Below are 40851 nucleotides of genomic sequence, written 5' to 3' on the forward strand. Positions count from 1 at the left end.
CAGATCGGCGCTGATGCGCGCTTCGAGCCGGGCGGTGGTGGAGTGGGCAGCCATGGGATGGTCCTCCTGACGCCAATCATACGGCAAATTGCCGTACATTGCCAGCCGGCATGTGGGGCCGCCTGCGGCTTGCTGCTGCGCTTGGGCGGCGAAGGCGCGGGCGCGGCCTTTTCAGCCGGCGCCCCCGGGCTGGGCAGATCGGGAAAGAGCGCATCCTGCATGGCCCGCTGGATACGGTTGTTCACAGGGTGCTGCCCCGCGACAGGGAACCGGCCGGCCCGGTGAGGGCACCAACGGGGGTCAAAGAGGAGAACCGCATGACCGCAGACGAAACCCGCGCCATCGTGACGATCAGCCTGCTGGCCGCTTTTGCCGATGGCAGCAAACACGAGCGCGAACGCGCCGAGATCCGCCGCATTGCCGAGGGACTGGCGGGCGATGACGGCCTCCATGTGCCCACGCTGGTGCAGGACGTGCTGATGAAGCGCGTGACGGTGGCCTCGGCCGCGTCGGCGCTGTCCAGCGCCGAGTCGCGTCAGCTGGCCTACGAGATGGCGGTGGGCGTGTGCGACGCGGATGGAGCCCAGTCTCCCGCCGAGCAGGCGTTTCTGGCCAACCTGGCCCGGGCGCTGAACTTGGAGGCAGGCGTGGCCGCGACGATCTCCCAGCAGGCCGAAACCCTGGCGACCGTGCCGATGAGCGCGCCCGCGCCGGCATCGGCACAGGCTCCCACGACGGCAACGGCCCGACCGGCCGTGAACGAGGCGGAACTCGATTCGGCCATCCTCAACGCGGCCATCCTCAACGGGGCGCTGGAGCTGCTGCCGGAGTCGATCTCGACCCTGGCCATCATCCCTCTGCAGATGAAGCTGGTCTACCGCATCGGCAAAGCCTACGGCTACGAGCTGGATCGCGGGCACATCAAGGACTTCCTCGCCACGGCAGGGGTGGGCCTGACCTCGCAGTACCTCGAGCAAGCCGGGCGCAAGCTCATCGGCGGGCTGCTGGGCTCGGTGGGCGGTGGGCTGCTGCGCGGGCTGGGCAAGCAGGCGGTCAGCTCGGGCATGAGCTTCGTGGCCACCTATGCCCTGGGCCATGTGGCCAAGCGCTACTACGCCGGTGGGCGCGTGCTGTCGGCCCAGATGCTGAAGGAAGCCTATGCTGGTATGACGCGCGAGGCCCAGGGTCTGCACTCGCGCTACCTGCCGCAAATGCAGGAACGGGCCCGCACCCTGGATGCCACCCAGGTGATGAACCTCGTCCGCCAGGGTTGAGTGCCGTGGGCGCGTCCTCCTGGCCTCGCCCCCGGGGCGGCGACAATCTGTTCTTTGCCCTGCTGCCAGACGAGCCAGCACAGGCCAAGATTCAAGCCGTGGTCGACGATCTGGCGGCTCGAGGGGTGTTCCAGCGCCGCCCAGTGCCGAGGCACTGCTGGCACATCACGCTGCTTTACATCGGCCGCTTCGACGGGGTGCCCGCCGACGTGGTCGAGGCGGCCGGTGCAGTGGCCGCCCGTGTTGGGATGAAGCGTCTGCACATCTGCTTGGACCGGCTGCTGAGCTTCGACGGCCGGCCAGGCCATCACCCCCTGGTGCTGTGCCCGAGCCGGGACAGCGCGCCGCTGCGGCATTTGCACGTGGCGCTGGCCGATCACGGACGGCGGCTGGGGTTGGTGCGCCACTCCGGATCCTTCGCGCCCCACCTCACGCTGGGCCGCGAACCCATGCATCTGCTGCCCGAGGACGTGGCCCCCATCTGCTGGCGGGCGCGGGATGTCGTGCTGGTGCACAGCCTGGTCGGGCAGCGCCATCATGTCGTGCTCGGACGCTGGGGCACTTGAACGCAGGGGCAGGGCGCCGACAGGCCGCTCGCATGGGCGAGCCCCGTGCCGGATCGTGCTAGAAACAGGGCTTTGCAAGAATCCGTCCTGTCGATGCGTGTCCTTTTCAGTCTCGCCGCTGTGCTGGCCGTCCTGGCGATCGTGGCCGTGCTGGCGAAGAAGCCACTGACCCAGGTGGCGCTGCCTGCTGCGCCCGCCGCCGATACGCCGGCATCCGCGCCCCCCCGGGGCACACCGTCGCAGCAGCTCGAGCAGCTTCGCCAGGGGCTGGATCAGGCCCTGCAGCAGCCCGCGCGCAAGGTGGACGAATGAGCGAGGAACAGCGTCAGCGCGACGAGTACGCCATGCGCATCGCGCTCGACCAGGCCCATAACGCCTGGCTGGTGGGCGAGGTTCCGGTGGGTGCGGTGGTGATGCGCGAGGGCCAGGTGATTGCCACCGGCTACAACCGGCCCATCACCGAACACGACCCCACGGCGCACGCCGAGATCGTCGCGCTGCGCCATGCGGCCCAGTTGCTCGGCAACTACCGCTTGCCCGAGTGCGAGCTCTACGTCACCTTGGAGCCCTGCGCGATGTGTGCGATGGCCCTGATGCATGCGCGCCTCAAGCGCGTGGTCTTCGGCGCCGCCGACCCCAAGACCGGCGCGGCCGGCTCGGTGCTGGATCTCTTCGGCGAGCCGCGTCTGAACCATCACACGCAGGTTCAGGGCGGCGTGCTTGCCCAAGCCTGTGGCCAGGTGCTGCGCGACTTCTTTGCCGAGCGTCGTGCCGCCTACCGGCAGCGGCGCCAGGCCGGCGCGTCGCGCCCCGGGCAGGATGAAGCCGCCGCGGACGATGCCCCCATCCCGACCGGCGAGGTCAGCGAGTGTCCCGATCTGGAGCCCCCCCGTTGAAGTTTCATGAACACGCCCACGCCGCCCCGGCGCCCCACACCCTGGTGCTTTTCTCGCCCTCTGGTGTGGTGGCACACCGTGCGGTCGCCCGCCGGGCGATGGCGCGGCTGCGCCAACATGGTTTCCAGGTGAGCCTGGACGAGGACGCGCTGGCGCGCCACCAGCGCTTTGCCGGCGATGACGACACCCGTCTGGCCGCGCTCCACCGCGTGGCCGACGCAGGCAGCGACGTCGCGATGGCGCTGCGCGGAGGCTATGGCCTGACCCGGCTGCTCGATCGACTCGACTACCGGCGCATCGGGCGCAGCATTGAGCGCGGTACACGCTGGGTCGGCCACAGCGACTTCACCACCTTGCAACTGGCCTTGCTCGCCCATGGGGTGGAGGGCGTGACCTACGCCGGACCGATGGCCTGCTTCGACTTTGGCGCCGACATGGTGGACGAGGTCACGCAGGACTGCTTCCTCGAGGCCATGCGCGGCGAGCTCGAGGCTGTGGGGTTCCGTACCGAGGCCGGATTCGACGGGCTGGAGGTGAAAGGGCGCCTGTGGGGGGGCAATCTGTGCATGGTGAACGCCTTGCTGGGCACGCCGCACTGGCCCCGGGTCAAGGGCGGCATCCTCTTCCTGGAAGACGTGAACGAGCACCCCTACCGGATCGAGCGCGACCTGCTGCAACTGCATCAGGCCGGCGTGCTCGACGCGCAGAAGGCCATCGTCCTGGGCCGCTTCACCGACTTCAAGCCCTCGCCGCTGGACCGGGGCTATACGCTCAAGTCGGTGGTGGCCCATGTGCGCAGCCTCACGCGCACGCCGGTGCTCACGGGCCTGCCCTTCGGCCATGTGGCGACCAAGGTGACCCTGCCGGTGGGTGCCAAGGTGCAACTGGTGGTACAGGGGCGTGACGCGCTGATCGCATGGTGATTCCCTCCGGAGCATCCCGCCTGGAGAAGGCTTGCAGGCTTCATGCAGAATGCGCCGCATGAGATGCGTGTTGGGTCTGCTGCTGTGGTGCGCGGCGCTGCCGGTGTGGGCGGCACACGGATACGCCTTGTGGGGCGACCTGAAGTATCCGGCAGGTTTCGCTCACTTCGACTACGTCAACCCCGAGGCCCCCAAGGGTGGTGAGCTGCGCCTGGTGAGCAACCTGCGCGTGTCCACCTTCGACAAATACAACCCTTTCACGTTGCGAGGCAGTGCACCGGCCTACCTGTCGGCGCTGATGTTCGAGTCGCTGCTGATCGGCTCGCTCGACGAGACGGCCAGCGGCTATGGCCTGCTGGCCGAAAGCGTCGACGTGGCCCCGGACGGCCTGAGCGCGACCTTCCGGCTGCGGCGCGAAGCCCGTTTCCACAATGGTTCGCCCGTGCTCGCCAAGGATGTCAAGCACAGCTACGACACCCTGATGGGGCCGCACACCTCCCCGGCCTACAAGACCTTGCTGGCCGACGTGGCAGGGCTCGATGTCTTGGACGAGCGCACGGTGCGCTATCGCTTCTTGCGGCCCAACCGCGAATTGCCGCTGACCGTGGGCGGCCTGCCCGTGTTCAGCCACGAATGGGGACAGGGCAAGTCTTTCGACCAGGTGGTGATGGACACGCCCATCGGCAGCGGGCCTTACCGGATCGGCCCGGTGCGCTTCGGCAAGGACATCACCTATGTGCGCGACCCCGACTATTGGGGGCGCAACCTGAACGTTCGCCGCGGCACGGTCAACTTCGACCGCATCACGGTGAAGATCTACAAGGACAACACCGCGCGACTGGAGGCACTCAAGGCCGGCGAGTTCGACATGATGCGCTTTTTCTCGGCGGGCGACTGGACACGGCGTCTCACCGGCCGGCGCTTCGATTCGGGCGAACTGGTCAAGGGAGAGTTCCGGCACCGCCTGCCCTCGGGCTTCCAGAGCTTCGTGCTCAACACCCGCCGTGACAAGCTCAAAGACATCCGGGTGCGCGAAGCCCTGGGCCTGGCCTTCGATTACGAGTGGATGAACCGGCAGCTCTTCTACAACAGCTACCAGCGGGTGACGGGCTTGTTCGGCAACACCGCCTGTCAGGCCCAGGGCAAACCTTCGCCCGAGGAGCTGGCCCTGCTCGAACCCTGGCGCAACCGGCTGCCGGCGACGGTGTTCGGCCCGATGTACGCGCCCCCCCGCACCGACGGGGAGCATTCGCTGCGGGCCAACCTGCGTCGTGCCAAGGCCTTGCTGGCCGAAGCGGGCTGGACGGTGCAAGAGGGCGTGCTGCGCAATGCCCGGGGGGAACCCATGGTGCTGGAGTACCTGGACAGCAACGAGGCCGGCGCGCGCGTCGTGATGCCCTGGGCTCGCAACCTCGAGAAGCTGGGCATCCGGCTGGTCTATCGTGCAGTGGATTTCGCGCTCTTCCAGCAGCGCTTGCGGGAGTTCGATTTCGACATCATGACCATCGCCTTCCAAGGCACGCACAACCCCGGCAGCGAGTATGCCGATCTCTTCGGCAGCCAGGCGGCGCGGACGCCCGATTCAGGCAACTATGCCGGCGTGAGCCATCCGGCCGTCGATGCCCTGATCGAGCGCATGAGTGGGGCGCGCACCCAGGCTGAACTGCTGCCAGCCTGCCGTGCGCTCGAACGGGTCATCGCGCACAGTCACTACCTCATCCCCCAGTGGACAGCCGCCACGCACCGCATCGCCTACAACCAATGGCGGCTGGCGCGTCCGCAGACGGTGCCCCCTTACATTCAGGGTGAGGACTGGGCCATGTTCACCTGGTGGGCCAAGTAAGCCATGTGGTCGTACATCCTCAAGCGAGTGCTGCTGATGGTCCCCACGCTGCTGGGGGTGCTGCTCATCACCTTCATCGTGGTGCAGTTCGTGCCGGGCGGCCCGGTGGAGCAGTACCTGGCCGAAGCCCGTGCCGCGCCGGGTGCCGGCGGTGAGGGCGGTGCCTTGGCCTACCGCGGCGCCCAGGGCGTGGACCCCAAGCGCCTGGAGGAGATCAAGGCGCTCTACGGCTTCGACAAGCCCGCCCACGAGCGCTTTTTGCAGATGCTCGGCCAGTTCATCCGCTTCGACCTGGGCCAGAGCTTCTTCCAGAACAAGGACGTGTGGGCGCTGATCGTCGAGAAGCTGCCAGTGTCGATCAGCCTGGGGATGTGGACCTTTCTCCTGAGCTACGGCGTGGCCGTGCCGCTGGGCGTGGCCAAGGCGGTGCGTGCCGGCTCGCGCTTCGACCTCGTGACCACCCTGCTCGTGCTGGTGGGCTATGCCATTCCCGGCTTCGTGCTCGGCGTGGCACTGCTGGTGATCTTCGGGGGGCAGTTGCAGTGGTTCCCGCTGCGCGGGCTGACCTCGGGCAATTGGGAGGAACTGAGCTGGGGGGCGCGCATCGTGGACTACCTCTGGCACATCACGCTGCCGGTCACGGCGATGGTGCTGGGCAGCTTTGCGGTGACCACCATGCTCACCAAGAACGCCTTCCTGGAGGAGATCCGCAAGCAGTATGTGCTGACCGCGCGCGCCAAGGGCCTGGGCGAGCGCCAGGTGCTGTGGAAGCATGTCTTCCGTAACGCACTCATCCCCATCGTCACGGGCTTTCCGGCGGCCTTCGTGGGCGCCTTCTTCACGGGCGCATTGCTGATCGAGACCCTGTTTTCCCTCGACGGCCTGGGCCTCCTGAGTTACGAGAGCGTGATCCGGCGCGACTATCCGGTGGTGCTGGGCACGCTGTACCTGTTCACGCTGATCGGTCTGGTCACCAAGCTGATCAGCGACCTCTGCTACGTTTGGGTGGACCCGCGTGTCAAGTTCGACTGACCCTGTGCGCTCCGTGGCTTCGAACAGCCCCACCCGGCGGGCCTGGCGGCGCTTTTGCCGCAACCGGCTCGGGTTCTGGAGCCTGGTGATCTTCTGCACCCTGGTCGTGCTCAGCCTCTTCGCCGAGGTGTTGTCGAATGACCGGCCGCTGCTGGTGCGTTACGAAGGCCGGTTCTACCTGCCGCTCCTGCATGATTATCCAGAGACGGTGTTCGGTGGCGACTTCGAGACGCCCACCGACTACCTGGACCCCTTCATCCGCGAGCAGCTCAGCCAGGGCGGCAACTGGGCGATCTATCCGCCCAACCCCTATGGCCCGCGCACGATCAACTACTTCGCCAAGGAACCCAACCCCTCTGGCCCGTCGCGCGACAACTGGCTGGGCACCGACGACCGGGGGCGTGACATGCTGGCCCAGCTCATCTATGGCTTCCGGGTGAGCGTGCTGTTCGCGCTGGCGCTCACGGCCATCGGCGTCGTGCTGGGGGTGGCGGCGGGGGCCGTCCAGGGCTTCTTCGGCGGGCGCATCGACCTGACGATGCAGCGCCTCATCGAGATCTGGGCCTCGATGCCGGAGCTCTATTTGCTCATCATTTTCAGCGCGATGTTCGCCCCTAGCCTCGGACTGCTGCTGGTGCTGCTGAGCCTGTTCGGCTGGATGGGGCTGTCGGACTACGTGCGCGCCGAATTCCTGCGCAACCGGCAGATGGACTACGTGCGTTCGGCGCGTGCGCTGGGCGTGGGCCATGCCCAGATCATCTGGCGCCACATCCTGCCCAACAGCCTCACGCCGGTGGTGACCTTCCTGCCCTTCCGCATGAGCGCAGCCATCCTGGCGCTGACCTCGCTGGATTTCCTGGGGCTGGGGGTGCCGCCCGACACGCCGTCGTTGGGTCAGCTGCTCAATCAAGGCAAGGCCAACATCGATGCCTGGTGGATCTCCTTGTCCACCTTCGGCGTGCTCGTGCTCACCCTGCTGCTGCTGACCTTCATGGGCGATGCGCTGCGCAACGCGCTGGATCCGCGCGTGCCCGACCCGCCTGAACCTCAGCGCGGGCGTCCGGCGACGACGACAGCTCCCAGGGAGGCCAAAGCATGAGCGGGATGCTGCTGGAAGCGCGCGACCTGCGCGTGAGCTTTGGCGGCCGGCAAGTGGTGCACGGCGTGGACTTGCACGTCAAGCCGGGCGAGAAGCTGGCCCTCGTGGGCGAGTCCGGCTCGGGCAAGACCGTCACGGCCCTGAGTCTGCTGCGTCTGCTGCCGTCGGCCCAGGTCGAGGGCCAGGCCTGGCTGCATGGGCGCAGTGGTGAGCGGCGCGACCTGCTCGCGCTGAGCGAGCGTGAGCTCAGGGCAGTGCGCGGCGAGGACGTGGCCGTGATCTTCCAAGAGCCGATGACGGCGCTCAACCCGCTCTACACCGTGGGCGATCAGATCGTCGAGGTGCTGCAGCTCAAGAAGGCGCTGCCTGCGGCCCACGCCTGGGAGCGGGCCGTGCAGCTGCTGGCCGACACCGGCATCCCCGAGCCCGAACGGCGCGCGCGGGCCTACCCGCACCAGCTTTCGGGCGGCCAGCGCCAGCGCGCGATGATCGCAATGGCGCTGGCGGGCGAGCCCCGCCTGCTGCTGGCCGACGAGCCCACCACCGCGCTGGACGTGACCCTGCGCGGCCAAATCCTGGACCTGTTGGACGAACTGCAGCGCCGCCGCGGCATGGCGGTGCTGATGATCACGCACGACCTCCACCTGGTACGCCGATTCGCCGACCGGGTGGCCGTGATGGAGAACGGCATCCTCGTCGAGGAAGGCACGGTGGCCGAGGTCTTCGGTCGGCCCCGGCATCCCTACACCCGCAAGCTCATCGACAGCCGTCCCGAACGCAACGTCGTCGATGCGGTGGCCGCGTCGTCCTCGCAAGGCAGCCTGCTGCACACCCGTGACCTTCGGGTGGTCTATCCCGTGCCGCGGCCGGGCCTGCGGGGATGGTTTCGCCGCGGCGAGTTCGTGGCGGTCAAAGGCGCGAGCCTGATGCTCGCGCCTGGGCAGACCTTGGGGGTGATCGGTGAATCCGGGTCAGGTAAATCCACCTTGGCGCTGGCGGTGCTGGGACTCCTGCCCAGCGCAGGTGAACTGCGGCTCGACGGAAAGTCCTGGCAGGGTTCGCCGCGGGTCGACCGGCCCTTGCGTCGTGTGGCCCAGGTGGTTTTCCAGGACCCGTTTTCCTCCCTGTCGCCGCGCATGACGGTGGAGGAGCTCGTCGGCGAGGGCTTGCGGGTGCATGAGCCTGGGCTCGATGTCAACGCCCGCCGCGAGCGGGTCCGGCAAACCCTGGCCGATGTGGGCCTCACCGAAGCCCAGTTCCCGGGGCTGCTCGAGCGCTATCCGCATGAGTTCTCAGGAGGGCAGCGCCAGCGCCTGGCGATCGCCCGCGCGCTGATCGTGAAACCGCAGTTGCTCGTGCTGGACGAGCCCACCAGTGCGTTGGACGTGACCATCCAGAAACAGGTGCTGGGCCTGCTGCAAAGGCTGCAGCGCGAGCACGGCTTGGCCTATTTGCTCATCACCCACGACGTGGACGTGATCCGTGCGATGGCCCACCACGTCATGGTGATGAAGGACGGCAAGGTGGTCGAAGCTGGCGAGATGCACGAAGTGCTCGACACGCCGCGCCACCCCTACACCCAGCGACTCGTGGCCGCAGCCACCGTCCCCGCCCCCGCCTGAGCTTCGAGAACCTCTCGTCGTCGCTCAGGCCGCCAGAGGCCAACCCTCGTCCTCCCGGCGAGCCAGGCGCTCGAGCTCGTCACACACCTGGGCCAAGGTGCCGCACAAGGCGGTGCGGCGCCGGTCCTCCGGATCGACAGCCACCTTCAGGACCGACGTCGATGCGAGGCCCGTCGGCGGGTTCACCAAGCCGTCGTCGTCCAGCGACACCCGCACCAGCACGGCGGCCGCACTGGCCGGGGTCTGCACTCGCACTTCCCAGTGCCGACCACGACCGGGCAAGAGGCTCAGGCGGACCTCCGCTGGGCTGTCGTCCCAGCGCGTTAGGGCCGGACGCACGACAAGCACGTGGGCGGCGTGGCGGCGGGCGGCACGCGAGAGCGCCCGCCAGGCCGGCGGCGACATCTCCTGGGCCCACAGCACGAGCAGGCCCGCGGGGTGGGCCCGCAGCCACAGGAGCCCCGCCTCGACGATGCCTCGGGGGTCGGCGCCGGGCCAGCAGCAAGTGAGATGCCTGTCGAGCAACGACAACCTCGGGTCATGCGGCAGGCTCCGCGGCGGCTGAACCAGGGCCAGGGGGCGTCCCTCTTGCACGCCGCGTCGGATGGCATCTGCCAACAGCCGCCATTCGGCTTCACCGACCTGCGGGCTGCAGACCTCCAACACCTGACCGGCCAGCCAGCCCCCGCCAGGCAAGGCGGCATCGAGGAGAGCGTGGCCCGTGGGCAGACAGTGGCGGGCGGCCGGCCTGGCCTGCAGCCGCAGGCGTTGCCACCAGGGTGTGGGGGAAGAAGCGTCGCTCATGTCCATCTCCGAAGATCAACCAACCACATGACATTCGGCAGGATTGGGACGGGTGCTCCGCCAGCGGCGCAGCGGGCCGGGCTGCAGGGCCTGTGCGAAAGAACCCCCCTTTCGCACCTGCGCCCACCACCTGCAGCGGGCCGGAAACGAGGGGGCTACATCAGCATCGTGTTGCGGATAAGACCCACGGCAATGCCTTCGAGCTCGAAGTCCTGTCCGGGCTCGACGACGATGGTGGGGTAGTCGGGGTTCTCGGCCAGCAGTTCGATGTGACCGCGCTGGCGGCGCAGGCGTTTGACCGTGACCTCGTCGCCCAGGCGGGCCACGACGATCTGGCCGTTCTTGGCCTCGCGCGTGGCCTGCACGGCCAGCAAGTCGCCGTCGAGGATGCCAGCATCGCGCATGCTCATGCCGCGCACCTTCAGCAGGAAATCGGGCCTGCGCTGGAACAGGCCGGCCTCGACGTGGTAGGTCTGGTCGATGTGCTCCTGCGCCAGGATGGGGCTGCCCGCGGCGACGCGGCCCACCAGGGGCAGGGCGAGCTGGGCCAGCCCCGGCAGCGGCAGGCTGAACTGACGGATGCGCGACTCGGCCAGCGAGCGCAATGTGTCAGACTTGAGCCGGATGCCCCGCGAGGTGCCTCCCACCAGCTCGATGACCCCCTTGCGGGCCAGGGCCTGGAGGTGCTCCTCGGCGGCATTGGGAGAGCGAAAACCGAGTTCGGCGGCGATCTCGGCCCTCGTGGGGGGAGCGCCGGTGCGCTCGATCGCGCTCTGGATGAGCTCGAGGATTTGCTGCTGGCGGGCCGTGAGCTTGGGGGTCTCGAACGTGTCCATGGGCGTGGTGAGGGGGTGAGTGACTCCATCGCCTGGGCGGGCGCTGACAGCGCTTCGCTCCGAGCGCAACCTGGCTGCACACTCACTGTCTGTACATCCAGTATCTGTATTTTTATCCAGCTTCAGGAAAAATGCAAAACAGGCACAAGACCATCGTGGTCATCGGCACGGGCGGCACGATCGCCGGCACGGCCGCCAGTGCGGCTGACCACACCGGCTACACCGCCGCCCAGATCAACGTCGCGCAGTTGCTGGCCGCCGTGCCGACCCTGTCCGGCCAACCCCTGGAGGTGCTCCAGCTCGCCCAGGTGGACAGCAAGGACATGGATTTCGGCGTGTGGCGCGCGCTGGCCCTGGCCGTGGACCAGGCCGTGGCGCGGCCCGAGGTGGCCGGGGTCGTCATCACGCACGGCACCGACACCCTGGAGGAGACCGCCTGGTTTCTACAGGCCGTGCTGGCACCGGCCAAGCCGGTGGTGCTGACGGCGGCCATGCGCCCGTCCACTGCGTTGTCGGCCGACGGGCCGCAGAACCTGGCCGATGCGGTGGCCGTGGCAGCCTGGCCGCAGGCCCGGGGCGTGGTGGCCGTGCTGGCGGGGCGAGTGCACGGGGCGGCCGATGTGCGCAAGGCCCATACCTACCGGGTCGACGCCTTCGATTCGGGCGACGCTGGCCCGGTGGCGCTGGTGGAGGAGGGCCGGCTGCGCATCCTGCGCCCCTGGCCGCAAGGCCCTGCAACTGGCGTGCAGAGTCTGCTGGCCCTGGAGCCCACGGCCTGGCCCTGGGTAGAGATCGTCACGAGCGGAGCCGGGGCCCAGGCGCGGGCCGTGCAGGCCCTGGTGCGCGCCGGTGTGCGCGGACTCGTGGTGGCAGGCACTGGCAACGGCACCATCCACTCAGCCCTCGAATCCGCCTTGACCGAGGCCCAGGGGCAGGGGGTGACGGTGTGGCGTGCCAGCCGTTGCGGCATGGGGCCGGTGCTCGGAGATCATCCGCGGGGATGGCCCTCGGCCGGCAGCTTCACCCCGGCCAAAGCCCGTGTGGCGCTGATGCTGGAGCTGATGCGGGCCTGAGCCCTTCGTTCAGACCACGCTGAGACGCACGTCGATGTTGTTGCGCGTGGCGTTGGAGTAGGGGCACACCTGATGGGCCGCCTGCACCAGGGCTTCGGCCAGGGCGCGATCCATGCCAGGGATCGACACGGCCAGATCGACCTCGATGCCGAAGCCCTGAGGGGTGGGGCCGATGCCCACTTTCGCCGTGATCGCGGTGTCGGCGGGTAGCGCGATTTTGCGCTGGGCGGCGACGAACTTCATCGCGCCGATGAAGCAAGCCGAATAGCCCGCCGCAAACAGTTGCTCTGGGTTGGTGCCAGGGCCGCCAGCGCCGCCCAGCTCTTTGGGGGTGCTCAGCTGCACGTTCAGTGCGCCATCGGACGACACCGAACGGCCATCTCGGCCTCCGGTGGAGGTGGCCTGAGCTTGATAGAGCACTTTCTCGAGGGGCATGGTCTTCCTTTCTGTGTGGATAGGTCAGGGGTCTCAGGCTGCCCGCCGCTTCGCGGAGGCGGGAGCCGGGTAGGTGGTGCGCAGGCTCAAGCGCTGGCGCAGCCCGTGCAGGCGCTGGCGCAACTCGGCGATCTCCTCCAGGCTGCAATGGGTGGCACAAGCCACTTCGAGCGGCACCTGGACGGCGGCCTCCCGCAAGGCCTCGCCCGCAGGGGTGAGGTGCACGATCACGCGGCGCTCATCGGTGGTGTCGCGGCGGCGGACCACCCAACCGGCTGATTGCAAGCGCTTGAGCAGGGGCGTGAGCGTGCCGGAATCGAGGAACAGCCGCTCGCCCAATTCGCTCACCGTCTGCCCGCCGTGCTCCCAGAGAACCAGCATCACCAGGTACTGCGGGTAGGTCAGGCCCAGCCGGTCGAGCAGGGGTTTGTAGAGCTTGGTCATCGCCAGCGACGCGGCGTAGAGCGCAAAGCACAACTGATTGTCGAGCCGCAGCAGGCCCTGGGTGTCGGCGGCAGAAGGGGTCGAACTCGGCATTCTTGAATGATATTACAAAATTAAATTGTGCGCAATTGCATTCCTGGAAAGCTCTGCCGTGACGATTCGACCAGGATTGGACAGTGCCGACCGGCTCAGACGGCCAACCGCTCCAAGTGTTCGCTCAGTTCGAGCCAGCGCGTCTCGAGTTGCTCGATCTGCTCGCAGATCTCTTTGAGGCGGCGACCCTGCACCGCCCATTGCTCCGGGGCGCCCTCGCCCCCCGACAGCGCCGCTTCGAGATCCGCCTTCTCCTGACCCAGGGTCGCCAGCCGTTCGTCGATGGCGGCCAGTTCCTTCTTCAGGGGACGGGCTAGCTCGATGCGTTGCTGACGTTGCGGGTCGCGCCGGTTGTGCCGAGCGGGGCGGGCGGCCGCGACCGGTGCCGCAAGCGCGGCCGGCGCCTGATGGTGCGCTTGGGCACGCTCGCGGCCCTGGTCCAGCAGCCAGCGCTGGTAGTCGTCGAGGTCGCCATCGAAGGGGCTCACGCTGCCGTGCGCGACCAGCCAGAACTCGTCGCAGACCTCGCGCAACAGGGCGCGGTCGTGGCTGACCAGCATCACCGTGCCCTCGAATTCGTTGAGCGCCAGGCTCAGGGCCTCGCGGGTGGGGAGGTCCAGGTGGTTGGTCGGTTCGTCCAGCAGCAGCAGGTTGGGGCGCTGCCACACCAGCAGGGCCAGCACCAGGCGGGCCTTTTCGCCACCGCTCATGCTGCCCACAGGCTGCATCACCATGTCGCCCACGAAGCGGAACTGGCCGAGAAAGTCGCGCAGTTCCTGCTCGCGCGCCGCGGGGCCCACCTCGCGGGCCAGGTGGATCATGTGCTGCAACGGCGAATCGGCCGGTTGCAGCACGTCCAGCTCCTGCTGGGCGAAGTAGCCGATGGCCAAGCCCTTGCCTTCGGTGATGCGCCCGGACAGCAGCGGCAGGCTGCGGGCGATGGTCTTGACCAGCGTGGACTTGCCCTGGCCGTTGGCCCCGAGGATGCCGATACGCTGGCCGGCCAGCACCGAACGGTTCACGTTGCGCAAGATGAGCGTGTCGCCCTCGGGGTTGCGGTAGCCCATGCCGGCGCCGTCGAGCACCAGCATGGGGTTGGGCAGGTTGCTCGGCTCGCGGAACTCGAAGTGGAAATCCGCCGCGGTGAGCACCGGGGCAAGTCTTTCCATGCGCGCCAGCGCCTTGACTCGGCTTTGCGCCTGCCGGGCCTTGCTGGCCTTGGCCTTGAAGCGTTCGATGAAGCGCGACAGCTGCGCGATGCGCTCATGCTGGCGCTCGAAGGCCGCCTGCTGCTGGGCCATGCGCTCGGAGCGCATCTCCTCGAAGCGGGTGTAGTTGCCGGTGTAGCGGGTCAGGCGGGCGTCTTCCAGGTGCACGGTCACGCGGGTAACCGCATCGAGAAACTCGCGGTCGTGGCTGATGATGATCAGCGTTCCCTCGAAGCGCTGCAGCCAGGCTTCCAACCAGACCAGGGCGTCGAGGTCCAGGTGGTTGGTGGGCTCGTCCAGCAGCATCAGGTCGGCCGGGCACATCAGCGCGCGCGCCAGTTGCAGTCGCATGCGCCAGCCGCCGGAGAAGCTGTTGACCGGGGCATCGAGCTCGGCAGGGGTAAAGCCCAAGCCCAGCAGCAGCGCCTGCGCGCGAGCGCGGGCGTCGAAGCCGCCAGCCTGATCGATGCGGTGATGGGCCTCGGCGATGGCCATACCATCGTCGTTGGCCTCGGCCTGGGCCAGCGCCGCCTGAGCTGCTTGCAGCACGCGGTCGCCGGCCAGTACGAAGTCGGTGGCGCCCTGGCTGGTCTCCGGCATGTCCTGGGCCACTTCGGCCACTTGCCAGTGGGCAGGCACCTCGGCCTGGCCGGCATCGGCCTGCAGCCTGCCGGTGAGCAAGGCGAAGAGCGAAGACTTGCCGGCGCCATTGCGTCCCACCAGGCCCACCTTCTCGCCGGGATTCAAGGTGAGCGAGGCCCCTTCGAGCACGACCTTCGTGCCGCGGCGCAGGGTGAGGTTCTTGAGCTGGATCATCGGGGCAGGCTCTGAGCGGCCAGGGCTTCGCGCGTGAGCAGCACCACCATGTCGGGACCGGCGCTGGTGTCGAGCCACACGGCTTCGAGCAGGGGGAAGGCCGCCTCGAAATGGGCGCGCTCGTGGCCGATCTCCAGCACGAGCACGGCGTGGTCGTTCATGTGTACCGGCGCATCGCGCAGGATGCGACGGATCAGGTCCATCCCATCGTCGCCGCCAGCCAGGGCAAGTTCGGGTTCGGCCTGATATTCGGCCGGCAGCGCCGCCATCGACAGCGTGTTCACATAGGGCGGGTTGCACAGGATGAGGTCATAGCGGCCGGGCAGGGCTTCGAAGAGGTCACTGCGCACCAGGCGGATGCGCTCGGCCAAGCCATGGCGCTCGACGTTGATGCGCGCCACGGCCAGGGCGTCGTCGCTGAGGTCGGCAGCATCCACCTGCACGTCCGGATAGGCCATGGCCGCGAGCACCGCCAGGCTGCCGTTGCCGGTGCACAGGTCGAGCACGGCGCGGGTGTGTTCACCCAGCCAGGGGTCGATGCTGCCGTCGGCCAGCAGTTCGGCGATGAAGGAGCGCGGCACGATGACGCGTTCGTCGACGTAGAAGCGCACGCCCTGCAGCCAGGACTCCTGCGTGAGGTAGGCCGCAGGCACGCGGGTGGTGATGCGCTCGTCGATCAAGGCGTTCACACGCGCTTGGTCGGCGCGGTCGAGCTCTCTTGCCGCAACGCCGTCGAGGTCGTCCAGCGGCAAGCCCAGAGCCCACAGGGTGAGCCAGGCGGCCTCGTCGCGGGCATTGGTGGTGCCATGTCCAAACGAAACGCCCGCCTCGTCGAGGCGGGCGGCCATGCGCTCGATCATCTCGAGAACGGTCATGCGATCAGGGCTTCCAGGATCTTGCGATAGATGTTCTTCAGGGGGTCGAGGTGGGCCACTTCCACGCCCTCGTTGATCTTGTGGATGGTGGCGTTGCGTGGCCCGAACTCGATCACCTGGGGGCAGATCTGCGCGATGAAACGGCCATCCGATGTACCGCCGGTGGTGGACAGCTCGGGCGTGAGGCCGGTTTCGGTGCGGATGGCGGCCACCACGGCCTCGCTGAGGTCGCCCGGCTCGGTGAGGAAGGGCAAGCCACCCAGCGTCCAGACCAGTTCGTACTCCAGGCCATGCCGGTCGAGCACTTCGTGCACCCGGGCCTTCAGGCCTTCAGGGGTGGATTCGGTGCAGTAGCGGAAGTTGAAATCGACCACCAGCTCGCCGGGGATGACGTTGGTGGCGCCGGTGCCCGCATGCAGGTTGGAGATCTGCCAGCTGGTGGGCGGGAAGTAGGCATTGCCACGATCCCATTCGATGGCGGCGAGTTCGGCCAGGGCCGGCGCAGCCTGGTGCACCGGGTTGCGCGCCAGATGAGGGTAGGCGATATGACCCTGGATGCCCTTGACCGTGAGCCGGCCTGACAGCGAACCGCGACGGCCGTTCTTGATCATGTCGCCCAGACGCTCGACCGAGGTGGGTTCACCGACGATGCAGTAGTCCAGCCGTTCGCCGCGCGCTCGCAGCCAGTCGCAGACCTTGACAGTCCCGTCGTTGGCCGGGCCTTCCTCATCGCTGGTGATCAGAAAGGCGATGGAGCCGCGGTGGTCGGGATGGGCGGCCACGAACTCCTGCACGGCCACCACCATCGCTGCGATCGAGCTCTTCATGTCGGCCGCACCACGGCCATGCAGCAGGCCGTCGCGGTGGGTAGGGGTGAAGGGGTCACTGAGCCAGCGCTCCAGGGGGCCGGTGGGCACCACGTCGGTGTGGCCGGCGAACACCAGCAGCTTGCCCTCGCGGCCGGCGCGGCCCTCGCGCTTGGCCCACAAGTTGGTCACGCGGAAATCGGACGGGCCGAAGACCAGCGTCTCGCAGGCAAAGCCCAGCGGGATGAGCCGCTCGGTGATCAGGGCCTGGCAGCCGGCATCGGACGGTGTGACCGAAGGCCGGGCGATCAGGGCTTCGGTGAGGCGCAGGGTGTCGGTCATGGGATGGGGGCCGCAGCGTGCTGAACTTCAGCGCAGCACGCCAAAGCCAGTGGTGCCATAGCCGCTGGGGCGCTCGTCGTTGCGCACGTCCAGCGTGATCTCGGTGAAAGACGGTCCGTCCTCGATCTCTTCCTTCTTCGGGGTGAGCTTGCTCTGGCCCGTCATGTCGTTTTGCAGACGCCACATCAGGTTGGTGGGCGAGTCCGCGTAGGCCAGGCCCTCCTCGCGCGTGACGCGGCCTTCGTTGATCAGACGGGCGATATCGGCCTCGAAGGTCTGCGAGCCCTCGGCCAGGGATTTCTCCATCGCCTCCTTCACGCCGGTGAGGTCTCCCTTCTCGATCAGTTCGGCCACCAGCTTGGTGTTGAGCAACACTTCCACGGCCGGGATGCGCCCGCCGGTGACGGCGCGCATCAGGCGCTGTGAGACGATGGCCTTCAGGCCCGAGCCCAGGTCCGACAGCATGGCGGGGCGCGCCTCGGGGGTGTAGAACGACATGATGCGGCTCAGCGCGTGATAGCTGTTGTTGGCGTGCATCGTCGACAGCACCAGGTGACCGGACAGAGCGTATGAAAGCGCCGCAGTCATGGTTTCGCGGTCGCGGATCTCGCCAATCATGATGCAGTCAGGAGCCTGACGCAGGGCGTTCTTCAAGCCGATCTGCAATGACTGGGTGTCCCGCCCCACCTCACGCTGGTTGACCACCGATTTCTTGTTCGTGAACAGAAACTCGATCGGATCCTCGATGGTGAGGATGTGCCCGGCCACCTGCTGATTGCGGTGCTCCAGCATGGCAGCCAAGGTGGTGCTCTTGCCGGTTCCGGTGGCGCCGACCAGCAGGATCAGCCCGCGCTTTTCCAGGATCAGGCTGGTGAGGATGTCGGGCACATTGAGCGATTCCAGCGAGGGAATGGTGCTCGGGATGCAGCGGAACACCGCAGCGACCGAGCCGCGCTGCTTGAAGGCGCTCAGGCGGAAGCTGGCCACGCCGGGCAGCACCACCCCCAGGTTCAACTCCCCTGTTTCGTCGAGCTCCTCCATCTGGGTGGGGGTGAGCACCTCGGCGAGCAACTGGCGCGGCTGCTGAGGGGTGAGGGGCTGATCGCTGACCTGCAGGATCTGCCCATGGATCTTGATGAGGATGGGCGTTTTGGCCGACAGATAGACATCCGACGCCTGCTTGTCGGCCATCAGGCGCAGCACGCGCTCCATGTTGCCACCGCTCATCGCCATCCTCCTCGTCGTAGGTGTGTCGGGTGCGCCAGGGTGGACCTCAGGCGCGCAGCAGGTCGTTGATGCTGGTCTTGGATCGGGTCTGGGCGTCCACGCGCTTGACGATCACCGCGGCATACAAGCTGTAGGCCTGGCCGGCGGCCGTCGTCTTGGGTAGGTTGCCGCTCACGACCACCGAGCCGGCCGGCACGCGACCGTAAGTGATCTCGCCGGTCTCACGGTTGAAGATGGGGGTGCTCTGGCCGATGTACACGCCCATGCCCAGCACGGAGTTCTCTTCGACGATCACGCCTTCCACCACCTCGGAGCGTGCGCCGATGAAGCAATTGTCCTCGATGATGGTTGGGTTGGCCTGCAGCGGTTCGAGCACACCGCCGATGCCCACCCCCCCCGAGAGGTGCACGTTCTTGCCGATCTGGGCGCAAGAGCCCACGGTGGCCCAGGTGTCAACCATGGTGCCTTCGTCCACGTAGGCGCCGATGTTCACGTACGAGGGCATGAGCACCACGTTCCTGGCGATGTAGCTGCCGCGGCGCGCCACCGCAGGGGGCACGACACGCACGCCGGTGGCTCGCATCTCTTCGTCGCTGAGGTGGGCGAACTTCGTGGGCACCTTATCGAAGAAGCCCAGGTCGCCGGCGCGCATGGCGACGTTGTCGTGCAGGCGGAAGCTCAACAGCACGGCCTTCTTGATCCACTGGTGGGTGGTCCAGGCACCGTCGATCTTCTCGGCCACGCGCAGGCGGCCCTTGTTCAGGTCGGCGATCACGGATTCAACGGCCTCGCGCACCTCGGGGGCGGCAGCAGAAGGCGACAGGGCGGCGCGGTCGTCCCAGGCCTGGTTGATGACGGCTTCGAGGGCTTGGCTCATGGATGCAGACTCTTGAGTGGATCAGAGGGAACGGACATAGGCGGCGATGCGCTCGGCAGCCTCGACGCATTCGTCGAGCTCGGCCACCAGCGCCATGCGGATGCGGCCGGCGCCAGGGTTCAGGCCGTGCGCCTCGCGCGCAAGGAAGCTGCCGGGCAAGACCGTCACATTGTATTGAGCCAGCAGCCCCCGGGCGAACTCGGTGTCGCTTTGCCCCAGGGCCTCGGGCACCTTGGCCCACAGGTAGAAGCCGGCATCGGGCAGGGCCACGTCCAGCACCCGGGCCAGCATGGGGGTGACGCGGGTGAACTTGGCTCGGTACTGCTCGCGGTTGACCACCACATGAGCCTCGTCGTTCCAGGCGGCGATGCTGGCCTGTTGCACCACCGGGCTCATCGCGCTGCCGTGGTAGGTGCGGTACAGCGAGAAAGCCTTCAGGAGCCGGGCGTCGCCGGCCACGAAGCCCGAGCGCAGGCCCGGCACGTTGGATCGCTTGGACAGGCTGGTGAACGCCACGAGGTTGCGCAGATCCTGGCGGCCGAGCCTGACGGCGGCTTCCAGCCCGCCCAGCGGCGGTTCGTCACGGAAGTAGATCTCGGAGTAGCACTCGTCCGAGGCGATCACGAAGCCGTGCCGGTCGCTCAGTTCGAACAGCCGCGCCCATTCGTCCAGCGGCATCACCGCGCCGGTGGGATTGCCCGGCGAGCAAACGTAGACAAGCTGGGTGCGTGACCAGGTGTCGTCCGACAGGGCTGACCAGTCGCAGGCGAAGTTGCGCGCCGGGTCGCTGTTGGCGAAGGCCGTGTCGGCGCCGGCCAGCAAGGCGGCGCCTTCGTAGATTTGATAGAAGGGGTTGGGGCAGACCACGATGGGGCCGCCGGCCTCGCGGTGCCGCGTCGGATCGATGACGGTCTGGGCGAAGGCGAACAACGCCTCGCGCGAGCCGTTGACCGGCAGCACTTGGGTGACCGGATCCAGGGTCACGCCGTAGCGGCGCTGCACCCAACCGGCCATGGACTCGCGCAGGGCCGGCTGGCCCACTGTGGCCGGATAGTGGGCCAGGCCGTCGAGAGAATCCGCCAGCACCTGGCGAATGAAAGGCGGTGTGGGGTGCTTGGGCTCCCCAATGCCCAGGCTGATGGGCCGCAGGGCCGGGTTGGGCGTGAGGTCGCGGGTCAGGGCGCGCAGCCGTTCGAACGGATAGGGCTGGAGGCGGGCGAGCAGGGGGTTCATGGGCGGTGATTATCCCTGCTCGGCCCGCCGGTGCGCTCCGGCTTGACGCCTCCCCGGGGTGCTCCGATCATGGACCCATGAACACCTTGGGTTGGCGCGATCTGCGTTTTGCGCTGGCTTGGACCATGCTGTGGGGCATCGGTGCAGCGGCGCGTGGCACTCGCCCTGGACGGCCTGGGGCGCGCAACCTGCAGCGGCATTCCGACCACCACATGCACGCCGGCAAACCCTATGCCAGCCTGGAGCCCCTGCCGGGGCCGCAATTGCCCACCGGCTATGCGGGCTGCATCTGGCTGGCGATGGTGCCGCCGCTGTGGTTCCGGCTCATGCACCCGCGTCTGGCCCGGTGGCAGCCGGCACCGGCTTGAGCCGTGCGCCGCACTTCAGCCCAGCAGGCCCGATTCCGACGCATGCTGCGGCAGCTCGATGCGCGGCTGGGGCTTCCAGCCCTTCTTGCGATGCTCGACCACCACGTTGGTGTAGATGCCGCCGCGCACATACCACTTGGCCGTGATGCGCAGGAAGCGCGGCTCGATGGCCTTGACGATGTCATCGAGAATGTCGTTGGTGACCTTCTCGTGGAAGGCCCCCTCATTGCGGTAGCTCCACATGTACATCTTCAGGCTCTTGAGCTCGACGCATAGCTTGTCGGGAATGCAGTCGATCGTGAAGTGTGCGAAGTCGGGCTGGCCGGTCAGCGGGCAGTGGCAGGTGAACTCGGGGACCTGGAACTGGATCACGTAGTCGCGCTTCGGGCTGGGATTCGGGAAGATATGCAGCTCCTTCGAAGGCGCCGAAGGCGGGTTGGGCGGCATCTCGCGCTGCCGGGGAGCGGTGGCGGGGGAGGGACGTTTGGCCATGGCTGTGTGAGGGTTGGAAACGAAGGGTCGCCCACGGGTGGGGCAGCAGGGGGCGGATGGTATCATCCGCGCTTCCCGGGAACCGGCTGTCGGCTCGGTTTTTTCATACGAATCAACGACTTAGCGCGAGGTCGCCGATGGCGACCCGGCGCGGTGCCCCAAGCTGCCCATGCGCCTGAACTCGATCAAGCTGTCCGGCTTCAAGTCCTTCGCGGAGCCCACGCACTTCCAGTTGCCCGGGCAACTCGTCGGCGTGGTGGGGCCCAACGGCTGCGGCAAGTCCAACATCATGGATGCGGTGCGCTGGGTGCTGGGCGAGTCCAAGGCCTCGGAGCTGCGCGGCGAGTCGATGCAGGACGTGATCTTCAACGGCTCGGGCACCCGCAAACCTGCCAGCCGGGCCAGTGTCGAACTGGTGTTCGACAACTCCGACGCGCGCGCCGGCGGGCAGTGGAACCAGTTCACCGAGATCTCGGTGCGACGCGTGCTCACGCGCGACGGGACGTCGAGCTATTTCATCAACGGGCAGCCGGTGCGCCGTCGCGATGTCCAGGACGTCTTCCTCGGGACGGGCCTGGGGCCGCGGGCCTACGCGATCATCGGCCAGGGCACGATCAGTCGCATCATCGAATCGCGCCCGGAGGAACTGCGCATGTTCCTCGAGGAGGCCGCCGGTGTGTCCAAGTACAAGGAGCGCCGCCGCGAGACCGAGAACCGTCTGAAGGACACGCGCGAGAACCTCACGCGGGTGGAGGACATCCTGCGCGAGCTGGGCCATAACCTCGAGCGCCTGGAACAGCAGGCCGAGGTGGCCTCGCGCTACCGCAGCCTGCAGGAGCAGGGCACGCTCAAGCTGCATCAACTCTGGTTCCTCAAGCACCGAGATGCGGCCGCCGAGCAAGAGCGCGTGCACCGCGAAGTGCTGGAAGCCACCAACGCCCTGGAGGCGAGGCTGGCCGAGCTGCGCCACGTCGAGGCCGAGTTGGAGACCATCCGCCAGGCGCATTACGCAGCCAGCGACGAGCTGCACGCCGCGCAGGGCGCGCTGGCCGAGGCCAGTCTCGAAGTGAGCCGGCTGGAGGAGCGCATCCGCTATGTCGTAGAGGGGCGCCAGCGCGTCGAGCAACGATTGATCGAGCTGAAAGCGCACAGCGGCCAGTGGGCCGAGCGTCGCGCCCAGGCCGAAAGCGAACTCGAGACGATCGCCGAGCAGATCGCGATGGCGCAGGAGCAGGCCGAGGTCCTGGCCGCCCAGGCCGAGGAGGAGGCCGCCAACCTCCCGGCCCTGGAGGACGCGGTACGCGCCGCCGTCGCTCGGGCCAACGAGCAACGCAACGCCGTCTCCGGCGTGCAGCAGCAGATCCAGTTGCTCGCGGTGGAATCGCGCAATCTGGACGAGCAAGGCCGGCAGTTGCAGACGCGGCGCGAGCGCCTGGCCGCCGAAGCCAAGGGCCTGGCCGCCCCTGACGAGGCCCGGCTGGGCGAACTGCAACGCCAGCACGAGCAGGCCGCCCAAGAGCAGGCCGTGGCCGACGAGCGCCTGCACGAGCTGACTGAGCTGGTGCCACGCCTGGACGAGGATCGGCGCGCTCAACAAGAGCGGGTCAATGTCGAATCGGCCCGGCAGGCCGACCTGGCGGCTCGGCTGGAAGCCTTGCGGGCGCTGCAGGAGAAGGTGCAGACCGAAGGCAAGCTCAAGCCCTGGCTGGCCAAGCACGGCCTGGACGGGCTGCAGGGCCTATGGACCAAGGTGCACATCGAGCCGGGTTGGGAGACGGCCCTGGAGTCGGCGCTGCGCGAGCGGCTCAACGCGCTGGAGGTGGGGCGCGTCGAGACCGTGCGGGCTTTCGCGGGCGATGCGCCTCCGGCCAAGCTGGCCTTCTACACGCTGCCCTCGGCCGCCATCAGCAACACCCACCACACGCTGCCGCGCCTGTCCGACCTGCTGCGCCTGCACGACGCCGGGCTGAAGGCCCTGCTGAACGACTGGCTGGAAGGGGTCTATACCGCTGGATCCATCGACGAAGCCCTGGCCCAGCGCGACAAGCTCACCCATGGCGAGGTGATCATGACCCGCGAGGGCCATGCGGTGTCGCAGTTCGCGGTGGCGTTCTACGCCCCAGATTCCGAGCAAGCTGGCATGCTTGCGCGCGCCCAGGAGATCGAGAACTTGGAGCGTCAGGTGCGCGCCCAAGCCCTGATCGCAGACGAGGCGCGCTCGGCCTTGGTGCGCGCCGAGGCGGCGTACACCGAGGCGTCCCAGCGTCTGGTCACGGCCCGCCGCGAGGCGGCCGAGCTGCAGGCACGTGCCCATCAGCTCCAGGTGGAGTTGCTGCGCCTGACGCAGCAGGCCGAGCAGACCAGCAGCCGGCGCGGCCAGATCGAGGAGGAACTGGCCGAGATCGACGCGCAGCTCGAGGAACTGGCCGAACGCAGAGCCGCCGGCGAAGCGCGCTTCGAGGAACTCGACATGCGGCTGGCCAATGAGCAGGAGCGCCACGCCGAGCTCGAGGAAGCCGTGATCGAGGCCGAGCGCAAGCTCAACCAGGCGCGCGAACAACTGCGTTCGCTCGAACGCGAGGCCCAGGAGTCGCAGTTCTCGGCCCGCGCCCTGGCCTCTCGCCGCGGGGAGCTGCAGCGCTCCATCGAGACGGCGGTGCAGCAGATCCAGGCCAACGAGCGCTCGGCCGAGCAGTTGCAGGCCGAGCTCGACGGCTTCAACGACGCTGCGGCCCAGGCCGGCCTGCAGGAGGCGCTGGCGCTCAAGATGGAACGCGAAGCGGCCCTGGCGGCCAAGCGCAGCCAGTACGATGACTTGTCGATGCGCCTGCGCCGGGCCGACGAGCAGCGCCTGGAGTTCGAGCGCAGCCTCGACCCGCTGCGCGAGCGCATCACCAAATTGCAGCTCGAGGAACAAGCCGCGTCGCTGGGCGGTGCCCAATTCCTCGAGCAGCTCACCCAGGCCGAGGTCGATCTCGAGGCCCTGGCGCGCACGATCGAGGAAGGCGGGGTGCGGCTCCACGGCCTGCAAGGCGAGATCGATCGCATCAACCGCGAGATCAATGCCCTGGGGGCGGTGAACCTTGCGGCCCTGGACGAGCTCACTGCCGCGCGCGAGCGCAAGACCTTCCTGGATGCCCAAAACGCCGACCTGACCGACGCGATCAAGACGCTCGAAGATGCGATCCACAAGATCGACATGGAAACCCGCGAGCTGCTGAAGAAGACCTTCGACTTCGTCAATGAGCACTTCGGCAAGATGTTCCCAAGCCTGTTCGGTGGCGGCACCGCGAAGCTGGTCATGACCGGCGACGAGATCCTCGATGCCGGTGTGCAGGTGATGGCCCAGCCGCCGGGCAAGAAGAACAGCACGATCCATCTCCTGTCCGGTGGCGAGAAAGCGCTGACGGCCATCGCGCTCGTGTTTGCGATCTTCCAGCTCAACCCGGCACCTTTTTGCCTGCTCGACGAAGTCGACGCCCCGCTGGACGATGCCAATACAGAGCGCTACGCCAAGCTGGTGACCGCGATGTCCAAGGACACCCAGTTCCTGTTCATCTCGCACAACAAGATCGCGATGGAGATGGCCGAGCAGCTCATCGGCGTGACGATGCAGGAGCAGGGCGTCTCACGCATCGTGGCCGTGGACATGGAAGCGGCCGTGGGCATGGCCGAGGCGGCCTGAGCATCATGGGCAGCCTGCAGCTGGCCTTGCTCGTTCTGGGCGTGCTCGTCGTCGCCGCGGTGGTGGCCCATGGGGCCTGGCAGGCCCGCCGGGCTGGGGTGCGCCGGGCCTCCCCCCGCCGCGAGGCGGCGCCCCAACGTTTCGAAGAGCCCGTGCTTCGGTTCGAAGACTTCGAACCGCCGCTTGCCGACGCGTTGGAGCCCGCGCTGGCCCCCGCCCCCGCGCGGCGCCCTCTCGGGCCGCGCCTGGACCCTTTGATCGACGCCATCGTGCCGCTGGTCGTGGAGCTGCGCTTCACCGGCGAGAGCGTGATGAACCACTTGCCGGCCACCCGGCGTGCCGGCAGCAAACCTTTCTTCATCGAGGGGCTGAACGACGCCACCTCCGAATGGGAGCCTCCCCAGGCTGGCCAGACCTACCGAGAGTTTCAAGCCGGTGTTCAACTGGCCAACCGCACCGGCGCGCTCAACGAAATCGAGTACTCCGAGTTCGTGCAGAAGGTGCAGGCCTTTGCCGACGCGATCGGTGCGACGGCAGAGTTTCCCGACATGCTCGACGTGGTCGCGCGAGCCCGAGAGCTCGACCAGTTCGCCAGCCAGCACGACGCCCAGCTCGCCTGCCGACTGGTCGCCCGTGGAGCGGCGTGGTCGGTGGCCTACATCCAGCAGCATGCGGCGCGCCATGGCTTCGTCTCCGGGGCTGTGCCGGGCCGCTTGGTGCTGCCTGGCAGCCAAGAAGGCGCCCCGGCCATGCTGACGCTGCAGTTCGACGCCCAAGCCGCCTTCGCCGAAGACCCCAGCCGGGCAGCGGTGCGCGATGTGAGCCTGGCCTTCGACGTGCCTCAGACGAGCGCCGGCGAGGCCCCCTTCCAGGCCTGGCAGGCCAGCGCGCAGGCCCTGGCGCTGGGCATGGAGGCCGCGGTAGTGGACGATGCCGGCCAGCCGCTGAGCCCCCAGGCGTTCGCAGCCATCGGCCGCGAGCTCGAGCAGCTTTACGCGACGCTGGAAGCGCGTGGTCTGCCGGCAGGCTCGGCGGCGGCGCGCCGCTTGTTCAGCTGAAGTCCTCCACCACACGCGCGGGTTGGCGCATCAGCACGAATTCCTCGGCGGCGGTGGGATGCACGGCCAAGGTCCGGTCGAACTGGTCTTTGGTGGCCGCGCAACTCAGCGCCACGGCCAGGCTCTGCACGATCTCTGGGGCATCGGCGCCCAGCATGTGCACGCCCATCACGCGGTCGGACGCAGCGTCGACCAGCAACTTCATGTAGCAGCGCTCGGCACCTGCGAAGAAAGCCTGGCGCATCGGGCGAAAGTCGGCCTCGAACACACGGTAGGGCTCGCGGCGCCGTCGCATCGCCTCTTCGGTGAGGCCGATCGCGCCCACCGGCGGCAAAGTGAACACGGCCGTGGCGGCCAGACGCAGGTCGGGAAACCGATGGGCAGGGCCGAAGAGCGCATCGGCCAGTGCCCGCCCCTGGGCGATGGCCACCGGCGTGAGGTTGAGCCGGTCGGTCACGTCGCCGATGGCATAGACCCCCTCGGCCGCGGTCTGCAGCCGCTCGTCGACCGGGATGGCCCCATGCTTGCCCAGGACGATGCCCAGCGTCTCCAAGCCCAGATCGGCCGTGTTGGGCCGGCGGCCTGTGGCGTTGAGCACGAAACTGGCCACGAAGCTGCGGCCATCGTCCAGCACCACCTCCCAGCGGCCCGGGCCCCCACGCACGGCCTTCACGCCCTGGCCCGAGACCCGCTCGATGCCCGCCAGGTCCAGGGCCCCAGCCAGGCGGCGCCGCACATCCTCATCGAAGCCCCGCAGCGGCAGATCGGCCCGGTGGACCAGCCGCACGGCGACCCCCAGGCGGGCCAGCATGCTGGCGAACTCCAGCGCGATATAGCCTGCGCCGATCACCGTCGCGTCCGCAGGCAGCTCGCGCAGGTCGAGCAGCTCGTCGGAGGTGGGGCAACCGGCGATGCCCTCGATGCTGTCGCGTACCGGCGAGGCCCCGGTGGCGATCAGCAGCCGGCGCGCGCGCAGTGTCTGCGCACCCACTCGCACCGTGTGCGGGCCCAGCACACGGGCCCTACCTTCGAAGAGGGTCACGCCGGAGTCGGCCAGCAACTGGCGGTACACGCCTTCGAGGCGATCGATCTCGGCCGCCTTGCGCGCGGCCCAGCGGGCCATGTCGAAGCGCACGGCCCCTTCGGGCAGCACCCAACCGTATTCAACCGCCTCGCGCAAGGCATCGCCGTACTGTGCCGCATACATCAGCAGCTTTTTCGGCACACAGCCTCGGATCACACAGGTGCCGCCCACGCGCGAGGCTTCCACGATGCCAACCTTGGCGCCGTGGGCCGCAGCCCGGCGCGAAGCCGCCACGCCACCCGAGCCGGCACCCACGGTGAGGAGGTCGAAATCGAAATGCTCGGTCATGGCGGAAGTCCAGTCGGCGGCACCACGCACAAGCTTAGCGTCCCCGTGGCGAGGGCGTGCGCCCTGCGGGACAATGCCGTACCATGAACCAGCCTTCCTTGTTCGACCCGGCCCCCAGCACCGACCCGGTCCGGCGTGCCGCGTGGTTGCGCGAGCAACTGCACCACCATGCCCACCTGTACTATGTGTTGGATGCCCCTCAGATCCCGGATGCCGAGTACGACCGGATGTTCCAGGAACTGCAGGCCCTGGAGGCCGCGCATCCCGAGCTGCTGACTCCTGACTCGCCGACCCAACGTGTGCTGGGCCGGGTGCTCGAAGGCTTCGAGCCGGTGCGGCACGCGGTGCCCATGCTGTCCATCCGCACCGAAACCGACACCGAACCCACGGGTGCGGCCAACTTCGACGCCCGCGTGCGGCGTGAACTCAAGCTCACCGAGGCCGACCCGCCCGTCGAGTACCAGGCCGAACTGAAGTTCGACGGTCTGGCCATCAGCCTGCGCTACGAGGGCGGTGTGCTGGTGCGTGCCGCCACGCGGGGCGACGGCGAGGTGGGCGAAGACGTGACCCAGAACATCCGCACGATCCGCCAGATTCCGTTGCGCCTGCGCGGGTCGGTACCCGAGGTGCTGGAAGTGCGGGGCGAGGTCTACATGCGCCGCGATGATTTCGAGCGGCTCAACGCGCGCCAGCGTGAGCTGGGCGAGAAGACCTTCGTCAACCCGCGCAACGCTGCGGCGGGGGCGGTGCGGCAGCTCGACCCGGCGATCACCGCCCGGCGGCCCCTGAGCTTCTTCGCCTACGGCTGGGGCGAGGTGGTCGGCTGGGCCGCGCAGCCCGACACGCAGTCCGGCGTGCTCGACGCCTTCATAGGCTTCGGTCTGCCGGTCAGCCCGCAGCGCGAGGTGGTGCGGGGAGCGCAGGGCCTGATCAACTTTCACCGGCGCATCGGCGAGCAACGCGATGCACTGCCTTTCGACATCGATGGGGTGGTCTACAAGGTGAACCGCCTGGACCTACAAAGGCAGCTCGGCTTCGTCACCCGCGAGCCCCGCTGGGCCGTGGCACACAAGTACCCGGCGCAAGAGCAGATGACCACGGTGCTCGACATCGACATCCAGGTGGGCCGCACCGGCAAGCTCACGCCGGTGGCCAAGCTCGCGCCGGTCTTCGTAGGCGGCGTCACCGTGACCAACGCCACACTGCACAACGAAGACGAAACCCGCCGCAAGGACGTGCGCATCGGCGACACGGTGATCGTGCGCCGCGCCGGAGACGTGATTCCCGAGGTGGTGGCCGTCGTCCCGGAACGCCGGCCGCCCGATGCCGGCGAGCCCTTCGACCTGTACCAGCGCCTGGCAGGCCGCTGTCCGGTGTGTGGCAGTGCGATCGTCCGCGAGGAGGGCGAGGTGGACTGGCGCTGCAGCGGCGGGCTGTACTGCGCGGCCCAACGCAAGCAGGCGCTGCTGCATTTCGCCCAGCGCCGGGCCATGGACATCGAGGGTCTGGGCGACAAGCTCGTCGATCAGCTCGTCGATGGCGGCCTCATCCGCACCCTGCCCGAGCTCTACACGTTGGGCGTGGCCCAACTCGCGGCCTTGGACCGGATGGGCGACAAGAGCGCCCGCAACCTGGTCGAGGCCCTGGAGAAATCCAAGCAGACCACGCTGCCGCGCTTCCTCTTCGCGCTGGGCATCCGTCACGTCGGCGAGGCCACGGCCAAGGACCTGGCGCGCCACTTCGGCAGCCTGGACCGCATCATGGACGCCCGCGTGGAAGAACTGCTGGAGGTCAACGACGTCGGCCCGGTGGTGGCCCAGAGCATCCGCACCTTCTTCGACCAGCCGCACAACCGCGAGGTGGTCGAGCAGCTGCGCGCTGCGGGCGTGCACTGGCCTGAAGGCGAGGGCACGGCCAGCGATGCGCCGCGGCCACTGCTGGGCAAAACCTTGGTGCTGACCGGCACCTTGCCCACGATGAGCCGGGACGAGGCCAAAGCACTGATCGAGGCCGCCGGCGGGAAGGTGGCCGGCTCGGTGAGCAAGAAGACCCATTACGTGGTGGCCGGCGCCGAGGCTGGCAGCAAGCTGGCCAAGGCCGAGGAACTGGGCGTGCCGGTGCTGGACGAGGCGGGCCTGAAGGCCCTGCTGGCGCAAGGAGAGATGTGAGATGGCGGTGCGCGAGATCCTGAAGATGGGCGACCCTCGGCTGCTGCGAGTGGCCCAACCCGTGCGCGAATTCGACACCCCCGCCCTGCACGCGCTGGTGCAGGATCTCTTCGACACCATGCGTGCTGCCAACGGCGCCGGGCTGGCCGCCCCCCAGATCGGCGTGGACCTGGCCGTGGTGATCTTCGGCTTTGCCCGCAACGAGCGCTACCCCGAGGCACCGCCCGTGCCCGAGACCGTGCTGATCAACCCGCAGATCGAGCCGCTGGGCGACGAGGAGGAAGAAGGCTGGGAAGGCTGCCTGTCGGTGCCCGGCCTGCGCGGCGTGGTGCCGCGCTTTGCGCGCATCCGCTACAGCGGCTTTGACGTGCAGGGCCGGCGCATCGAGCGCGAGGCCGAGGGCTTCCACGCCCGGGTGGTGCAGCATGAATGCGACCACCTGATCGGCAAGCTCTACCCGATGCGCGTGCGTGACTTCACCCGCTTCGGCTTTACCTCGGTGCTCTTTCCCGGCCTGGACGCCAGCGCTGACGACTGATCATCCTCCGGCCACCGGCATCGCCGACGGCGGTTTGATCTCTTCCAGGCAGATGGTGGAACGCACGTTGTCCACACCGGGCACTTGCATCAGCCGGTCGGTGAGGAACTGCGACAGCGTCCGCAGGTCGGGTGCCACCACCTTGAGCAGGTAGTCGTGATCGCCCGACACCGAGTGGCACTCGATCACCTCGGGGAAGTCCTGGAACACCTTCTCCAGCTCGCGCACGCGGGTGAACTGCTCGCGGTCGATGCTCAGGCCCACAAAGGCCATCACCGCCAGGCCCAGGGCCTCGCGGTCCACCTGTGCCGCGTAGCCGCGGATCACGCCGCGCTCCTCGAGCGAGCGCACGCGGCGCAGGCACTGCGGCGCCGACAGATGCACCCGCGAGGCCAGATCGACATTGCTGATGCGGCCCTCGGCCTGCAGCACCTCCAGGAGGCGCCGGTCGATGGCGTCCAGGCCGCTTGGGCGGATCGGCTGCATGAAATCACCTCCAGTGATGAAACATTATTGTGTCATGTTGGCTATCTACACAACGATTGGAAATCAAATTTCCTTGCAAGGCGCCTAGAGTGACAGCGTCGGTCATCGTTTCAAGCCTGGAGCCAGCATGTCCTTGCGTCAAGCCGAATTCACCGCCAGCCCACGCGAACTGGAAGAGCGCTTTGGTGCGCGCAACTACCACCCCCTGCCAGTCACTCTGGTGCGCGGCGAGGGCGTCTTTCTCTGGGATGATCAGGGGCGGCGTTACCTCGACATGATGTCGGCCTACTCGGCCGTCAGCTTCGGGCACAGTCATCCGGCGCTCGTGCAGGCCCTGACCGAGCAAGCCGCCCGCCTGGCCGTCACCTCGCGGGCCTTCCACACCGACCGCCTCGGACCCTTCCTGGCTCGGCTGTGCCGCGACACCGGCATGGACCGTGCCTTGCCGATGAACACAGGCGCCGAGGCCGTCGAGACCGCGATCAAGGCGGCCCGCAAGTGGGGCTACAAGGTCAAGGGCGTGCCCGAAGGGCAAGCCCGCATCCTCGTGGCCGAAGGCAACTTCGCCGGACGCACGACCACGATCGTGGGCTTCTCCAGCGAGCCGCAGTACCGGGACGGCTTCGGCCCCTTCGCTCCCGGTTTCGTCTCGGTCCCGTATGGCGACGTCGCCGCGTTGGAGCGTGCCATCACCCCGCAGACCGTGGCCTTCCTGGTCGAGCCCATCCAGGGGGAGGCGGGCATCATTGTGCCGCCCGCGGGCTACCTGCGGGCGGCGCGCGAGCTGTGCACCCGGCATCGGGTGCTGCTCATCTGCGACGAGGTGCAGACCGGCCTGGGCCGCACCGGGCGGATGCTGGCCTGCCAGCACGAGGACGTGGTGCCCGACGGCATCACGCTGGGCAAGGCCCTGGGCGGGGGGCTGTTGCCGGTGTCGGCCTTCTGCGCACGCGAGGAGGTGATGGGAGTCTTCCGCCCCGGTGACCATGGCAGCACCTTCGGTGGCAACCCGCTGGGTGCGACGGTGGGCTTGGCCGCGCTGGAACTGCTCGAGCGCGAGGGGCTGTGTGAGCGGGCCTTGCATCTGGGCGAGCGCCTGATGCAGGGGCTGCGGGCCCTGCGTCATCCGGCCGTCCGGGAGGTGCGCGGAAGGGGCCTGCTGGTCGGGGTGGAGATCGACCGCGACTTCGCGCATGCCCGCAGCGTCTGCGAGGCCTTGATGCGCGAGGGCGTGCTGAGCAAGGACACGCACGACACCGTGGTGCGCTTCGCACCGCCGCTCACGGTGAGTGCCGCCCAGTTGGACGAGGCCGTGGCCGCCTTTGGACGCGCGCTGGTCGCGGTCCAGGCCCTGCGGCCGCAGCCGGGTCGCAAGGCCGCCTGAGACGTTCGGGCTCAATCATCGAGGTCGCCCGAGGCCAGGCCGTCGGGCGCGTCGGACGGCCGGCCCCGGCGCACCACGCGCTGGAAGAACAGGTTGTTGGGCACCTGCAGCTTCGTGCCCTGGTCTTCCAACAGCGTGGTGTACACGACGTTGATGTCGATCACCACTCCCTTGAGACCGGGCTTGTCGCCGCTTTCCAGCACTTCGATGTGGTCGTGCAGGCGGAACAGCCGGGTGCCGAAGATCAGAATCGTGCAGAAAATGTTCGACAGCACGCTCCAGGCGGCGAAGAAGGCCACCGCCGCCACGGCGGCAAAGCCGGTGAAGGCCGTCCACAGCACGCTGCCCGAGACGCCCAGCCGCTCCAGGATCAGCAGGATGGCCGCGGCGTAGACGAGGAAACCCAGCACGCGCCGCGCGCCCATGTGCACCTCGGCGGGCAACTGGTAGTGCGAGCACACGCGCTTGATCACCAGCCGCAGCGCGGCACGCAGCAGATAGGCGGCCACCAGGATCAGGAGCACCTGGCTGGCCGGGATGATGAGGTCCAGCCACTCCAGGATCCATTCCGGCAATTGCGTCTTCAGCTCAGCCAGCCAGCGCATCGAGCAGGTCCGACTCCATGGAAAGTTGCACCTTGGACTGCTGCAGCGCCGGTCCGTCGATCAGGAAGGTGTCCTCGACCCGTTCGCCCAGCGTGGTGACCTTGGCCAGTTGCAGGTTGATGCGGTACTTGGCCAACACCCGGGCGATGGAATACAGCAGGCCCGAGCGGTCGCTCGCCGAGACGGTGAGCAGCCAGCGCTGGGCCCGCTCGTCCGGGCGCAGCAGCACACGCGGCTGCACGGGGAAGGACTTCACCCGCCGCGACAACCGCCCGCGGCTGGGCTCGGGCAGCGGCCCGCCGCGGGTCAGGGCCTGATGGAGCTGGTTTTCCACCAGCGAGATCAGGTCGCGGTGGTGCAGGTCGAGGCTGGGGGCGATCACCTGGAAGGTGTCCAGCGCGTAGCCGGTGCGCGTGGTGTGGATGCGCGCGTCCAGGATGTTGAAGCCGGCACTGTCGAAGTAGCCGCAGATGCGCGCGAAGAGGTCGTCCTGGTCGGGAGCGTAGACCACCACCTGCAGCCCTTCGCCCGCGGCCGACGGCCGGGCCTTGACCACCGGGTAGCCGGCATCCACGTGGCGCCACAAGGAGCGGGCATGCCAGGCGATGTCGGCGGCCTCGTGGCGGGCGAAATAGCTCAGCTCCAGGGTCTGCCACAGCGGTTCCTGCACCCCGGGCAGCATCGAATACAGCGCCAGCATCTGCAGGGCTTCCTGCTTGCGGGTCTCGATCTCGGCAGCCAGGTTGGGCTGCGCGCCGCCCAGGGTGCGCAGGGTCAGGCGGTAGAGGTCTTCGAGCAGCTTGCCCTTCCAGCCGTTCCACACCTTCGGGCTGGTGCCGCGGATGTCGGCCACGGTCAGCAGGTACAGCGCAGTGAGCCGGCGCTCGGTCTGAACGAGCCGGGCAAAGCCGGTGATCACCTCGGGGTCGCTCAGGTCCTCCTTCTGGGCCACGCGCGACATCGTCAGGTGGTGCTGCACCAGGAACTCGATGAGCCGCGCGTCCTCCTTCGGGACGCCATGGTCGCGGCAGAAGCGCCGCACCTCGACGGCGCCCAGGTCGGAGTGGTCGCCGCCGCGGCCCTTGGCCACGTCGTGGAAGAGGGCGGCCACGTACAGCACGTAGGGCCGGTCGAACTGCGAGGCCAACTGCGAGCAGAAGGGGTATTCGTGCGCATGCTCGGGGATGAAGAAACGCCTCACGTTGCGCAGCACCATCAGGATGTGCTGGTCCACGGTGTAGACGTGGAAGAGGTCGTGCTGCATGCGGCCGACGATGCGCCGGAACACCCAGAGGTAGCGCCCCAGCACCGAGGTCTGGTTCATCAGCCGCAGCACATGGGTCTGGCCCAGCGGCTGCTGCAGGATCTGCATGAAGGTGGCGCGGTTGACCGGGTCGCGACGGAACTCGGCGTCCATCAGCTCGCGGGCGTTGTACAGCGCGCGCAGCGTGCGCGCCGACAGACCCTTGATGCCCGGGGTGCGCTGGTAGACCAGGAAGGTGCGCAAGATGGCATGACGGTCGCGCTCGTAGAGATCGTCGCTGACCACCTCGAGCATGCCGCCGCGGTCCAGGAAGTGCTCGTCGATGGGGCGCATGGGCGTGTTCTGCGAGCCCAGGATGCGCTCCTCGATGTTGAGCATCAGGATCAGGTTGAGCTGGGCCACCGCCTTGGCCGCCCAGTAGTAGCGGTGCATCAAGGCCTCGGAGGCGCGCCGGGCCTTGGTGGGCCGGTAGCCGAAGCTTTCGGCCACCGCGGTCTGCAGGTCGAACACCAGGCGGTCCTCGCGTCGGCCGGCCACCACGTGCAGCCGGGCGCGGATCAGGCGCAGCAAAGCCTCGTTGCGCTGCACCTGCTTGAGCTCGAAGGGGGTCATCAGCCCGCTGGCGGCCAGGGCCGGCCAGGTCCTGCCCAGCCCGGCCGCCTTGGCCACCCACATGACCACCTGCAGGTCACGCAGGCCGCCGGGACTTTCCTTGCAGTTGGGCTCCAGCGAATAGGGCGTGTCCTCGTACTTCTGGTGACGCTGACGCATCTCCAGCGTCTTGGCGCGCAGGAAGGCGCGCGCGTCCATGCGCGTGTCGAAGGCCTTGCGGAAGCGCTGGAACAGGCTGCGCGAGCCGCACAGCAGGCGCGACTCGAGCAAGGCCGTCTGCACGGTCACGTCGCGCGCGGCCTCGTCCAGGCAGTCCTGCACGCTGCGCACGCTGGAGCCGATCTCCAGGCCGATGTCCCAGCAGGCAGTGATGAAACCCTCGATGCTGGACTTCCAGGCCGCATTGTCCTGGATGCCCGTGCCCGGCTCGTCGGGCAGCAGCACCAGCACGTCCACGTCGGAATAGGGGTAGAGCTCACCTCGCCCGTAGCCTCCCACGGCGACCAGGGCGGCCCCTTGGGGCAGGTAGGCATGGGTCCACAGGCCGGTCAAGGTCTGGTCCACATGGCGGCACAGCTCGCGCACCAGTCGGGTGGCCGCCGAGGTGGTGGGACGGCCGTCGCGGAAGGCCTGGAGCAGGGCCTGCTTGCCCTGTCGGAACTGCGTGCGCAGGTCGGCCACGCGGGCCGCGCCGTCCTGGGAGTGCGCCCCTGGGGGCGCTGTGCTCGCAACGGCCATGCAGACTCCCGGTCTCAGGCGTTGGCGCGGATGAAGTCGGGCAGGGGCGGGTAGCCCGCCGACAGCGTGAGGATCTCGTAGCCGGTGTCGGTGACGGCCACGGTGTGCTCCCATTGGGCCGACAGCGAGCGATCGCGCGTCACGATGGTCCAGCCGTCGGGCATTTCCCGGATCTCGCGCCGCCCGGCGTTGACCATGGGCTCGATCGTGAAGACCATGCCCGGCACCAGTTCGTCCAGCGTGCCCGGGCGACCGTAGTGCAGCACCTGCGGCTCCTCGTGGAACTTGCGGCCGATGCCGTGACCGCAGAACTCGCGCACCACCGAATAGCCCGCATTCTCGACGAAGGTCTGGATCGCATGGCCGATGTCGCCCAGCCGGGCGCCCGGCCTGACCTTGGCGATGCCGCGCCACATGGCTTCGTAAGTGATCTGGCACAGCCGCCGGGCGGCGATCGACCCTTCGCCGACGATGAACATGCGGCTGGTGTCGCCATGCCAGCCATCCTTGATCACGGTGACGTCGATGTTGACGATGTCGCCGCTCTTCAAGGGGCGGTCGTTGGGGATGCCGTGGCAGACCTGGTGATTGACCGAGGTGCAGATTGCCGAAGGGAAGGGCGGGTAGCCGGGAGGCTGGTAGCCCACCGTGGCCGACGTGGCTCCCTGGACGTTCTCGATGTAGTCCAGGGCCAGCTTGTCGAGATGGGCCGTCGTGACGCCGGGCTTGACGTGCGGCGTGAGGTAGTCCAGCACCTCCGAGGCCAGGCGGCCGGCCACGCGCATGCCTTCGAGGTCTTCGGGCGTCTTGATGGTGATGCTCATGGCCGGATTATCTCAGGCCCATCCCCGGGCCGGGCGCCCCGGTAAAATCCCGGTTTTGCGTCCGGTGTCATCCGCCGATCCAGCGGACCGGGCGGCCGCTCCACCCGCACGAGTTCCCCCACGTGACTGCCTCTGCCAAACACCTCCTGCACTTCGAGGGCGGCAATGCCCTGTCCGCCTTCCGGGCCCAGGCCCTGCTGCCGCGCCTGCAGGCGATCGCGGCGCAGATCGTGGGCGTGAGCGCCCGTCACGTGCACTGGGTGTGGTGCGAAGCCCCCCTGGGGCGAGCAGCACAGGACAAGCTGGCAGCCCTGCTCGACTACGGAGACCCCTACACCGCCGCCTCGGACGCAGCGCTCGTGGTGGTGATGCCCCGTCTGGGCACCGTCTCGCCCTGGGCCTCCAAGGCCACGGACATCGCCCACAACTGCGGCCTGGCCGTCAAGCGCATCGAGCGGGTGACCGAGTACCGGCTGAAGCTCCAGGGCGGCCTGCTGCGCGGCCCCAAGCCGCTGGAGGCGGCCACCCTGCAGGCCCTGGCCGCCGAGCTGCACGACCGGATGACCGAAAGCGTGGCCTTCGAACGCGAGGCCTGCGCCCACCTCTTCGACGAGCAGCCCGGCAAGCCCATGGAGCACGTGGACGTGCTGGGCCAGGGCCGCAAGGCGCTGGAAGCCGCCAACCGGGACTTCGGCCTGGCGCTGTCCGACGACGAGATCGACTACCTGGTCGAGGCCTTCCGCGGCCTGCAGCGCAACCCGAGCGACGTCGAACTGATGATGTTCGCCCAGGCCAACAGCGAGCACTGCCGCCACAAGATCTTCAACGCGAACTTCACGATCGACGGGCAGCCCCAGGAACGCTCGATGTTCGCGATGATCCGCAACACCCACCAGCTCGCGCCCCAGTACACCGTCGTGGCCTATGCCGACAACGCCGCGGTGATGGAAGGCGGCCCGGTGAGAGCCTGGCGCCCCCAGGGCTACACCAACGCGCCGCGCTATGCGGCCCACGACGAGGTGGCTCACGTGCTGATGAAGGTGGAGACCCACAACCACCCCACGGCCATCTCGCCCTTCCCGGGGGCCTCCACCGGCGCAGGCGGCGAGATCCGCGACGAAGGCGCCACCGGCCGAGGGGCCCAACCCAAGGCGGGCCTGACGGGCTTTTCGGTGTCCAATCTGCACCTGCCCGGCACGGATGAACCCTGGGAACGTGCCCCCTACGGCAAGCCCGCCCACATCGCCAGCGCCCTGCAGATCATGATCGAAGGCCCGCTGGGCGGCGCGGCCTTCAACAACGAGTTCGGCCGACCCAACCTGGGCGGCTACTTCCGCGTCTACGAGCAGGATGTGGACGGCGTGCGCCGCGGTTACCACAAGCCGATCATGATCGCCGGGGGCCTGGGACGCATCCGCGAGGGACAGACCCACAAGCTGCCCTTCGGTGCGGGCACCCTGCTGATCCAGCTCGGCGGCCCGGGGATGCGCATCGGCATGGGCGGGGGAGCGGCCAGTTCGATGGCCGCCGGGGTGAATGCAGCCGAACTCGACTTCGATTCGGTGCAGCGCGGCAACCCCGAGATCCAGCGCCGTGCGCAGGAGGTCATCAACCATTGCTTCGGTCTGGGTGAGAAGAACCCCATCCTGGCCATCCACGACGTGGGAGCGGGGGGCATCTCCAACGCCTTCCCCGAGCTGGTGGACGGTGCCGGCGTGGGCGCCACCTTCGACCTGCGCAAGGTGCCGCTGGAGGAGAGCGGCCTGGCGCCCAAGGAGATCTGGTGCAACGAAAGCCAGGAGCGTTACGTCCTGGCGGTGGCCCCTGAGGGCCTGCCGCTGTTCGAGGCCATGTGCGAGCGGGAACGCTGCCCTTTTGCCGTGGTGGGCGTGGCCTCCAGCGACAAGGCCCTGGTGCTGGAAGACGGCCCCGGCGGGGAGCGGGCCATCGACATGCCCATGGAGGTGCTGCTGGGCAAGCCGCCCCGGATGCACCGCGACGTGCAGCGCGTCGCCCGGCACTCGCCGCCGCTGGACCTGACCGGCGTGAGCCTGCAGCAGGCCGCCTTCGACGTGCTGCGCCACCCCACGGTGGCCAGCAAGCGCTTCCTGATCACCATCGGCGACCGCACCGTGGGCGGCATGAGCCACCGCGACCAGATGGTGGGCCCCTGGCAGGTGCCGGTGGCCGACTGCGCCGTGACCCTGGCCGACTACACGGGCTTTCGCGGCGAGGCCATGAGCATGGGCGAACGCACCCCGCTGGCCGCGGTGGACGCCCCCGCCTCGGGCCGCATGGCGGTGGCCGAGGCGATCACCAACCTGTTGGCCGCCCCGATCGACCTGGCGCGGGTCAAGCTGTCGTGCAACTGGATGGCCGCCTGCGGCGAACCCGGCGAGGACGCGGCGCTGTACGACACCGTGAAGGCCGTGGGCATGGAGCTGTGTCCGGCGTTGGGCATCAGCGTGCCCGTGGGCAAGGATTCCCTGTCGATGCGCACGCGCTGGCGTGACGGCGGTGTGGACAAGCAGGTGACGGCGCCGGTCTCGCTGATCGTCTCGGCCTTCGTCACGCTCGATGATGTGCGCGGCACCCTCACGCCCCAGTTGCAGGGGGGCGACACGACGCTGCTGCTGGTGGATCTGGGCCAGGGCCACCACCGCCTGGGCGGCTCCATCCTGGCGCAGGCCCTGGGCGGCTTTGGCGGCGAGGTGCCCGACCTGGACGACCCGGCGCTGCTGAAGTCCCTGGTGGCCGCCGTCAACGAACTGCGCGCCCAGGGATGGCTGCTGGCCTACCATGACCGCAGCGACGGCGGCCTGTGGGCGACGGTGTGCGAGATGGCCTTTGCCGGCCACCGCGGCGTGAGCCTGAACGTGGACCTGCTGGTGACCGAAAGCGACGGCATCGGCGACAGCCGGGCCGACTATGGCGACTCCAAGAACTGGGCCCAGCAGGTCAGCGAGCGTCGCAACGAGCTCACGCTGCGCGCGCTCTTCAGCGAAGAGCTGGGCGCGGTGCTGCAGGTGCCCACGGCCCGGCGCGACGAGGCCATCGCCGTGCTGCGCCGCCATGGCCTGTCGCGCCACAGCCATGTGATCGGCAAGCCCAACGACCGCGGCACCGTGGAGGTCTGGCGCGACGCGAAGTCGGTCTTCTCCGCACCGCTGCGCGACCTGCACCAGGCCTGGGACGAGGTGAGCTGGCGCATCGCGATGCTGCGCGACAACCCGGCCTGCGCGCAAGCCGAGCACGATGCGGCGGGCGACCCGGCCGATGCCGGGCTGCAGGTCAAGCCGAGTTTCGACCCGGCCGAGGACGTGGCCGCGCCCTTCCTGAACCTCGCGCGCCCCAAGGTGGCGATCCTGCGCGAGCAGGGCGTCAACTCGCACGTCGAGATGAGCTACGCCATGGACCAGGCGGGCTTCGACACCTACGACGTGCACATGAGCGATCTGCAGTCCGGCCGCGCTCGGCTGGACCAGTTCCAGGGCCTGGTGGCCTGTGGCGGCTTCAGCTACGGCGACACCCTGGGGGCCGGCGAGGGCTGGGCCCGCTCGATCCTCTTCAACCCTCGGCTGGCCGAGCAGTTCGCCGCCTTCTTCCAGCGCACCGACAGCTTCGCCTTGGGCGTGTGCAACGGCTGCCAGATGATGGCGGCCCTGTCGCCCCTCATCCCGGGCACGGCGGCCTGGCCGCGCTTCACGCGCAACCGCAGCGAACAGTTCGAGGCCCGCCTGAGCCAGGTCGAGGTGCTCGACAGCCCCTCGGTCTTCTTCACCGGCATGGCCGGCAGCCTGCTGCCCATCGCGGTGGCGCATGGGGAAGGCTATGCCGACTTCTCCCGGCGTGGCGATGCCAAGGCCGTGCACGCGGCGATGCGCTTCGTCGACAGCCAGGGCCGGCCCACCGAGGCTTACCCGGCCAACCCCAATGGCAGCCCGGGCGGCCTGACGGCCGTCACCACCGCGGACGGGCGCTTCACGGCACTGATGCCGCACCCGGAGCGGGTGTTCCGCAACATCCAGATGAGCTGGACCTCGGGCGACCCGGCGGCCTTCAGCCCCTGGATGCGGATGTTCCGCAACGCGCGTCGATGGGTGGGCTGAGGTTCGAGCGGCTGGATGCCCTGCGGGCAGCCGCCATCGTCTGGATGGCGGCCTACCACTTCTGCTACGACCTCAACCTCTTCGGATTCATCCGCGAGAACTTCTACAACGACCCGTTCTGGACGACACAGCGCACGGCCATCGTGTCGCTGTTCCTCTTCTGCGCGGGCCTGGGCCAGGCGGTGGCCTGGCAGCAGGGGCAGGGCTGGCCGCGCTTCTGGCGGCGCTGGGCCCAGGTGGCCGGCTGCGCGGTGCTGGTGAGCATCGGCTCGTACCTGATGTTCCCGCGCAGCTTCATCTATTTCGGGGTGCTCCACGGGATCGCAGTGATGCTCATCGTCACGCGGCTGACCGCCGGCTGGGGACGCTGGCTGTGGCCGCTGGGCCTGGCCGCGATCGTGCTGCCGCAGTTCGTGCAGCACCCGTTTTTCGACACGCGATGGACGAACTGGCTGGGCCTCATCACCCGCAAGCCGGTCACCGAGGACTACGTGCCGCTGCTGCCCTGGCTGGGCGTGATGTGGTGGGGCCTGGCCGCCGGGCAATGGGTGCTCGCGCAGCGGCCCGGCTGGCTCGCCGGCGGCGTGCCGCGGGCCTTGGCGCCCCTGGCGTGGCTGGGGCGGTGGAGCCTGAGCTTTTACATGCTGCACCAGCCGGTGTTCATCGGGGCCCTGGCGGCCCTCGTCTGGCTGTCGCGCTGAGCCCATCGGGATAGGGGCCGATCATCGCTGATCGGGCCCCTCCCACACCACCCGGCATGCGGGGCCGCACCGGGCGGTTCGAGAAGTTGAGGTCAGGAGAATCGTGGGACTCCCAGGCGGTCG

34 protein-coding genes are annotated in these 40851 nt (G+C 68.4%); 18 read left to right on the top strand and 16 right to left on the bottom strand.

Going from position 1 to position 40851, the window contains the following annotated elements; all coding sequences use genetic code 11:
• The first annotated feature begins 317 nt into the window (after positions 1–317).
• From ACK4ZD_RS10835 to ACK4ZD_RS10875, 9 genes are all read left to right on the top strand, one after another.
• A complete protein-coding gene (locus ACK4ZD_RS10835; RefSeq protein WP_409661637.1) occupies positions 318–1274 on the top strand; it encodes a YcjF family protein in 957 nt (318 codons plus the stop codon).
• Positions 1275–1279: 5 nt separating this feature from the next.
• Positions 1280–1840 carry a 2'-5' RNA ligase family protein gene (locus ACK4ZD_RS10840; RefSeq protein WP_409661640.1) on the top strand — a complete coding sequence of 187 codons (561 nt, stop codon included), beginning with the start codon at positions 1280–1282 and terminating at the stop codon, positions 1838–1840.
• Between the two features lie 72 nt (positions 1841–1912).
• Entirely contained in the window at positions 1913–2152 is a 240-nt protein-coding gene (locus ACK4ZD_RS10845) for a hypothetical protein (protein WP_409661643.1), read from the top strand.
• On the top strand, positions 2149–2736 hold the full coding sequence (gene tadA / locus ACK4ZD_RS10850) for a tRNA adenosine(34) deaminase TadA (protein ID WP_409661646.1): 588 nt from the start codon (positions 2149–2151) through the stop codon (positions 2734–2736). Before ACK4ZD_RS10845 ends, tadA begins: the two co-directional genes overlap by 4 nt.
• Positions 2733–3659 (top strand): LD-carboxypeptidase, encoded by a 927-nt coding sequence (locus ACK4ZD_RS10855; protein WP_409661649.1) that lies wholly within the window; start codon positions 2733–2735, stop codon positions 3657–3659. The genes tadA and ACK4ZD_RS10855 overlap by 4 nt, the downstream gene beginning before the upstream one ends.
• 58 nt (positions 3660–3717) lie before the next feature.
• On the top strand, positions 3718–5502 hold the full coding sequence (locus tag ACK4ZD_RS10860) for an extracellular solute-binding protein (protein WP_409661652.1): 1785 nt from the start codon (positions 3718–3720) through the stop codon (positions 5500–5502).
• A gap of 3 nt (positions 5503–5505) precedes the next feature.
• Entirely contained in the window at positions 5506–6534 is a 1029-nt protein-coding gene (locus ACK4ZD_RS10865; RefSeq protein WP_409661655.1) for a microcin C ABC transporter permease YejB, read from the top strand.
• Positions 6518–7633: an ABC transporter permease gene (locus ACK4ZD_RS10870; RefSeq protein WP_409661658.1), complete on the top strand. Its 1116-nt coding sequence runs from the start codon at positions 6518–6520 to the stop codon at positions 7631–7633. The genes ACK4ZD_RS10865 and ACK4ZD_RS10870 overlap by 17 nt, the downstream gene beginning before the upstream one ends.
• The gene (locus ACK4ZD_RS10875; protein ID WP_409661661.1) at positions 7630–9255 is read left to right on the top strand and encodes an ABC transporter ATP-binding protein; all 1626 of its coding nucleotides are present in this window, start codon (positions 7630–7632) and stop codon (positions 9253–9255) included. Before ACK4ZD_RS10870 ends, ACK4ZD_RS10875 begins: the two co-directional genes overlap by 4 nt.
• A 24-nt stretch (positions 9256–9279) precedes the next feature.
• Here the strand turns inward: ACK4ZD_RS10875 and ACK4ZD_RS10880 are convergent, their stop codons facing one another.
• Both ACK4ZD_RS10880 and lexA read right to left on the bottom strand, forming a co-directional pair.
• Positions 9280–10059, bottom strand: coding sequence for a hypothetical protein (locus ACK4ZD_RS10880; protein ID WP_409661664.1), 780 nt, complete (start codon positions 10057–10059; stop codon positions 9280–9282).
• 155 nt (positions 10060–10214) lie between these two features.
• Complete coding sequence (lexA, locus tag ACK4ZD_RS10885) at positions 10215–10895, bottom strand: transcriptional repressor LexA (RefSeq protein WP_409661667.1); 681 nt, start codon at positions 10893–10895, stop codon at positions 10215–10217.
• 131 nt (positions 10896–11026) lie between these two features.
• Here lexA and ACK4ZD_RS10890 point away from each other — a divergent pair, with 131 nt between their 5' ends.
• Positions 11027–11968 carry an asparaginase gene (locus ACK4ZD_RS10890; protein WP_409661670.1) on the top strand — a complete coding sequence of 314 codons (942 nt, stop codon included), beginning with the start codon at positions 11027–11029 and terminating at the stop codon, positions 11966–11968.
• Positions 11969–11977: 9 nt separating this feature from the next.
• Here the strand turns inward: ACK4ZD_RS10890 and ACK4ZD_RS10895 are convergent, their stop codons facing one another.
• From ACK4ZD_RS10895 to dapC, 8 genes are all read right to left on the bottom strand, one after another.
• Positions 11978–12403 carry an organic hydroperoxide resistance protein gene (locus tag ACK4ZD_RS10895; RefSeq protein ID WP_409661673.1) on the bottom strand — a complete coding sequence of 142 codons (426 nt, stop codon included), beginning with the start codon at positions 12401–12403 and terminating at the stop codon, positions 11978–11980.
• A 33-nt stretch (positions 12404–12436) separates the two neighbouring features.
• Entirely contained in the window at positions 12437–12940 is a 504-nt protein-coding gene (locus ACK4ZD_RS10900; RefSeq protein ID WP_409661675.1) for a MarR family winged helix-turn-helix transcriptional regulator, read from the bottom strand.
• 95 nt (positions 12941–13035) lie between these two features.
• Positions 13036–14964 carry an ABC-F family ATP-binding cassette domain-containing protein gene (locus tag ACK4ZD_RS10905; protein WP_409661678.1) on the bottom strand — a complete coding sequence of 643 codons (1929 nt, stop codon included), beginning with the start codon at positions 14962–14964 and terminating at the stop codon, positions 13036–13038.
• Positions 14961–15839 carry a 50S ribosomal protein L3 N(5)-glutamine methyltransferase gene (prmB, locus tag ACK4ZD_RS10910; RefSeq protein ID WP_409661681.1) on the bottom strand — a complete coding sequence of 293 codons (879 nt, stop codon included), beginning with the start codon at positions 15837–15839 and terminating at the stop codon, positions 14961–14963. The genes ACK4ZD_RS10905 and prmB overlap by 4 nt, the downstream gene beginning before the upstream one ends.
• On the bottom strand, positions 15836–16987 hold the full coding sequence (gene dapE, locus ACK4ZD_RS10915; RefSeq protein ID WP_409661684.1) for a succinyl-diaminopimelate desuccinylase: 1152 nt from the start codon (positions 16985–16987) through the stop codon (positions 15836–15838). The genes prmB and dapE overlap by 4 nt, the downstream gene beginning before the upstream one ends.
• Positions 16988–17014: 27 nt before the next feature.
• On the bottom strand, positions 17015–18214 hold the full coding sequence (locus ACK4ZD_RS10920; protein WP_409661686.1) for a PilT/PilU family type 4a pilus ATPase: 1200 nt from the start codon (positions 18212–18214) through the stop codon (positions 17015–17017).
• A 46-nt stretch (positions 18215–18260) separates the two neighbouring features.
• Positions 18261–19091 (bottom strand): 2,3,4,5-tetrahydropyridine-2,6-dicarboxylate N-succinyltransferase, encoded by an 831-nt coding sequence (gene dapD, locus ACK4ZD_RS10925; RefSeq protein ID WP_409661688.1) that lies wholly within the window; start codon positions 19089–19091, stop codon positions 18261–18263.
• A gap of 21 nt (positions 19092–19112) precedes the next feature.
• A complete protein-coding gene (gene dapC / locus ACK4ZD_RS10930; protein WP_409661693.1) occupies positions 19113–20324 on the bottom strand; it encodes a succinyldiaminopimelate transaminase in 1212 nt (403 codons plus the stop codon).
• A 77-nt stretch (positions 20325–20401) separates the two neighbouring features.
• Between dapC and ACK4ZD_RS10935 the strand changes: the two genes are divergently transcribed.
• Positions 20402–20692, top strand: a complete 291-nt coding sequence (locus tag ACK4ZD_RS10935) for a hypothetical protein (protein WP_409661696.1) — start codon at positions 20402–20404, stop codon at positions 20690–20692.
• Between the two features lie 15 nt (positions 20693–20707).
• On the opposite strand, the gene queF is transcribed toward ACK4ZD_RS10935, so the two are convergent.
• Positions 20708–21139 (bottom strand): preQ(1) synthase, encoded by a 432-nt coding sequence (gene queF, locus ACK4ZD_RS10940; RefSeq protein WP_409661733.1) that lies wholly within the window; start codon positions 21137–21139, stop codon positions 20708–20710.
• A gap of 214 nt (positions 21140–21353) precedes the next feature.
• On the opposite strand from queF, the gene smc reads away from it, so the two are divergent.
• A complete protein-coding gene (gene smc, locus ACK4ZD_RS10945; protein ID WP_409661699.1) occupies positions 21354–24869 on the top strand; it encodes a chromosome segregation protein SMC in 3516 nt (1171 codons plus the stop codon).
• A gap of 5 nt (positions 24870–24874) precedes the next feature.
• Complete coding sequence (locus ACK4ZD_RS10950; protein WP_409661702.1) at positions 24875–25927, top strand: cell division protein FtsZ; 1053 nt, start codon at positions 24875–24877, stop codon at positions 25925–25927.
• Here the strand turns inward: ACK4ZD_RS10950 and gorA are convergent.
• The gene (gene gorA, locus ACK4ZD_RS10955; protein ID WP_409661704.1) at positions 25920–27299 is read right to left on the bottom strand and encodes a glutathione-disulfide reductase; all 1380 of its coding nucleotides are present in this window, start codon (positions 27297–27299) and stop codon (positions 25920–25922) included. The two genes, ACK4ZD_RS10950 and gorA, sit on opposite strands and share 8 nt — an antisense overlap.
• A gap of 83 nt (positions 27300–27382) precedes the next feature.
• On the opposite strand from gorA, the gene ligA reads away from it, so the two are divergent.
• Positions 27383–29467 carry an NAD-dependent DNA ligase LigA gene (gene ligA / locus ACK4ZD_RS10960; RefSeq protein ID WP_409661707.1) on the top strand — a complete coding sequence of 695 codons (2085 nt, stop codon included), beginning with the start codon at positions 27383–27385 and terminating at the stop codon, positions 29465–29467.
• Position 29468: 1 nt separating this feature from the next.
• On the top strand, positions 29469–30005 hold the full coding sequence (gene def, locus ACK4ZD_RS10965) for a peptide deformylase (protein ID WP_409661710.1): 537 nt from the start codon (positions 29469–29471) through the stop codon (positions 30003–30005).
• On the opposite strand, the gene ACK4ZD_RS10970 is transcribed toward def, so the two are convergent.
• Complete coding sequence (locus ACK4ZD_RS10970) at positions 30006–30491, bottom strand: Lrp/AsnC family transcriptional regulator (RefSeq protein ID WP_409661713.1); 486 nt, start codon at positions 30489–30491, stop codon at positions 30006–30008.
• A gap of 127 nt (positions 30492–30618) precedes the next feature.
• On the opposite strand from ACK4ZD_RS10970, the gene rocD reads away from it, so the two are divergent.
• The gene (gene rocD, locus ACK4ZD_RS10975) at positions 30619–31875 is read left to right on the top strand and encodes an ornithine--oxo-acid transaminase (protein WP_409661716.1); all 1257 of its coding nucleotides are present in this window, start codon (positions 30619–30621) and stop codon (positions 31873–31875) included.
• Positions 31876–31886: 11 nt separating this feature from the next.
• Here the strand turns inward: rocD and ACK4ZD_RS10980 are convergent, their stop codons facing one another.
• From ACK4ZD_RS10980 to map, 3 genes are read right to left on the bottom strand one after another with little or no spacing between them, the layout of a single operon-like run.
• On the bottom strand, positions 31887–32480 hold the full coding sequence (locus ACK4ZD_RS10980; protein ID WP_409661719.1) for a mechanosensitive ion channel domain-containing protein: 594 nt from the start codon (positions 32478–32480) through the stop codon (positions 31887–31889).
• Positions 32464–35094, bottom strand: coding sequence for a [protein-PII] uridylyltransferase (locus ACK4ZD_RS10985; RefSeq protein WP_409661722.1), 2631 nt, complete (start codon positions 35092–35094; stop codon positions 32464–32466). The genes ACK4ZD_RS10980 and ACK4ZD_RS10985 overlap by 17 nt, the downstream gene beginning before the upstream one ends.
• A gap of 14 nt (positions 35095–35108) precedes the next feature.
• On the bottom strand, positions 35109–35918 hold the full coding sequence (gene map, locus ACK4ZD_RS10990) for a type I methionyl aminopeptidase (protein ID WP_409661725.1): 810 nt from the start codon (positions 35916–35918) through the stop codon (positions 35109–35111).
• A gap of 122 nt (positions 35919–36040) precedes the next feature.
• Between map and purL the strand changes: the two genes are divergently transcribed.
• Positions 36041–40027, top strand: coding sequence for a phosphoribosylformylglycinamidine synthase (gene purL, locus ACK4ZD_RS10995; RefSeq protein ID WP_409661728.1), 3987 nt, complete (start codon positions 36041–36043; stop codon positions 40025–40027).
• Positions 40015–40728 carry a DUF1624 domain-containing protein gene (locus ACK4ZD_RS11000; protein ID WP_409661731.1) on the top strand — a complete coding sequence of 238 codons (714 nt, stop codon included), beginning with the start codon at positions 40015–40017 and terminating at the stop codon, positions 40726–40728. Before purL ends, ACK4ZD_RS11000 begins: the two co-directional genes overlap by 13 nt.
• Positions 40729–40851: the final 123 nt, after the last annotated feature.

The sequence above is a fragment of the Caldimonas sp. genome (assembly GCF_046291045.1).
Classification (GTDB): domain Bacteria; phylum Pseudomonadota; class Gammaproteobacteria; order Burkholderiales; family Burkholderiaceae_C; genus Caldimonas.

Coding starts and splice junctions, on each gene's coding strand:
- ACK4ZD_RS11000 (WP_409661731.1), top strand. CDS start 40,015: ATGGGTGGGCTGAGGTTCGAGCGGCTGGATGCCCTGCGGGCAGCCGCC.
- ACK4ZD_RS10905 (WP_409661678.1), bottom strand. CDS start 14,964: ATGATCCAGCTCAAGAACCTCACCCTGCGCCGCGGCACGAAGGTCGTG.
- tadA (WP_409661646.1), top strand. CDS start 2,149: ATGAGCGAGGAACAGCGTCAGCGCGACGAGTACGCCATGCGCATCGCG.
- gorA (WP_409661704.1), bottom strand. CDS start 27,299: ATGACCGAGCATTTCGATTTCGACCTCCTCACCGTGGGTGCCGGCTCG.
- ACK4ZD_RS10900 (WP_409661675.1), bottom strand. CDS start 12,940: ATGCCGAGTTCGACCCCTTCTGCCGCCGACACCCAGGGCCTGCTGCGG.
- dapC (WP_409661693.1), bottom strand. CDS start 20,324: ATGAACCCCCTGCTCGCCCGCCTCCAGCCCTATCCGTTCGAACGGCTG.
- dapE (WP_409661684.1), bottom strand. CDS start 16,987: ATGACCGACACCCTGCGCCTCACCGAAGCCCTGATCGCCCGGCCTTCG.
- ACK4ZD_RS10985 (WP_409661722.1), bottom strand. CDS start 35,094: ATGGCCGTTGCGAGCACAGCGCCCCCAGGGGCGCACTCCCAGGACGGC.
- ACK4ZD_RS10875 (WP_409661661.1), top strand. CDS start 7,630: ATGAGCGGGATGCTGCTGGAAGCGCGCGACCTGCGCGTGAGCTTTGGC.
- ACK4ZD_RS10880 (WP_409661664.1), bottom strand. CDS start 10,059: ATGAGCGACGCTTCTTCCCCCACACCCTGGTGGCAACGCCTGCGGCTG.
- ACK4ZD_RS10950 (WP_409661702.1), top strand. CDS start 24,875: ATGGGCAGCCTGCAGCTGGCCTTGCTCGTTCTGGGCGTGCTCGTCGTC.
- rocD (WP_409661716.1), top strand. CDS start 30,619: ATGTCCTTGCGTCAAGCCGAATTCACCGCCAGCCCACGCGAACTGGAA.
- ACK4ZD_RS10835 (WP_409661637.1), top strand. CDS start 318: ATGACCGCAGACGAAACCCGCGCCATCGTGACGATCAGCCTGCTGGCC.
- ACK4ZD_RS10865 (WP_409661655.1), top strand. CDS start 5,506: ATGTGGTCGTACATCCTCAAGCGAGTGCTGCTGATGGTCCCCACGCTG.
- lexA (WP_409661667.1), bottom strand. CDS start 10,895: ATGGACACGTTCGAGACCCCCAAGCTCACGGCCCGCCAGCAGCAAATC.
- map (WP_409661725.1), bottom strand. CDS start 35,918: ATGAGCATCACCATCAAGACGCCCGAAGACCTCGAAGGCATGCGCGTG.
- ACK4ZD_RS10935 (WP_409661696.1), top strand. CDS start 20,402: ATGAACACCTTGGGTTGGCGCGATCTGCGTTTTGCGCTGGCTTGGACC.
- ligA (WP_409661707.1), top strand. CDS start 27,383: ATGAACCAGCCTTCCTTGTTCGACCCGGCCCCCAGCACCGACCCGGTC.
- ACK4ZD_RS10920 (WP_409661686.1), bottom strand. CDS start 18,214: ATGAGCGGTGGCAACATGGAGCGCGTGCTGCGCCTGATGGCCGACAAG.
- ACK4ZD_RS10970 (WP_409661713.1), bottom strand. CDS start 30,491: ATGCAGCCGATCCGCCCAAGCGGCCTGGACGCCATCGACCGGCGCCTC.
- prmB (WP_409661681.1), bottom strand. CDS start 15,839: ATGACCGTTCTCGAGATGATCGAGCGCATGGCCGCCCGCCTCGACGAG.
- smc (WP_409661699.1), top strand. CDS start 21,354: ATGCGCCTGAACTCGATCAAGCTGTCCGGCTTCAAGTCCTTCGCGGAG.
- def (WP_409661710.1), top strand. CDS start 29,469: ATGGCGGTGCGCGAGATCCTGAAGATGGGCGACCCTCGGCTGCTGCGA.
- dapD (WP_409661688.1), bottom strand. CDS start 19,091: ATGAGCCAAGCCCTCGAAGCCGTCATCAACCAGGCCTGGGACGACCGC.
- ACK4ZD_RS10980 (WP_409661719.1), bottom strand. CDS start 32,480: ATGCGCTGGCTGGCTGAGCTGAAGACGCAATTGCCGGAATGGATCCTG.
- ACK4ZD_RS10860 (WP_409661652.1), top strand. CDS start 3,718: ATGAGATGCGTGTTGGGTCTGCTGCTGTGGTGCGCGGCGCTGCCGGTG.
- ACK4ZD_RS10890 (WP_409661670.1), top strand. CDS start 11,027: ATGCAAAACAGGCACAAGACCATCGTGGTCATCGGCACGGGCGGCACG.
- ACK4ZD_RS10895 (WP_409661673.1), bottom strand. CDS start 12,403: ATGCCCCTCGAGAAAGTGCTCTATCAAGCTCAGGCCACCTCCACCGGA.
- queF (WP_409661733.1), bottom strand. CDS start 21,139: ATGCCGCCCAACCCGCCTTCGGCGCCTTCGAAGGAGCTGCATATCTTC.